This is a genomic window from Streptomyces sp. NPDC038707 (assembly GCF_040636485.1).
GTDB lineage: Bacteria > Actinomycetota > Actinomycetes > Streptomycetales > Streptomycetaceae > Streptomyces.
Genome location: NZ_JBEZUP010000041.1, coordinates 1 through 57,671, shown reverse-complemented (window position 1 = coordinate 57,671; position 57,671 = coordinate 1). Strand labels below are relative to the sequence as shown.

Genomic DNA, 57,671 nt, shown 5'->3' with positions numbered 1-57,671 from the left:
AGGTCCAGCGCGGCGCGGATCTGCTCGGTGTGGAAGCGGGGCGCGCCGTCGAACACGTTGTTCGCGATGACGAATGGCAAGCCGTTGTCCTCGAAGAAGCTGATGGCGGTGAAGCTGGTCTCCAGGCGGCGTGTGTCAACCAGGACCATGGCGCCGATCGCCCCGCGGGCGAGGTCGTGCCACAGCCCGAGGAAGCGGTCCTGGCCGGGCGCGCCGAAGAGGTACAGCTCCAAGGGCACGGGGGCGTCGGGGAGGGTGAGCCGGCCGAAGTCGAAAGCCACCGTGGTGGTGGTCTTGGCCTCGACACCGTCCAGGCTGTCCACCAGGACGCTGGACTCGGTCAGGTACTCCTCGGTCCGCAGGGGCGTGATCTCGCTGACGGCTCCCACTGCGGTGGTCTTGCCGACCCCGAAACCTCCGGCGATCACGATCTTGAGTGTGGTCAGCTGCTGGGGCGCCGTCCGTGGACCGGACGGCGTCGTGGAGTCAGCCGGCCCGAAGGTGGGAGACAGCATCCGGGAACCTCTTTCGAAGCCCGACCACGGCGGCGAGCAGCAGCTGATCGCTGGGCACATCCTCCGCGTTCTCGTCGGTGGTGTAGGCGGCAGAGAGGGACAGGGCGAGAGCGTCTGCGTCCAGGAGGTCGGAGACGAGGATCTTCACGGCGGTGACCGGGCGGTCGAGCCGGCCCGCCAGCTCCGCCACCGACCGCTGGTGCTCCCGGCACAGCGCGACGATCTCCTGGCACTCCGGCGGCAGACCGGGCCCTGGCCTGCCCGGGCCGGGCTGCAGCACGGTGTCCAGGCGCAGCGGATGCCGAGCCGTGGTCCGCCCGCCCGTCAGGGTGTAGGTGCGGACGAACACAGCCTCCTGGTCGGCGCTTTCAGGCCGCTCGTCGCTGGTCTCGTGCGCGGTCACGAGGCGACATCGCCCAGGGCGGCCCGCACCGGGACCTCCATGTAGTCGGCGAACCGCCTGATCAGGCGGCTCATCTCGAACCCGACGGGGCCGACGTCGGCGAGCGGGACGGTAACGACGACCAGGACGGTCTCGACCACCCCGCGCACGGCGCCGGGCTGGTTCTCGAACGCTTTGCTGCCGCCGGCGTTCTGCGCGAGAAGAAGACAGTCGTCCCGTTCGATCAGCACCTGCTTGGCCGGCATCTTCTGGCCCGTTGGCCCGGTCACGTTTGCCGCGATCGACGCCACCCCGCTGATCGCCGCAGCCAACTCGTCCGCCCAGTCCTTCTTAACGCCTCCGTCCAGCAGCCGCAGGCCCTCGCGCGACAGCAGCACCGCGTGCGTCACATCCGGCAGATCTTCGGTGAACTCCTGCAGCAGCCAGGCAATGCGCTCCAGCTCACTGCCTGCTGCACTGCGGCGACTGGCGCTCCCCGCGTCAGGGGTGATGCTCATAACGAAGACCTCCAAAAGGGGTAGGGGGGATGGTGCACCGGTTGTGTGCGTCAGGGTTCGGACGGCTCAGGGGTGCTGGCAGCCGTGCTGCCCTTGCGGCTGCCGGCCAGGAAGTCGGCCGCCATGCCGGGCGTCGCCGCCGGCATCGGGGCCGGCTGCTGCGGGGCCGTGGCCCGCAGAGCCCCGTGAGTGTGCGGACGCCGGGGAAGCTGCGGCTCACCGTCTCGCTGAGACTGCTCCTCCCGAGCCGGGCCGGCGGCGGGCTGCACTGGCCTGGACTGTGCTGGTGGCGAGACCACCGGGTGTGGCCCGGTACGCTGGGCGCTCGCCTTTGACACCGGCGCCATCGTGACCAGGACTCTGGCGGGCACGACGACGAGTGCCGTGGTGCCGCCCATCGGGTTCTCCTGCAACTGGACGAAGACCTCGTGCCGCTGCGCGATCTTCGCGGCCGTCAGCAGCCCGATCCGCCCGGCGCGCACCTGGTCGCTGACATCCACGTCGTCCGGCGTGGCGAGAAGGCCGTTCATCTGGGCGCGTACCTCCGGGCGCATGCCCACACCGCGGTCTTCCACCTCGATCGCCAGGCCGGCCTGGACCTGCTGCGCGCGTACGGTCACGCGGGTAGCCGGGTCGGAGTTCTCGCAGGCGTTCTCGATCAGCTCGGCCAGCACGTGCATCACGTCGGGTCCCACGTGCCCTGCCAGGCCGATGTCCGCCGCACCTGTGACAGTTGAGACCCGCGCGAACTGAACCACTTCGGAGCTGGCGCCGCGCAGCACCGTCATCACGCTGAGCGGTTGCCGGCTGGTACGCAGCGAGGCCCCGCCCAGCACGGCTGTGCTCTCCACATGGCGGCGGAGCCGGGCCATTAGATGATCGATGCGCCAAAGGGGGTCCAGCCACTCCGGATCGTCCGTCGCCATCTCCAGCCCGGTGAGGCGCGCCAACGCTTTGTCGACCAAGACGAGTTCACGCATGGCCAGTCGGTGCAGGACGTCGAGCAGTACATCCGTTGCGGACTCGTCGTGGACACGCGCCAGCGACACCACGATCTGGGCCTTGAGCGCGTGCACCGCCGCTTCGACCCGTGCGGCCGGCCCCGCCGACTGCGGCTCCGCTACGTCGGGGACAGGCGGCCGGGTGCCGCCGCACAGCTGGTCGGTCGACCACAGCAGCGTCTTCTCCGCGACCGCCAGCGCACTCAGCGCCGCCGCTTGGTCCGCCGTCCGTGCCTCTTCCGCAACGCTGTGCGCGAAGCCTGCCGCGGTACGCGCCTCCCGGGCCGCGAGTACGGCGGTGACGACCAGGCCGCCCGCCACCCCGGCCAGCACTCCGGTCTCCGGCCACATGCCCATCCGCCAGACCACGAGGCCGACGACCGCGAGCACCATCAGGTTCAGCAGCGGCACCATCACGGCGCGGCGGATCCGACGCAGAACGGTGTTGTCGAGCTGCGCGGGCCGTCGTCGGCGGCCGTGAGACCTGGGCGAGGGGCTGGGTGACGCGCGGTGCGGCATGACGGTCCTCAGGAGTTAATAAGGAGAGCAACAGCGGTCAGACGAGGGGTGCGGCGGCCAGGGCCCTGGCGTCCTGTTCCGGGCTGGAGGCGGGATGAGGCATCACCGGCACCGGGAGGCTCGACGCCGTGGACGCCGAGAGCCGGTGAAGCAGGACGGCGGACCGGACCAGAGCCTTGTGGCTGAACGCCTGAGGGAAGTTCCCCAGCTGACGCCCGGCCTCGCGGTCGTACTCCTCGGCGAGCAGCCCGAGGCCGTTCCGCAGTGCCAGAAGGCGCTCGAATAGCGCATGGGCCTCATCAAGGCGACCGCTCACCGCGAGGGTGTCCACGAGCCAGAACGAGCAGAGCAGGAAGGTGCCCTCGTGGCCGGCGAAGCCGCTCACCCCGGTGCGACCGTCGGCGGTCACATAGCGGTAGACGAGCCCCTGGGGGCTGGTCAGCTCCTGCTGGACCGCCTCCACGGTGCCGATGACGCGCGGGTCATCGGGAGGCAGGAACCCCATCAAGGGGATCAACAGCAGGGCCGCGTCCAGCTCCTGGGAGCCGTAGGACTGGGTGAAGGTGTTGCGGACCGGGTCGAAACCCTTCACGCACACCTCGCGGTGGATCGCCTCACGGACCTCGACCAGCTCGAACAGATCGACGTCGAGCGCGCCGGCCTCGGCCAGGCGAATCGTGCGGTCCACCGCGGCCCAGGCCATCACCTTGGAGTGGACGAAGTGCCGACGCTGGCCACGGATCTCCCAGATGCCCTCGTCCGGCTCCTGCCAGTTCTTGATCAGATACTGGACGAGCTGCTGGTGCAGGACGGCCGTGTCCTCGCAGCGGGGGACACCCCTCTCATACGCGAGGTACAGGGCCTCGAACACATCCCCGTAGACGTCCAGCTGCAGCTGCTTCGCCGCCGCGTTGCCGATCCGCACAGGCGCAGAGCCCTCATAGCCGGGCAGCCAGTCCAGCACCCGCTCGGGCACCTCGCGCTCACCGGTGATCGAATACAGGATCTGGAGTCTGTCCGGATCGCCGGCCACCGACCTGAGCAGCCACCGCCGCCACGCCTCCGCCTCCTCCCGGTACCCCGCTTCCAGCAGCGCGGCCACGACGGTGGCGGAGTCCCGCAACCAGCCATACCGGTAGTCGTAGTTCATCGTGAGGCCGATCGCCTCGGGCAGAGACGACGACGGCGCCGCGACCATCCCGCCACTCGGCGCGTAGATCAGCTGCTTGAGCGTGATCAGGGACCGGACCACGGCGTCACGGTAGGGCCCGTCGTACGTGCACCGCCCTGCCCACTCCTCCCAGAACCCGAGCGTCGCCACGAGCGCGCCCTGAGGATCGGTGTACCCCGGCGACCTGCCGTGCGAGGACGCCCAGCTCAGCACGAACGCCACACTCTGCCCGGCGCCGACAGTGAAGACGCTGACGATCGCACCGTCCCCGACAGCCTGCTCGGCGTCGGCATCGATCCAGAGAGCAGCGGCGCCGGCCTCGGCCACCACGCGCTCGCCCACCCGGTGGATCCACGCAGTGACGCTGCCGTACCCCGGCCGCGGTCGCATGGCGGAAACCATCGGCACTTGGCCGGCGACGCCCTCAACGATCCGGACCACCCGGGGTCCACCGCCGCCCGGCGGCATGAAGTCGGTGACCCGCACCGTACCGGTCCGCGTCTCCCACACCGACTCGAGGACAGCGGAGTCACCGACGTAACGCCGTTCCGTAGCCGTTCCGGGCTCACCCTCCCCCGCAGAGACAGGGGCTAAGCGCCAAGCACCGTGCTCCTCCTCCCCGACCAGACGCGCGAAGAAGGCGTCCGAGTCGAAGCGCGGCAAGCACAACCAGTCGATCGAACCGTTGTCGCAGACGTGCGCGGCCGTCCGCATATCGCCGATCAGGCCGTACTGCTCGATAAGGGGGAAATGTTTCATGGTGTCCGGTTCTCCAAAGTCCCTGTTTCCCGACGGAGCCGTGGGGCAGTTTGTTGGGGGCGGTCGGTAGGCGGTGTTGTACTTGGCGACTGGGAGCCTGGGGCGTCTTGCGTAAAAGCCTGAAGCTCAGCCCATAGGGCTTTCCACTCCCGCCAACACGTTCCTGACCCCCCGGCGTCGCTCTGCCCGTGTCGGGCGTACGTGCGGAGCTGCGAGGCGACTGCCGTCTCAGGTAGTGCACGTTTCATCGGCACATCTCCTCGTCTGCCGCCGGATGAGCAGCTCCGCTGCCTCCACTGCCTGTGGATGAGGTCGTCAACTCCAACCTGGCCTCGTACGAGGCACCTGGAGGAGCGCCGCCTGGGGCGTGGCAAGAGTCTGAGGGCGGGAGAGATCGGTATGCATCGCTGTGGCGTTATCGCTGTAGCGATAACGGCTCGCGCATAACCTGTTACATGAGTGTTCACACGACCCTGGGACGACGGGTGCTGCTATGAAGATGCCTGTCCGCGCGTGCACGAAGTGCGGAAGCCCACTGAGCCAGTACAACCCTGACCTGGTTTGTGCACCCTGTTCACGCCTCGCTTCCGCCCCCAGAGTCCCGGACAGAGCCTGGCGGGACGAGGCGGTGCAACGGGCCCTCGCTGCCTGGGATTTCGGTCAGTTAGTGCGCCTTCTGCGCCGGCGCTCGGGGCTATCGCAGATGGATGTGAGGGCGCTGACAGGGCTCACGCAGTCGTACATCTCAGACCTTGAGAACGGGCGTAAGCAGCTCGGCGGTCGAGACGCGATCATCGATCTCCTGAACGGTCTGGGGCTGCCAGCAGATCTTCGCGCGCTGCTTTTGACGCCGTTCACCAATCGCGATCAAAGGGGTATTCCGGACGCGCTTGACCCGGCGATGCCATGGACAGCGGACCGTATGGTGGCGTCACTTGAAGTGGCAGTCGGAGGGCCCATGAAACGTCGAAGCGCGCTGGCCGCCTTTAGTGGCGTCGCGATCAGCCAGTACGTCCTGCAGTCGGCCGTCGCCCCAGCTGAAGCACTGGCTGCTGACACCCGCGATGGAACGCCTGTAACTCCGGTACTGCTTGACACGATGCAGGCCACCACGGATGCACTACGTCAACTGGATGCGACTAGCGGAAGCGGAACTCTCGCCGACACCGCAAAGCGGCACTTGAAGGTCCTCCTGGGACTACTGAAGACCGGCAGCTATGACGAGCGAATGGGGCGCCGGCTCGCGGCCGTGACTGCCGACACTGCCATCCAGACCGGGTGGTACACCTTCGATGGCGGAAAGCATGCTGCTGCCCAGCGACTCTTCCTCGGAGCGCTTCGCGCGGCGCATGCATCCGGGGACTCCAGGCTTCATGCTGGAGTTCTCTCCTTCCTGGCCATCCACGGCTACTCGGTCGGAGACCCCAGAGAAGCGGTCACCGCCGCCAGGACCGCTCGCCAAAGCATCAGTGACCAGGACGCGCCGGCACTGCATGCCATGCTCCTGACACGCCAGGCGAGAGGTCATGCACGGCTTCACGAAGAACGCCATGCGCTGGCCGCTCTAGATGAGGCCGAGGAATTGTGCGCCCGCGGCAGGGGGGAGGACGACCCCCATTGGTTGTACTGGGTGAACCGAGGGGAGATCTTCGGCCAACGGGGTAGCTGCCACCTCGAACTCGGCCGTCCGGAACAGGCGGCAGTCGCCTTCGCCTCAGCACGGGGAGGGCTGAGCCGGGATGAAGTCCGTACGCGGGCGCAGTTCCTCTCGCGGGCCGCGACAGCACAGATGCGCGCAGGAGACGCGGACGCGGGCTGCGCCACGGGCCAGGAGGTGCTCTCCCTCGTTGACGGCATCCGTTCCGCCCGCCTCGACGAACATCTGCAGGCGATGCTGCTTGAGGCCCAGAACATGCGTAACGCCAGGCCGGTGAAAGCCCTCCTTGAGCAGGGTGAGGCCGTACTGAAGCAGAGGTCCAAAGTATGATCCTGGTGCTCTGGGACATAGACCGAACCCTGCTGTATGTCGGTAACATCGACCGCCTGGTCTACAGGCAAGTGTTCCGCGAAGTTGTCGGGCGCGATGCTGAACGCTTGCCGGAACGGGGGACTGGGGTGACCATGCCGCTTGCTGTCCGCGAACTACTATCCTCGAACGGAGTCCCTGACGCCGAGGTCGGCCACCTCGCGCAGGTGATCATTGACCGCCTGCCTGGCTGTCTGGAGCAACACCGAGAAGAGATGCGTCTCAGCGGACAAATTATGCCTGGGGCTGAGGCCGCTCTGAAGGCAGTACATGAGAGCGAGGGACTCGTGCCCTCAGTTCTGACCGGGAACCTTAGGGCGAGCGCCGAAATTAAGTTGGCCACCTTTTCCCTCTTGAAGTACCTCGATGTATCTGTTGGCGGATTCGCTTCGGATAGCCCCCATCGGCCAGCTTTGGTGGGTATTTCCCAGCGGCGCAGCGAATCTGCGTACAGGCACTTCTTCAACTGTAAGAACACCGTAATCATCGGTGACTCGCTGCAGGACGTTCACGCCGGGCGGGAGGGCGGTGCCAAGGTAATAGGCGTCGCTTCTGGAACTACCTCTGTTCATCAACTGGTCGAAGCGGGGGCTGATCGCGTGATGTCTGACCTAATGGACGTGGATCACCTCCAAGAGCTAATCCATGAACTGGCAGAACTCGAAGGCTCGTAAGTAGATACATGGCCCAGTATTACTGCGGAGACCGCGCGATCGGCGACCGGGCCGCGGGCGGCTGAATTAGTGCACAGCTCTGACCGCCACGAACAGGAGGAACCGTTCAGCCCTGGACGGTGTCCCGTAAATGCTCTGGAGCATGGTGGTTGACCTGCTCGTTTGCGTGTCATCCGGTGAGGGTGAGGTTGTGCGGGCGGGCGATGCCGAGCATGGCGTGGTGGACGCCTTCGCCTCTGAGGCGGCAGTCACGCAGGATCTTCCAGCTCCTCCTGCGGGCGAAGGTGTGCTCGACGCGGGCGCGGACCTTGCGGTGGGAGGCGTTGTGCTCCTGCTTCCAGGACGGCAGTTCCTCGTCCTGGTGGCGGCGGTAGTGCGGGATGGTCAGGCCAGTGCCCCGGTAGCCACCGTCGGCGATCACCGCAGGGGTGGTACCGACGGCGGTCTTCGCGCCGGACTCCTCCCAGGCCCGGCAGTCGTTGCGGTTGCCGGGCAGCGGTTTGCCGACGGCGACGACCAGGCGGGTGCCGGCGTCGATGACGACCTGGTGGTTGATGGAGTAGCGGTAGTTCTTGCCGGAGCCGGCCATGGCCCGGTCGCCGGTGGGGACCAGAGTGCCGTCCGCGATGAGCACGGTGTCCTTGCGGGACCGCCGCCGGGGCCGGAGCGCGAGAGCCGGTCCGAGGTGGTCGACGATCCGGTCGGCCGCCGACTTCGAAACGCCGAACAGCGGGACCAGTTGGCGCAGGGTGAGGTTGGTGCGCCAGTACGGGGCCATCAGCAGCACCCGGTCCTCCAACGGCAGCGACCACGGCCGGTCCTTGCGGACCGGATCGGCACCCTCGCGTCGCAGCGCGGTGATCAGCTTGTTGAACTGCCGCGGGCTCAGCCTGGTGAACGGACCTATCCACGAGGGCTCCGACGCCGTGATCACACCAGCCACGGCAAGATCATCTCACTACGACCGGCAGTTACGGGACAACCTCTAGGCCCGCAAACGCTAGTTGGTCAACATCGTCGGCTGCTTCGGACGGGGATAGCGACCGGCGCCTATCGTGACGCCAGCGCATTGAGGGGGCAATGCTTCGAGTGTCGGGCGTCGGATTCGCTCACGGCAGACGAGAAAGACGTCAGAAAGACTGGAAGTCGGCTGAGAAGGATGTCAAGGTACAACACCCCGCCCGAACGCGACGCAGAATGGCGCACCGGTCCGTGCAATACCCAGGAGGTGTTATTTGACGGGGGACGTGAACCACGCTTCAACCGGGCATCGCCCGCTGCGAGTCGATCAGGCCGCCCGTGGCCGCGCGGGATCTGGGTGCCGAACGGTTAGTCGTTCCACGGCGGTGTAAGCGCGGGGTACAGAGGCGAAGCTCGACTTCGCCCCTCTACGGGCCGAAGGAACGGCGTCCCGTCGGCCGTACCGCGAGGCAACATAGACCATGATCGCCGGTTGGCCAAACCGGCGATCGTCCGGAGCATTGATGCTGTTCGCGCCGACACTTGGCGGTGGCTTGGGCGCGGGCGGGCGCCCTTGCTGCACGACGAAGCCTGCGGACATAGGTACCCCCGCCCTGCCTGGCGCGGACGGAAATTTCCCGCATGCCTTGATTGCCTTCCTGCCGCATGGCAAGGCAACGGAGGGCGGAATGTACTTCCGCTGACCCGGACTTACCCTCTACCTCAAGAGAACCACCGATGACTGCACGACCTTCGCTTTCCCCTATCGATTCCTCGGGTACCGTATCCGCCGCCTTCCTAAATGTGAAGGCCGCCGCAGACTATCTCGGCCTTTCACCTCACACCCTCTACGTCTGGCGTCACCGCCGACAGGGACCCCCGAGTTTCCGTATGGGCCCCCGCGGCCGCGTCATGTACCGGCTCGAAGCGCTTGACACCTGGATCCGCGAACAGGAGCAGGCGGACTCCCGCTCCAACCCGGCCCTCAATCCACTCAACACCCCTCCGCAGGAGCGACCCTGCCGTTCCCTCGGCGCCTGAAGCCCCAAGCCTCGTAGAGCGCCGCTCCCATCCCTAGCACCAAGGAGTTCCACCTGGCCGGCTACATAGAAGACCGATGGCTGAAGAAGCGCCCCAATCCGGCAACCGGCAAGCGTGAGCGCACGGCCATGTACGGCAAGTGCACCCGCTACCGTGTCAAGGGCATCCCTGGTGTCAAGGACCGTTCCTTCGACGCCCTCCAGGATGCCAAGACCTGGCTCGCGCAGGCCCAGACCGACGCACGCCGAGGCGAGTTCGTCGACCCTCGCGACGGGGCCGTCTCCCTCGCGGAGTACATAGCGACCCACTGGTGGCCCACCCAGAGTGGTGACCCGGCCACGATCGAACGCACCGAGCAGAGGGTACGCGGACACATCGTTCCGCACCTGGGCGCTCAGCCACTCAACGCCATCGGTACGGAAGTCCTGCGCCACTGGAAGAAGCGGCTGGAGAAGGACCTCGGTCCCAGTTCGATCCGTCTGGTCTGGTCGACGCTTTCCAGCATCCTCCAGGCAGCCGTTGAGGACCGTCGCCTCGGACGCAATCCATGCCGATCCAGCACAGTCGGCCCTCCGGCCGCCACACCCGGCAGGGTCGAGGCGTGGCCACCCGAACGGGTGCTCGCGGTGCGGGAGGCACTGCCCGAACGTTATCGGCTCCTCGTCGTCCTTGGCGCGGGCCTTGGGCTCCGGCAAGGGGAGGCGTTCGGGCTCGCTCTAGAGGACATCGACTTCGCCAAGGAAGTCGTCCATGTTCAGCGGCAGGTCAAGGTGGTGGGAGCGAAACTCTGTTTCGCACTTCCAAAGGGCCGCAAGGTCCGGGACGTGCCGCTGCCGTCAAGCGTGGCCAGGGCGATCCGGCAGCACATGGAACTGTTCGCGCCGGTGCCGGGCACGCTGCCCTGGGATGACCCGCGTCCCGCTGAGACGCCGGTGGAGGCCAAACACCGGCGGCCGAGGACCTACAACCTGCTGGTAACGCGACATGATCGCAAGGTCATCAACCGGAACTACTTCAACACCCAGGTGTGGAAGCCCGCCCTGGCCACGGCCGGCGTGATCGCTCTTTTGAAGGAGGGCAGCGCCAACAGTGCTCCTGTGTGGGAGCCGTCCCGTGAACATGGCTTCCACGCCCTGCGGCATTTCTACACCTCGGAGGTGCTGGAGGCCGGCGAATCGGTCATCTCGCTGGCCCGCTGGCTGGGACACTCCGACCCTGGGTTCACGTTGCGAAAGTACGCCCACTTCCTGCCGCGCGCGGGCGCGCGGGGCAGCGCCGCGATCAACACCGTCTTCGGGTAGCGAGACCAACGTCAGTGCTCGTGGAGCGCGGCCGGAGAGCCCGCCGCTGGCGCAAAGTCCCAGAGAAGTCCCACGGATGTCGCAGCCTCCCTGTCTGACCCGCCTCATCGCAGGTCAGACAGGGTGCAGAGGCACCGGCATGTCACATGCCGTCCTGGAGGTGGATGCCGGGGGAGTGGCCGGGGGCCGCCCGTGCCGCGGGAACGGCCCCCGTGCGCTGCGACCGGGGAGCTACCCGGCGATGCCCTCCAGATCGCCGACCGCCTGCTCGACGTCCGGCAGGGTCAGCATCGCCAGCCGGGCGGCCCGGGCCCGCGCCCGGGGCACCGGGTCCGCCAGCAGCGTCCGGCACATGCCGGCGATACCGGATGCGCTGCGGTCGGTGATGTGGCCGCCCAGGCCCAGCTCCACCACGCGCTCCGCGTTGGTGTACTGGTCCCCGAAGTGCGGCAGCACCGCCAGCGGTGTGCCGGTGCGCAGGGCCTCGCGGACGCTGTTGAAGCCGCCGTGGGTGACGAACAGGTCCACCGACTCCAGCAGCAGCGGCTGCGGCACCCGCTCGGTCACGTGGACGTGCCCGGGCAGACCCCCGGTGTCCACCGGCACCCCGGAGGTCGACACGATCACCGTGCAGTCGTCCAGCTCGGCCGCCGCGCCCAGGATGGCTTCCAGGCTGTCGGCGGCTTCGGGGACCTTCACCGGCAACGGAGTGGACCCGCCCCCCATGTGCTCGTGCATCACCGGCAGGGCGGTGCCGATCGCGGCGTACACCCAGGGCCGGTCGGTGGGCAGCCCGGCGGCCCACGGGGGCAGTACCTGGCGCCGCTCGACGTCCACCGTCTGCCGGTACGACAGCGTCGGCGGCAGGTACCGGGAGAAGGTGAAGGCGGGCGGTACGTAGTCGACACGGCCGTGCGCCACGAGGGACAGCGGATCGTCCCGCTCGGGCAGTCCCAGTTCCCGGCGGCGTTCGTTGAGCCGGGGCAGCACCTCGGCGGGGTCCATGATGTTGGAGAACCCGGAGGGCGTCGGCAGGTGCGGCACACCCAGCAGCTCGGCCGTGAGCACCGCGCCCATGTCCATGCCGTCCCGCAGGATCAGATCGGGGCGGAACTCCCGGGCGAGGGGGGCGAGGAGGTCCAGGTGCGGTTTGACGCCCGGCCCGGCCAGGGACCGCATCATCAGGCGCATCAGCACCGGCGAGGCCAGGGACAGGTCGTCGCTGTCCTGGAGTTCGCCGAGGTGCGGGCCGAGCAGGGCGACCGGGTCGAACTGCGGTAAGACGGCGGTGACTTCCACGTCGTCGTCGTGGAACACGGGGGCCAGGGCCTCGGTGGTGACCACCAGGACCTGGTGCCCGGCTCTCGCCAGGGCGCGCAGCAGGGGCAGTTGAGCGCGCCCGTGCGAGGGGCTGCCGAGCGTGGTGCACAGAACTCGCATGGGGGGTGGGCCTTTCTCTCGTGGAGTCTCGGCGGTGGCAGGCCAGGAGGGGGCGCGTGGCGGAACGGCCGTGTGTGCCGAGCGGTGCCTGACGTCAGGGGCGGGCGGCGAGGACGGGCGACGAGGGCGGACGTCAGGGGCGGACGGCCGCGCGCAAAACGTCCGCCTCCGCCTCACGCCACCCGCGCCGGTGCGCTCGCGCGTCCGATGCCCTGCCAGCTCAGTCCGGCCCGGGCGAGCCGGTCCGCGTCCAGCAGGTTGCGGAAGTCATGGACCTCGCGGCCGCTCATGCGCGTGGCGATCGCCGCCCAGTCGAGGTCACGCAACTGCGGCCACTCGGTGAGGACGACACAGGCCGCGGCTCCCTCAGCCGCCCGCACCGGGTCGTCGCAGAGCACGACCAGATCGCTCAGATCGGGCTGCTCGTCACACAACGCCGGGTCGTAGGCGGTGAGTCCGGCGCCCCGCTCACGCAGCAGCCGGGCGACGGCGAGCGCCGGTGAGTCGCGCAGGTCGGCGGTGCCGGCCTTGAACGTCAGGCCGTACAGGGCGAGCCGTACGCCGTGCAGCGAGCCGTCCGGGCCGCGTCCGCACGCGGCGGCGATCCGCTCGACGAGCCGGTGCTGATGGGTGACGTTGGTGTCGATCGTGGCGCGCAGCAGCGGGAAGTCGACCCCGGCCCGCTCGCAGAGGGTGAGCAGGGCGTGGGTGTCCTTCGGCAGGCAGGAGCCGCCCCAGCCGGGCCCCGGCAGCAGGAAGGAGGAGCCGATGCGCGGATCCCGTCCGATGCCCTCCGTGACATCGCCGATGTCGGCGCCGAACCGCTCGCAGGCGGTGGCGAGGTTGTTGGCGAAGGACAGCTTCATCGCGAGGAAGAAGTTCGCCGCGTACTTGGTCAGTTCGGCACTCGCCGGGTCGGTGAGGACCAGCGGCGCGTCCAGCGCGGCGTACAGCTCGGCCACTCGCCGGGCGGCGTCCCGTGCGGCGGCGCCGATCACGATCCGGTCGGGGTGCAGGAAGTCGTGGACGGCCCGGCCCTCGCGCAGGAACTCCGGGTTGCTCACGACGGCCACGTCCGCCCGCCCGAGCAGTGCGGCTACGCGCTCGCTGGTGCCGACCGGCACCGTCGACTTGTTGACGACGACGCAGCCCGGCGGCAGTACGTCGCGTATCTGCTCCGCGACAGCCTCCACGGCGGCCAGATCGGCCGCGCCGCCCGCGCCCATGGGCGTGGGCAGGCACAGGAAGACCACCTCGGCCCGGGCGACGGCCGCCGCGGTGTCGCCGGTGAACTCCAGCCGGCCCGCCTCCAGGGCGTCCCGGACGGTCTCGGGCAGGCCGGGCTCCAGGATGTCCACCCGGGCCTCGCGCAGCCGCTCCACCTTGCGGGGGTCGGCGTCCGCGCACACCACCGTATGGCCGAGTGAGGCGAGACAGGCACCCGTGGTCAGTCCGACGTAGCCGGTTCCTACCACGGCGACACGTTGAGCAGGCACAGAAGATCACCCTTTCCGGTCGATGGGGCCCGCGCGACGGCCTCGGAGACACGCGGCGTGGGCGCGCGCCGCCGCGCCGTGCGGGCGACCCGGAACGGGCCGACTCCGTCGTGCGGCCCTGGGACGAGAAGAACGGAAGTCATCGCTCGTTGACGCGTTCCAGGTATGGCATGCGCGGCGAACGGAAGTCAACGATTGATGACAACGATCGGTGACTTTGAGCCAGCCGTCCCAGGCTGGAACATGGGCGGTTGGCGGGCGGGCCGCCTGACGATGGAGGTTTGGTGACGTGACGGGAGTACAGAACGGCGAGGCGTCGGAAGCGGTGGCCGACCGGCCCGCCCGGCGGCGCTCGGCCACGGCCACGCGCGCGGCGCTCAGGACGGCCGCGGCCTTCCGGTTCGGCAAGTACGGGTACGAGGGCACCAGCGTGCGCGACATCGCGGGTGACGTGGGGGTGGACGCGGCACTCGTCTACCGCTACTTCGGCTCGAAGGAAGCGCTGTTCAACGATGTGACGGGCGCCGGGAAGATATTCGAGCCCCTGCTCCAGGAACCGGTCGAGGCGATACCCGACTGGCTCTGCGCGATGCTTCTGGGGGCGCCCAAGGACGGGGAACTGCCGCACCCGGTGCTCTCGGTGCTGCGGTCCTCCGGCAGGGACGAGGCGGTCGCCCGGCTGCGGGCGGATTTCCGCGAGGTGTTCTCCACGCGCCTGGCCGCGCGGCTCGGCGGCCCCGACGCCGAGCTGAGGGCGGAACTCCTGGCGGCCTGGATGCTCGGCACCAGCCTGGTCCTCACGGAGATCCGCCCCCCGGCACTCCAGTCGGCCCCGGACACCAAGCTGGAGCGGTACCTCCGGGCGGTCATCGAGACGCTCCTGTGCCCGGCAACCCACGACGGGGGGACGGCCGAGGTACGGGACGGCGGGCGGGCCGTGTGACCGAGGCGGGCGGGCCGCCCGACGGCGACGGCTTCTACGCGGCACGGCCCGCCTTCGTCCGGCTCGCCCCACCGCGCGCCCGGCGCTCGCCTGAGCCGCCCGGCCCGGCCCGGCCCGGTCCGTGCCGCTGCCGCCGCCGTGGCAGAGGGCGCCGCGAGGGCGGAGGTGTGCGGGGCGGCCGTACGGGGCTCCTGGAGGCAGGCGTGGGACACACCCACCCGCGGCACCCGGACCCTCCGCCCCCGCCGCGGGACTCAGTGGAACTGCGTCGTGTACAGCCGGGCCTTGTAGATCTGGGCGCCGGGGCGGGTGCGGTCGCCGCCCGCGGAGAAGTGGACCGTGGGGCCGCCCCACACCGAATCCTCCGCGTTGGGGTCGGTGGTCCACATGGCCTGACCGTTCGCGTGGCGTACGTAGGACTTGGGATGGGGCAGCGAGGCCACGGTGGTGAGGGCGCGGGTCGCCTTGACGAGGGAGTAGACGTGGCGGCTGTCGGCGACCAGCAGCGTGCCGGGCCGGCTGTAGTCCGGCTGGAGGTCGTGGCCGTTGCCGGCGATCTTGATGTCCGGCCCGTGCTTGACCAGCCGGGAGTCGCGCAGCGACCCGGTGACGCGGTAGCTGCGGACGACGGTGCCGCCGGTCACCCACAGCAGCTTGTTCTGGTCGTCCCACAGCACGGCGTGCGCCTTGGTGAACTCGAGGGTCTGCACCTCCTTCAGCGTCGCCGGGTCGCTGCTGGACGGCCCGAAGACGTGCAGCCGGTCCCGTGATCCCGCGACCACGACCGTGCCGGCGTCGGGCACCCGCTCGATGCAGTGCGGGTAGCTGGTGATGCGCGCCGACCACAGCAGGTCGGCCCGGGTCAGATGCGCCTTCGAAGTCACGTTGACGATCGCGGCCCGGCCCTCGCCGGGGCGGCCGAAGGTCATCAGCGCGATCATGCCGTAGCGCCGGGTGTCCCGGAAGCGGACCTCGAAGGGGTGGTCCCAGCCGGGGGCGTTGCCCGTGCTGAAGCTCCACCGGACATTGGCGTCGGTCCACTGGGCGTTCCGGTCGAAGAGGAGGATCCGGCCGGTGCGCTGTTCGGTGATCGCCACCTTGTAGGCCGCCGCGGCCGTACCGGAGGCGGCGTCCTGGGAGATGCTCATCCGTTGTTCTCCTGGGGTTCGTGAGGAGCGGGCGAGGGGTGGGGCGGGACGGGCGCAGGGGGACGGGCCGAAGCCCGTCCCCCTGCGCGGGACCGGAGGGCCGCCCCCCGTGGCGGTCCTCCGGTCCGCGTGCCGTCCGGTCAGAACGAGCCGGCGTTCAGGGCCTTCTGCAGGGCGCGGTTGGTCTCCGCGTCCCACTCGCCGCTCGCCGGCGTGGCCAGGTGGTGCTGGAGGGCGGTGACCGTCTTCGGCCCCACGACGCCGTCCGCAGTGACCTTCAGGTAGCGCTGGAGCGCGGTGATGGTCAGCGGGCCGAACGCCCCGTCGACCTCCAGGCCCGCCTTGGTACGGCTGTTGAGGGAGCGCTGGAGCGCCGCGCAGGTCGCCGGGCCGAAGACGCCGTCGACCTCCAGCGTCGCGGGAGCGGCGACAAGGGCCTTCGGCCGGATCGGCGCCTTCTTCCCGGCCAGCGCGGCCTTCATCATCGCCGCCGACTGCGGGCCGTACTCGCCGTCCACCTTCAGGTGGTGGTTGGCCTGGAAGGTCTTCACCGCCTTCTGTGTCGCCGGCCCGAACTCGCCGTCCACGGTGAGCCCGGCCTTCTGCACGGTGTTGAGGTTCTTCTGCAGGGTCTTGACGGCCTGCCCCTTCGAGCCCAGCCGCAGGATGCCGTCCCCGGACGGCAGCGGCGCGCTGCCCCCCTTGTAGGCGGGACGGCCGTAGCCCACTATGCAGGCGGAGCTGCGCCGCCTGCGGCGGAAGGCGTTGGAGGTGTTGCCCTCCAGCGTGGTGATGGTGCGGTTGGAGTGGACCGCCTCGACGATGCCGACGTGGTCGATGGCACCGATGGAGCGGGAACCGGACCAGTCGAAGAACACGATGTCGCCCGGGCGGATCCCGCCGATGCCGTAGTGCCAGCGGCCCTTCTTCTGGAAGGCGCGGGCGTGGGCGGTGGTGAGGGCGAACTTGCCGCCGACCGCCTGGAGGTTGTCGGAGTGGGCGGCGGCGTAGCTGACCGCCATGTCGCACCACGGGCCGGTGAATCCGTACCACTTGGTGATCAGGTTGCGATTGGAACCGGGCGGGTGCTCGGTGGTGCCCAGCAGCTTGCGGGCCGCGGCGAGCATGCCCTGAACGTTGCCCATGTCAGAACTCCACGTCTTCGGGAAGGGCCTGGATGTCTCCGGTCACCACGTCGTCGGGCTTCTGGCTGACGCCGGCCTGGTCGGGGTCGACGTCGAAGATCCCCGCACCGCCCACCGGATAGGGCGGTGCCTCCACGGGCTCGGTCATGAGCGCTCCTTCGTGTACGAGGTGTACGAGAGGTACGAGCTGTACGGACGGATGGCGGCGCCGTCGGTCCCGGACCCGTCCGGCCGGCGCTGTGCGGCCTGCCGTGGCGGTGCCGCCCAAGATGAGTTCAGCCGTCGCCGAGTTGGTTAGCAGCCCCCGTTCGTGCGGGTAATCAACGCGCGGCGCGCCGACGCGCCGCCTGGCCGCCGACCGGGCCGGCTCCTACCGTGAAAAGCGCGGCGCAAGGGGACGGCGCCGATGCGGTCGAGGGGGGGGCGGGGATGGGACGTCCGGAGAACCCGGTCGATCCGGAGGCGGGGCCGGTCCAGCGGTTCGCGGTGGGGTTACGGGCCCTGCGGGCAGGGGCCGGCGGGCCGACGTACCGGGCGATGGCGCAGCGCACCCCGTACTCGGCGGCGGCGCTGTCCCAGGCCGCGGCGGGCGAGCGGCTGCCGTCCGCGGAGGTGACACGGGCCTACGTCACGGCGTGCGGCGGGGACCCGGACGAGTGGGAGAAGCGCCGGCAGGCCGCCGCCGGTGAACTGGCCGCCCTGCCCCGCGAGGACCAGGACGCCCGGAACTCCCCGTACCGGGGGCTGGCCCGGTTCGAACCGGGCGACGCGGCGGTCTTCTTCGGCCGCGACCAGCTCGTGGCGGACCTGACCGAGCTGGTGCGCGGGCACCGGTGCGCGGTGGTGCTCGGACCGTCGGGCAGCGGCAAGTCCTCCTTGCTGCGCGCCGGGCTGATACCCCGGCTGCGCCGGACGGCCGACGCCGACGTACGCCTCGCCGCCATCCGCGTCCTCACCCCCGGCCCGCACCCGGCGCGCGCGCACGCGGACAAGCTGCGGCCCGCCGGGGAGGCCGGCGACACCCTGGTCCTGGTCGACCAGTTCGAAGAGGTCTTCACGCTCTGCCCGGACCCCCAAGAACGCGCCCGCTTCATCGAGGCGCTGCTGGCGGCCCGGGAGCCGGGCAGCCGGCTGCGCGTGGTGCTGGGCGTACGCGCCGACTTCTACGGCCGCTGCCTCGAACACCCGGAACTGGCCCGCGTGTTACGGGACGCCGCGGTGCCGGTGCCGGCCATGGACCGCGAGGAACTGCGCGAGGCGGTCGTCAGGCCGGCCATGGCGTGCGGCCTCACCGTCGAACGGGCGCTGACCGCGCAGCTGGTGGAGGAGGTGGCCGGCGAACCGGGCGGCCTGCCCCTGCTGTCCCACGCGTTGCTGGAGACCTGGCGGCGCCGCTCCGGCCGCACCCTGACCCTGCGCGCCTACGAGGCGGCCGGCGGCGTACGCGGCGCCATCGCCCAGACGGCGGAGGACCTGTACGCCGGGCTCTCCGCCGGCCAGGCACACCTCGTACGACGGGTGCTGCTGCGCCTGATCGCGCCCGGCGAGGGCACCGCCGACACCTGCCGGCCGGTGCGCCGCGCCGAACTGGGCACCACCGGCCCGCACGCGGCCGACGCCGTCGACACGGTCCTCGAACGACTGGCCCGCGCCCGGCTGATCACCCTGGACGGAGAGACCGTCCACCTCGCCCACGAGGCACTGATCACCGCCTGGCCGCGGCTGTGGGGCTGGATCGAGGACGACCGGCACCGGCTGCGGGTGCTGCGCCGGCTCACCGAGGCCGCCGAGGCCTGGCGCGAACTGGGCCGCGACCCCGGGGCGCTGTACCGGGGCACCCGGCTGGCGGAGGCCACCGAAGCGTTCGACCCGGCCGACCGGGACCGCGAACTGAGCGCGGTGGAACGCGACTTCCTCGCCGCCAGCACGGCCACGCACTCCCGCGAACGCAGACGGCTGCGCGGGCTGACCGGGTCGGTGTCCGTGCTGCTGGTGCTCGCCCTGGTGGCCGGCGCCGTGGCCTGGCAGCAGCACCGCACGAGCCAACGCCAGCACCTGGCCGCCACCGCCCGCCGCGCGGCCACCGCCGCCGCCGGTCTGCGCACCACCGACCCGGGGGCCGCGCTGCGGCTCGGGGTCGCGGCCTGGCGGCTCGATCCGACCCCGGAGACCTGGTCCGCCCTCATCGGCGCACTCGCCCAGCGCGACCTGCCCACGCTCACCGTGCCGGAGCCCCCGGGCACCCAGCGGCTCAGCCCGGACGGGCGGACCCTCTTCGGCGTGAGCGGCAACAGGTTCGTCCGCCGGGACCTGGAGACGCACCGGGTGATCGACAGCAGACGGCTGCCCGGTGACGTGGACGATCTCATCATGGGCGACATGAGCGCTGACGGACGCTATGTGTCTTTCCTGACGGGTATGGACGGCCTGGGCGTCCGGTTGTGGGACACCCGGACCGGCCGGTACCACGGCCCGCCCCTGCAACCGCCCGGCGACAGCTCCACCGCGTCCACGGAGGTGCGGTTGGAGGCTGTCCTCGCCGACGGCGAAGGGGAGGGAGACGAGGTCGCCACCGCCGCGGGCGGCATGAACACGGAGTCCCGCTTCAGCTCCAGCGGGCACGCCTACCTCTTCCTCACCGGCAGTCGCCTGGAGGTCTGGGACCCGGACAGCGGGCACCGCCTGTTCACCCACACCGCCGAGGCCCTTCAGACGGCCGGCGGCGACATCAGCCCGGACAACCGCCTGGTCGCCGCGTGCGTCCAGGGCAGCGTCAACGTCTGGGACATCCCGGCCCGGCGCCGTGTCGACACGGCCTGGCACAAGCGGTTCGCCTGCGGACCGGGGGCCCTGCTGCGGTTCTCGCCCGACAGCCGCACCCTGACGGCGACGGACACGACCGGGATACGGCGGGTCACGGTCCGGACCGGAACCCGACTGCCCCGGCTCGCCCAAGTGGCGCCCATGAACTACGTGTTCAGCGCGGACGGCACGCTGCTGGCCGGGGTGGGCGGCAACGACATCCTGCTGTGGCGGCTGGACCACCCGGAGGCGCCCGTGGTCCGCCACCCGCTGACCGACGTCCAGCCGTTCGACGTCGGCATCGACACCGCCGCCCGCGTCCTTCGCTACACCGCCCCCGGCCCGGACGGGGCGACCGTCGTCCACGGCCTCGACATCTCCAGCGCGGTGACACCGCGCTGGAGCCCGCGTGCCGCCACCGCGGCGGCCCTCAGCGCCGACGGCTCGGTGCTGGCCGTGCTGGACAGCGAGGACAAGGGACCCGTCCGGGCGCGGATCCACGACGGGCGGACCGGGCGGCTCAGGTACACGATCACGGTCGCCGGGCCGCCCGCGGAGTCCGGTGCCGCGAGCGGCGGCGTCGAGGCGGCGATGTTCCTCAGCGCTGACGGCCGGCGTCTCGCTTTCGGTTCGAGCACCGCCGACGAGGCGGCGCCGACGCGCATCACCGTGTGGGACACCGTCCGCAACCGGAAACTCACCGAGGTCAGGCCCTACGACGACGACACGTTCGTGGCCGGATGGGCGCTCAGCCCCGACGGCCGGGAACTGCTGACCACCAGCATGGACGACACGGCGGTGACCGTGTGGGACACCGGCACCGGGCGGAAGGCCGGCGCCCTCCGCTTCCGGGACCCGCGCCAGGGGGCCGGCGGTGCCGGTGGCGACGGAGGCCTCGACGAGGGGGACGTCGTCACCGCCGTGTCCGCCGACGGCAGGGCCCTGCTGACGGACGGCGGGACCCTGCTGTCGGCCGACGGCGACGGCCGGCCGCGCAAGACGGTGGACTGCGCGTGCCTGAACGCCCTGAGCCCGGACGGCAAGCGCGTCGCCTTCGCGGACACCGACGGCGGCATCACGGTGTGGGACGTCGAGCGGGCCACCTCGCTGGGCACGCTGCCCGGCGGCTACTTCAGGGGCGCCACCGGCGATCAGGAGGAGGTGACCGCGCTGGCGTTCTCCCCGGACGGCAGCGTGCTGGCCGCGGCCGGAGCACAGGGCACCGTACGGCTGTGGGACCTCGACTCCCGTCGGCAACTGGGCACCGACCTGCCCACGGCCGGCGACGGCGTCCTCGCCCTCGCCTTCACCGGCGACGGCGGCAGCCTGTACGCGGCGGGCCGGCACGTGACGGTCCAGCATGTCGCCCTGGACCCGGAACAGGTGGCCGACACGGTGTGCCGCCGCGCCGGGGGCGGGCTGTCCCGCGCCCAATGGCGGGTGTACGTGGCGGACGTTCCCTACCGGAGGGTGTGTCACTGACCTTCCGGGGGAGGGGCGCCGCGAGTGGCGCCCGCCGACGCGGCCACCACGCACACCACCGCGATCCACTGCGTCCAGTGCAGCGACTCCCGCAGGACGATCAGGCCGATGAGGGCCGCCATCGCCGGTTCCAGACTCATCAGGATCCCGAAGACGTGCGGGGGGACCTTGCGGAGCGCTTCCAGATCGAGCGAGTACGGGATCACCGACGACAGCAGTGCCACACCGACCCCCGCGACCAGGACCCAGGGCTGCACCAGCGCCGTACCGCTGTCGGCCACGCCGAACGGCACCGCCACCAGGGCCGCGACGGCCATGCCCAGGGCCAGGCCGTCGCCCTCCGTGGTGTGGCGGCCCAGTGCCGCGCCGACCAGGATGTACAGGCCCCAGCACGTGCCCGCGGCCAGGGCGAACAGCAGACCGACCGGGTCGAGGTCGCCGCCCCCCTCCATCAGCAGGACCACTCCGCCCGCCGCGAGCACGGCCCACAGGGCGTCCGGCCAGCGCCGGGACCCGGCCAGAGCCACCGCCAGCGGCCCGAGGAACTCGGTGGTGACCGCGATCCCCAGGGGGATCCGGGACAGCGACAGGTAGAAGCACAGGTTCATCAGGCCGAGCGTCACGCCGTAGCCGGCTATCACCGCCCATGTGCGGCGGGACACGCGCGGCGACGGCCGCCACAGCAGCAACAGCACGACAGCCGCGAAGAACAGGCGCAACGCGACCGTCCCGAAGCTGCCCACCGCGTCGAACAGGTGCTTGGCCAGGGCCGAACCCACCTGAACGCTGACGATGCCGAGCAGTACCAGTGCCGTGGGCGGGATCGCGCCGAAACCACGTCCGGCAAGCGCGGTCAGGGAGGATCCGGAGGACGGGCCGCGTTCCGCCCTGTCGACGTTCATGGTGGCCACGCGGGGATTATCGACGACCGGGCAGCGCGGGGCACGTGATTTTTCCGGGGCCCATGAGGACGCGGGTCACGGGCAACGGTCCGTTTCCCGACGGTCCGTTGCCGAAGGACCGGCAGGCGCCCCGTGCCTGTGGTCTCCGCCCGGGCCGTACGAGAGGAACTTCTCGGACTTCTCGGTCAGTACGGCGGCGAAGAACGCGGGGGCCTCGTCGCCGAGCATCCGGTACAGCGTCACCAAGCTGGTGATCGCGGTGTCGGCGACCTCCTCCTGGACCTGCCGCCAGGTGTGACTCCGGCCTTTCCTGGGGTTGGTGCCCCAGGCGCCGATCACCGCCTGCGCGGTCTCGCCGGCCTCCTCCGAGATCTTGAGCGCCTGCAGCATCCACTGCTGTTCCGGGGTGATCCCGCGCGCGGTGTCCAGGGTGGTGAAGATCGACGCGAGGCGGCCGATGACGTCCCAGGGGTGCGCGGACAAGGGGGCGGGTCGGTCGGGGGTGCTCATCGCGGTCGCTCTCCTCGGTGTTCCGCCGGCTCGGTGCGTCGGTCCGCGTCCATGATTGCGGGCGTGGTCACGTCGCGGGGCGGATCGCCTCAACTGTTCCCGGCACGGGGAGGATCGCGCCGGGCCGCGCGCCGCGGGCTCCGGTGCTTCCGGGACTTCGGCATCCGGCTCCGCGCCGTGACGGCAGCGGGCTCGTCGCGGTCAGCGGACGCGGCGAAGGGCCTCGGGAGTGAGGTCGGCGAGGGTGGGGTAACCGTCGACGGCCATGAGGAGGTCGGCCTCGGCGAGCAGGGCGCGCAGGACGTGGACGATGCCGTCGGTGCCGCCGAGAGCGGCGCCGTAGGCGTAGGGCCGGCCGATGCCCACGGCCGTGGCGCCCAGGGCGATGGCCTTGACGACATCGGCCCCGGTGCGCACGCCCGAGTCGAACAGCACCGGCACGCCGTCGGCGGCCTCGGCCACGGCGGGCAGCGCGTCGAGCGCCGGCAGACCGCCGTCGGCCTGCCGGCCGCCGTGGTTGGAGCAGTAGACGCCGTCCACGCCACCGTCCTTGGCGCGGCGCACGTCGTCAGGGTGGCAGATGCCCTTCAGGATCAGCGGCAGATCGGTCAGCGACCGCAGCCAGGGCAAGTCGTTCCAGGTGAGCGGGTTGCCGAAGATCTGCGCCCAGTGCGCGACCGCGGCCTGCGGGTCGTCCTCGGGCAGCTTGGCGAGCCGGGAGCGGAAGACCGGGTCGGAGAAGTAGTTGGCCAGGCAGTGACCGCGCAGCTGGGGGAAGTTGGCGGTCGTCAGGTCACGCGGTCGCCAGCCGGGGATCCAGGTGTCGAGGGTGACCACGATGCCCTTGAACCCGGCGGCCTCCGCCCGCTGCACCAGGCTCTCGGCCACCTCCCGGTCGGTGGGGGTGTAGAGCTGGAAGAAGCCGGGCGTGTCGCCGAACTCGGGGGCCACCTCCTCCATCGGGTCGACCGTGAGGGTGGAGGCGACCATGGGCACACCGGTGCGGGCGGCGGCCCGCGCGGCGGCGAGATCGCCGTGACCGTCCTGCGCGCACAGCCCGAGCACACCGACCGGAGCCAGGAACAGCGGCGTGGCCAGGCGCACGCCGAACAGGTCGACCGACAGGTCGCGCCGGGTGGGGCTGACCATCATCCGCGGGACCAGTCCCCATCCCTGGAACGCCCGGACGTTCGCCCGCTGGGTGTGCTCGTCACCGGCACCGCCGGCCACGTACGAGCGCACCGACGGCGGCATGGCGGCCTGCGCCCGGGGCTCCAGGTCCGCGTAGGTCATCGGCAGGCCGGGCAGCACCCCGCGCAGGCCGTCGAGGTGGATCTCGTACTGGTAATCGGCGTAGGTCATGATCCGGCTCCCCGGTGCGTCGCTGTGTCCGGTACGGCCCGTCGGCGTGGGCCTCGAACCCTACAGTGGGAGCGGCAGCCCCCACAGACCCGCCGAACGCAGGATTCTCGCCACGCAGATGCCCCGGACGCGGGAATCGGCGAAGCCGCTCAGCGAGGACGGCCTGGCGTTGGTCCACGCCCTCCGACTGCGGCCCAGGGCATCCTGGACCGAGCTCGGCCGGGTGCCCGGCATGGACCCGGTCACCGTCGCCCGCCGCTTCCGTCGCCTCGCCGCGCACGGTACGGCCTGGGCGGGGCTCTCGCCCGGGCCGCGCCTGCTCGACCGGCTGCGCCTGGCCTTCGCGGAGATCGACTGCGCTCCGGGAACCACCGCCCGGACGGCCGGCACGCTCGCCGCACATCCGCGCATGGTCACCATCGAACGCGCCGCCGCGGACCACGACATCCTCGCGACCGTCGCCACCGCCGACCTGCCCGCCCTGTCGCGCCACACCCTCGACGTGCTCCCGCGGGTCCCCGGCGTCACCGCCGCGCGCGCCAGGATCGTCACCCACATGTTCACCGGGGGCGGCCGCCGGCGCATCGCCGCCCTCGACCCGGGCCAGAGCTCCCGGCTGACGGCGCCGCCCACGGCCGGGCCGCCGCGCCGCGGACACCGTGAGATCACCGCGTTCGACCGGCCGCGCTGAGCCGCCTGGCGCACGACGGCCGCGCCTCCTGCCAGAGCCTGGCCACCGGCCTGGGCGTCAGCCTGTCCACCGTCAGACGGCGGGTCGAGCAGCTCGGCCGCCTCGATGTGCTGCGCCTCCGCTGCGACTTCGCCCGCCCCCTCGGCGGCCGGCCCGTCGCCGTCCCCTTCTGGGCGAGGGTCCCGCCGGCCGACCTTCCCGAGGTCGGCCACGCGCTCGTCCGCCGGCCCGGGACCCGCAACTGCGCCGCGGTCAGCGGGCCTTGCGACCTCATCCTCCGGGCCGGCCTCCACTCGCTGGACGACGTGCCGCGCCTGGAGACCCGAGTGGCCGTCGCCCACCCCGGCCTGCACATCGCCGACCGCGTCATCACCCTGCGCCACGACAAACTCCTCGGCCGCCTCCTGGACCCCTGCGGCCGCTCCACCGCGGTCGTCCCTCCCGACATCTGGGCGGAACCAGGGACCTGAGACCCGCTGCCGGCCTTCCATTGCGGCTCGCTCGGACCCAGGGATAGGTTCCTTGCTCGCCAAGTCGTTTTCGGAGGGGGACACATGAGCGCACATCACGACGAAGGCCACACGGTGGCGGGATGGACCGGCTGCGCCGTGGCGACCGTGGGCACCACGGTGATGGGCGTCGGTATCTGCGGCTGGCGCCCGGCGATCTGGCTGGGGCTGGCCCTCACGGTGGCGGCAGTGGTCGTCACCTGGGTCCTCCACCTCGCCGGCTGGGGCAAGCCGCCCGGGGTGCGGCCGGCCGATCAGCACCCCCTGGGGGTGCGGGACCGGTCCGCGCGGCAGGGGCACGCGGGCTGTGTCTCCTGCCGGCTCGCCGGACGACGCGGGGCCTGGGCCCCCGCGGAGGCGGTGCCCGTGCCCGCCGCCGAGATGGCGGGCGCCGGTGCGGACGTGTCGTCCTGAGCGTCCGGTGAACACATGCGCCAGGCCCGGTCCGCCGCCGTACGCGGCGGCCGGCTCGGGGCCTGGTGTCCCGCGCGTGTCCTGAGCGCGCGCACCTCGCTACCCGCCCGTCACGGCATCCAGTGCGGGCGCGATGACCGCGAAGCACCCGTCGGTCAGGGCGGCCGGGTCCTCCGTGCCGTCGCTCTCGCTCCACCGTTGCAGCACCGTGTGGAAGGCGGTCAGCGCCATCCCGGCGGCCAGGCCCGGGTACAGCTCCGTCGCCGGATCGAGGCCGAGGCGCCCGGCCAGCTCGGCCGCCAACTCCTCGCGCCACTGGGCCTGGCGTTCGAGGAAGCGGGCGAGCAGGGCGGGCGTGCCGAGGATCAACTGGACGACGCGCAGGGTCCGTTCGGTCTGCCCCGCGCAGGCGTCGATGGAGCGCCACACCGTGTGCCGCAGGGCGGTGGACGGCGGTTCCGGCACCGGACGGCTCGCCAGTTCCTCCCGCATGGCCTCGCCCAGCCCGGTCAGGAACTGGACGACCACGTCCTCCTTCGAGGCGAAGTACCGGAAGAACGTCCGCTTGGACACCCCCGCGGCGGCGGCGATCTCGTCCACCGTGACCGCGTCGAATCCGCCGCTCGCCAGCAGGCCCAGCGCCGCCTGGGTCAACTCGTCCGCGACGAGCTGTCGCTTGCGCTGGGCCAGGGTTCCTGAAGGACGGGAGGTCATCCCCCCATCGTATCCACCGTGCCGCACCTGCCTCTCAATGTCACACTTGACACTCGATGACACGTCGGGCACGGTGAGCCGTATGACACGTCAGAAGCACTGGACCGCCGACCGGATTCCGGACCAGGAGGGACGGGTGTTCGTCGTCACCGGCGCGAACAGCGGCCTGGGCCTGGCGACCGCACGGGCCCTCGCCCGCAAGGGCGCCCAGGTGATCCTCGCCGTCCGTGACGAGGTCAAGGGGCAGCGGGTGATCGCCCAGGCGGCCGCCGACGGACAGGGGGCCCGGCTGGAGGTGCGACGGCTGGACCTGGCCGACCCGGACTCGGTCCGCGCGTTCGCCGACCGGCTGCGCTCCGACGGTGTGCGCCCCGACGTGCTCGTCAACAACGCCGGCGTGATGGCGCCGCCCAGAACGCTCACCGCGCAGGGCCACGAGGTCCAGTTCGCCGCCAACCACCTCGGCCACTTCGCCCTGACCGGCCTGCTGCTCGACCGGCTCGCCGAGGGGGACGACCCCCGCGTGGTCACGGTGACCTCCGCCAACCACCGCAAGGCCGAGATCTTCTTCGACGACCCGACCGGTGAGCGCCGGTACTCGCCCATGGGGTACTACAACCAGTCCAAGCTCGCCAACGCCGTGTTCGGCTGGGAGCTGCACCGGCGGCTGAGCGCGGCCGGCAGCCCAGTCCGCAGTGTGCTGGCCCACCCCGGCTACACGGCGACCAACCTGCAGACGGCCGCTCCCGTCGGCATGGTGAAGTTCCTCTTCGGCCGCCTGCTGCTGCCGCTCGCCCAGGCCCCGGACCAGGGCGCCCTGCCCCAGCTGTACGCGGCCACCGCCGCGGACGTGCGCGGCGGCGAGCTGTTCGGACCGGACGGCATGGCCGAACTGCGGGGCTGGCCCCGGCCGGTGGAGCTGGCCCCCCGGGCCACCGACCCGGCCACCGGGAGCCGGCTGTGGGAGCTGTCGGAGGAACTGACCGGCGTGCGCTACGCGCTCCCGGCCGCGGTCTGACCCAGGGCCACCGGACGCCGGCGCCCCGGGAACGGTCCCGGGGCGCGGAGGACCCCTCGGGGTCAGCGCGTCCTGACCGTGCCGCCGCCGATGACGTCGCCGCCGGTTCGGCGAACCGGCCGGTGGTGACGCCGGAGGCATCCGGGAGCGCACCTGCTGCCCGTCGCCCTCCACGGTGACGAAGTGGTGACCACCGGGGTGCGGCCGGCGGCCCCGTGCCCACGTCGCCGCGGAGGGCGCACCGGCCTTCTGGCGCGGCACCGACTCGCGGGCCGCGGGTGAGCACGGCCCGGGCGTCGGCACCGTGCACCGCGGGATTCCCCTGCCCCAGAGGCGCCGTCCGGTCAGGGGACGAGCGACGTCCAGGTGCCATGGGGCGCGACCCGGAGCAGAGAGGAGAGGCCGGCCTCGTGGAAGGCCCGTTCGATCTCCGGCAGGCCTTCGGAGAAGTGGGCCCAGCCGTCGTGGTGCACCGGTACGACGACGTCCGCGCCCAGGACGGCCGCCGCGGCGGCGGCCCGGTGGCCGTCCAGGGACAGCGGCCGCCCCTCGAACCTCGCCGGTACGCGGGCCGCTCCCGCGTGCAGCACGGCGGCGTCGATGTCCGGCACCCGGCGGGAGATCTCCACGACCGTGCGGATCGAGGCGTTGTCCCCGCTGACGTACACGGTGGGCAGTCCCTGCCCGGACAGCACGAACCCGGTGACCTCGCAGTTGACGTTGCCGTCGGCGTCCCGCTCGGCGTCCTCGGGGCCGTGGACGGCGGGGACCGCCAGCACCGTCAGCTCGCCGGCGCCGTCCGGACGCGGAAGGGAGTGGCCGGTCCACGGGGAGAGGCCGACGGCCGGTGCGCCGAGCCGCCGCGCGGTCAGCGGCCCGGTGAGCACCAGCGGGGCCGACATCGCGAAGGCGCGGCCCCGCTCGTCCAGGTTGTCCGGGTGGGTGTCATGACTGACCAGGACGAGGTCGGCCGGCCCCACCGCGTCCTCGCCGGCGGCCGGACCGGCCGTCTTGGAGAGGTACCCCTGGGGACCCGCCGCGTCGAAGGTCGGGTCGCTGACGATCCGCAGCCCGCCCATGTCGATGACGGCCGTCGGGCCGCCCAGGACGGTGATCGCGCGGTCCTGCCGGACCGGCCCTGTGCTCTTGATGGTTGTGTTCACGCCACGAGGCTAACGACCCCCCGGAACACGTGACATGTCTGTGCCGCGATCCTGCCCGGCAGTACGGCGGCCGGGCCGCTCACTGGAGGTACAGCTCGGCGGGCACGGTCTCGCCCTCCGGGTAGCCGTAGGCCGCGTGGACCGTCGTGAACAGCGCGTCGTGCACGGCCCGGGCGGCACCGATCAGTTCGTTGAACAGGGCCTTCATCTGGTTCTCGGTGTTCGTGTACCAACTGTCGAACTCCGTGCGGTCCCGGGAGTTGCCCAGATCGGTGTTCCGCTTCACGTCCCGGGCCACCTGGTCGGTGATGGTCGCGACGAGGTTCTCCCGGAGGGCCACGAGAGCCGCTCCGTTGTTCCACTCCGGCGTACCGCAGGCGCGCAGCGCATCCCGCACCTGCCCGACGAAGGCGCCGTAGCGGACCGAATTGGGGTCGTTGCCCTGCGCGTCCGTCGGCTCACCGCGCGAAGCGGACCGGAAGCGCTCGTTGTCCCGCAGTTCCGCCGCCCGCGCCGCCGCGGTGTTCAGGCTCTCCTTGTGCACCTGGTAGTTCCACGTCGTGGTCGCCCGGCGCACGTTCTGCTCGGGCGAGAGCTGCTGACCGTCCAGCAGGTCGATGCGGGCCGTGACCCGGTCGGCCAGCGTCGTACCGGCTTCCTTGGCCAGCGCGTCGAGGGCGTTGAAGATGTGCTCGCCCTGCGCGTGGCCGCCCCCGGCCGCCCTGGCCCGCTGCACGGCCGCACCCGGGCCCCGGTGCGGGCCGGCGACCGCGCGCTGTACGGACTCGCTCCGCTCCGGGGCCGGTGCGGCGAGGACGCGGGTGGCGTTGGCCTCGGCCTCGCGCTCGAAACGGTCCGAGGGGTCGGAGACGCGCAGCCCGGCGCCGTTGTCCGTGGCGGAGACCGGGCCCTGGCGCTGCTGGATGACATGGGTGAGTTCATGGGCGAGGGTGTGCCGGTCCGCGCCGCCGTCACCGAGGACGACGTGGTTGCCGCTGGTGTAGGCGCGTGCGCCCACCTCGGCGGCGGAAGCGCGGGCGGCGCCGCCCGTGTGGACGCGGACGTCGGAGAAGTCCGCGCCGAGCCGTGCCTCCATGTCGGCGCGGACCGAGTCGTCCAGCGGCCGGCCGGCCGAGCGCAGCACGTCGTGCACGGTGGACCGCTGCACCGCCGGGCCGTGGCCGTGGCCGGCGCCCCGCTGCTCCTCGATCATCCGCGCCACCGCCGTGTTGCCGACGGCGCGTTGCAGGGACCCGGCCGTCTGCGGGGACACGGCCCCGGGGGCGGGCCGCGTCACCGCGGACTGTCGCACCGGGTCCGGCCGGCGCAGCCGGCCCGCGTCTTTCTCCGGCAGTTCCTTGGCGTGCATGTCGGGACGGCCCCTCTCAAGATCGTGATCGGTCTCCACCCCTACCCGGCCGGAAGCCTCCGGGGAAGGTACGGACGGGCAGGACCGGGGCACGAAGGACCGCCCTCGAGTGCGGGTGCCGGGGGCCGGCGGGGCGTCACCGTACGATGCGCCACCGGTTGTCGGCCGTGCCGTCGTCCGGGGCCTGGACGGCGAAGGCGCCCATCGCGGTGGAGCCGTTCGCGATGGCGAGCAGTTTCCCGCTGTGCACATTGCGGATCTTGACGGTGCCGTCGCCCTGGTCGGCCAGGGTCCACCGGTGGTCGGCGGTGCCGTTGTCCGACCACTGCAGCACGGTGGCGCCGTCGGCCGTCGACATGTCCAGCACGCCGAGCACCTTGCCGCTGTGCACATTGCGGAAGCGGACCGCGTCACCGTCGGGAATCATCTCCCAGTCGTGGTCGGCGGTGCCCGAGTCGCTCCATTGCAGGGCCCGGCCGCCGTCGGCGGTGGACATGTCCTGGATGCCCAGCACCAGGCCGCTGGCCGCGTTGGCGAGACGGACGGAGGCCACACCGCCGGTGTTCCAGTAGACGGTGTAGTTGTGGCCGTGCGCGTCGTGGAACGGACCGAGGGCGACGGCGGCGCCGTTCGCCGTGGCGGTGAAGGCGAGCGCGGTGGAACTGGTCCGCCTGATCGAGGAGACGTCCAGGGCGGGCGGCGAACTCAGCGTGGTGTTCCCGTAGTTGCCGGAGAGGACCACCGGCCCGTAGGTGACCGCGGCGACGCCGGGGTTGTCGTTGGCCGGCCGTACGACGGTGCGCATGGGGAGGCGGACGGTGACGGTGTCGCCTGAGGCCCAGGTTCGGGTCAGGGCCGCGTAGCTGCCGGGGCGGGTGGCGATGTCCTGCACGACGCCGTTGACGCTGACGGTGGCACCGTCGGTCCAGCCGGGGATGCGGACGCGCATCGTCCAGGTCCCGCCTGCGTCGCCGGTGACGCGCAGGGTCGTGGTGTCGCTCGCCGGGTACGACGTCGTCTGGGTGACGGTGATGCCGCGCTGGGTCCAGGTGAGCACCGAGGGCACGAACAGGTTCACGGTCAGGGTGGTGCCGGCGTGGAAGTACACGGAGTCCATCAGCCGGGTGTGCATCTCCAGGCCGGTGCCCTGGCAGCACCAGAAGGTGGTGTAGTCGGTGCTCCAGGTGCCGCCGCCCCAGGCCGGGCCGACGCCCCTGCGGCCGCCGGGGTTGAGCGGGGTGAAGTAGGTGACGTGGCCGTGCGGGTCGGCCGGGTTCTGCTGGCCGGTCATCTGGTTCAGCCACGCCTGCTCGTAGTAGTCGAACAGCTCGGCCCGGTCCGGCGTCAGCGCGAACAACTCCCGGGTCAGAGTCAGCATGTTGACGGTGTTGCAGCTCTCGCAGGTGTCCTGCCGCAGGTAGGCGGCGATGGCGTCCGGGGCGCGGAAGTGCTCCGCCTGGCTGTTGCCGCCGATGGCGTACGTGTGGGCGTGGACGCAGAAGTTCCAGGCGTTGGTGGCGATGTCCCGGTAACGGGCGGTGCCCGTGGCCTTGTACTCCCGGACGGCCCCGATCCACTTGGGCACCTGGGTGTTGGCGTGCAGCCCGGCCAGCCGGTCCTGGCCCGCCGCGAGCGGGTCGAACACCGCGGCGTGGTCGAACCGCTGGGCGACGGCCAGCCACCGCGCGTCGCCGGTCTGCTGGTACAGGTCGGTCAGGACGGCGTTCATACCGCCGAACTCCGTGCCCAGCATGGCCTGCAGCTGCGCGGTGCTCAGCCAGCCGGTGCGCCGGTCGACCCAGCCGGCCAGGGCCAGCAGCACGTCGCGGGCCTGTGTGCTGCCTATGTGCCGCCACACGTCCAGCAGACCGGTCAGCGTCTTGTGGACGGTGTAGTACGGCACGTTCCCGTTGGACAGCGTGCGCGCCTCCAGGGCGGTGAAGTCGGACTCGGGGTACCCGGAGAGGTACCCTTGGCCGAACCCGGCGGCGGCGTTGTTGGCCTGGCACTTGGCCAGTTCCGCGACCATGTACAGGGCCTTGTCCCGGCAGACGGTGTCTCCGGTCACCGCGTACGACTGCGCCCAGGCGGTGAGGAAGTGCCCCTGGACATGGCTGCGGAAGGGGAAGTCGGGTGCCTCCCAGCCACCGGTGGCGGCCGCGCCGTTGGTGGACAGGCGGTGGTTGGCACGGAAGTTGTACAGCAGCCGGTCGACGTCGACGAACCGCAGGTAGGTCTGTGTCCGGTTCTGGTTGTCCAGCCATCTGCTCGCGGTGAGTCTGACCTGGCCGAGCTCGAAGGGGAAGGCCTGGGCTCCGATGTCCGCCCGGGCCGGGGGCACGGCCGCGTGGGCGGCGGAGCCGCCGAGGACGGGGCCCGCGGCGGACACCGCGGCGGTGGCCCCGGCGAGTTGGAGGAGACGTCGTCTGCTGACGGAGGAGGACATGGAGCCACCCTTTCGGTGAGGGCCCGTGCCGGTGGGGACGTGCGGTGAGCGGGCCTGCCGAGCCGTTTTGATGTCCGATATACCGAACGACGTTCGTGAAATCGACGAGAAGATAACGGCGCGGACAACGGGACGTCAACGTCCCCGGCGCCCGCAATCAGCCGCCCACGGGGATTCTTTCCACGGGGGCGTACGCCGAGCCGCCCGGGTCCACCCCGGTGCGCCCCGTCTTCCCGCGCACCGGGAAGCGTGTTGCCCACCGGACGGGGACCCGCCGTGCCACTGTGGCGTCGCCGGAAGGCGCCGGTGGTGTGCCGGGCGGTCATGCCGCTTCGTGTGGGAGGAGCGTGGGACGTGGAGCTGCGGAAGACCGCGGGGGCGCGGATCACGGGGACGTGCGACGACGCCTATCGAGAAGCCTTCGACACCTTCCTCTCCGGGACCGACGAAAAGCCCCTCACCCACGCCTATCTGCGCCAGGTGGTGGACCGGCTGCCCGCTCGGCGGGTACTCCTCGACATCGGCGCCGCCCAGGGCACGACGACGCGCTACCTCGCCCCGTACTTCTAGCGCACCGTGTGCGTCGAGCCGAGCGAGCCGATGCGGCGCGCGCTGACGCTGGCCTGCCCCCAGGCGGAAGTGGTGGCCGAACCGATCGGCGAGGCCCGGTTGGACGTGCGGGCCGATCTGGCCCTGCTGTCCCACGTGCTGTACTACGTCCCGCGCGACGAGTGGGCGGCGACGACGGCACGCATCCTGGAGTGGGTGGCGCCGGGCGGCGTCCTCCTCGTGCTGCTGCAGAACCCCGACAACGCCTGCATGCGCATGGTGCGTCACTTCACCGGCCGCCATTTCGACGTACGCGACCTCGTCACCGAACTCCCCGCCCTCCCGCCCGGCCTGGTCGGCCGCACCGGACTGGACACCGTACCCGCCCGTTACCGCGGCCGGAACCTGGAGGAGACCCTCACGGTCGCCGACTTCTTCCTCGGCGTCCCCGACGCCCCCTCCCCGACCCGCGAGGCGGTCGAGGCCTACGTACGCCGGCACTTCGACAACGAGGACGGCACCTACACCCTCCGCCACGACCAGGACGTACTGCGCATCGAGCGCCCGGCACCCTGAGGGCACGACGGCTTCCGGCAACCGGCTTTGAGTGTGCGCGGTGGGGGACGGTGGCGGGGACGCCCGGTGGACCACGGCTCGGGAACCTGTGCCCTGCCGAGCGACGGACCGTGACTGCTCGCCGGGGCGGTGGCCGGGCCCGCGTGGCGCGCCGCCCGGTGCCCGCGGACCAGGTGAGTCCGTAGACACCGGGTGCCTGCCGCCCGCGCATGCCGCGCGGGCCGGGACGGAAGCGCCCTGAGCGCAGGCCGGGGACGAACGCCCCATGTCCGTCACACTCGCCCGGTGCGGACAGCTCACCTGATGAAGGAGAGTGTGCCGCACCGGGTGCGTGCCGGGTCAGGTCCATGCCTGGCGTTCCTGGCCCCGAGGGTCGTCGATCTGGGTCCAGTCGGTGTCGACGCGCATGGTGGCCCGGCGCGCGGTGTCGTACGGGGCCCAGCCGGGATCGCCGGTCCTGGCGAACCGGATCCATGTCTCGTGCACACGGCGGGCGAGACCGGCGGGCGGGCTGTCGGGGCCGAGCAGGGCATGGGCACCGTGCAGCCGGGGCAGGTGCGTGAGATCGAAGACGAAGGGCAGCTCCACCGCGTGGGCAGCACCTAGTTGTCCGTCCAGGGCGTGGGAGCGCCACGCGAACTCGTAGGCGTAGGCGGCGCCACCGGACCGGTCGGCGTGTGCGTCGGCCAGGGCCCGGCTGCCCGCGCCGAACAGGGCGTCGCCCATGATGGCCGACCGCAGCTCGCCGAAGGTCGCCCTCGGGCGGGTCCTGCGGTACGTGTCCACGAGCCGGGCCGGATCGGGATGCACACGTGCCGCGACGGCGTCGACGTCCGCACGGGTCGAGGTGGCGTAGGCGCCCGACGGCACCAGATAGAGGTTTCCCTCCTCCGTGTTGGTCCCGACGAGCAGGTCGACGCCGGCGCCGAGGCCCGCGGCGACGGATTCCGCGGGCTGGGTGTCCAGGACCAGGCTGAAAGGGCTGAGCCCGACCAGCGGGTCGTGGTGGGCAGCCGTCCGCAGGTCCGTGCCGGCGAGCGCGGAGGCCGCCTCCACCAGGCGGGCGTCCGGGACCTCCGCGAAGGCGTCGACGTGCGGTTCGATGCCCAGGACCCGGGCCGCCGCCCCCGTGACGCGGGCGGCCTGCTCGGTCGTGAACGCGCCCAGACCGTTGCCGCTCTGGACGATCGCCCGGTGGAACAGTCCCGTGGCTTCCGGAGTGGCCAGGACGCCCCCGACGACGGTCGCTCCCGCCGACTGGCCGAACAGGGTGACCTTGTGCGGGGCACCACCGAAGGCGGCGATGTTGTCCCGCACCCAGCGCAGCGCGGCCACGACGTCGAGCAGCCCGCGGTTGGCGGGCGCTCCGGGAAGGTCGAGGAACCCTACCGAACCGAGCCGGTAGTTGAGGGTGACGAGGACGACACCGTCGCGGGCGAAGGCGGAACCGTCGTACAGCGCGGACCGCGTCGACCCGGCGACGAACCCGCCGCCGTGGACGAACACCATGACGGGCAGGTCGCCCTCCGGGTCGGCGGGCGTCCAGACGCTGACCGTGAGGTAGTCCTGGCCTCCGCTCCAACCGGTCCCGAAGTAGGGGGACATGTCGAGACGGCCGAGCGTGCGTCCGGGTTGCGGAGCGTTGGGCCCCGGCGTCGTGGCGTCCCGTACGCCGTCCCACGGTTCGTGCGGGCGGGGAGCCGTGAACCGGTCGGCGCCGCGGGGCGGGGCGGCGTAGGGGATGTTCAGGAACGTGGCGACGCCGCCCCGGCGCAGGCCGCGGACGGGTCCCTGCGCCGTGGTGACGACGGGGTGGGTGCGATGGTTCACCGGAGTCCCTTTCCGCACGCTCAGCCCTGTTCGGTGCAGGGGGCGAAGGGAGCCCAGCCCTTGATCGCGAACTTGCCGCCGTCGCGCACCACTTGGGCGGCACCGTGGCCGCCCAGGTGCGCGGGCACGAGGAGGGCGTGGTTGTCCGCCGCCCAGCCCAGGATCTTGCGGCGGGTGGCGCGCGCCTGTGCGGGATCCTCGCAGAAGCAGCTGTTGGAGTCCGGTTCGAGGATCTGTACCGGGCTGTGCAGCAGGTCGCCGACGAAGACCGCGCGGTCCGTTCCGGAGGTGAGGGTCAGTACGGAGGACCCGGGGGTGTGCCCGGGGGCGGACTCCAGGCGCAGACCCGCGTCGATCTGGTGGCTGCCCTCCCACAGCAGTGTCTGGCCGGCCCGGTGCACCGGGGCGACACTGTCCTCGAACACGTTCTGGTTGCCGCGGCCCAGTAGGCTCGTGTGGCCGTTCTCCGGGTTCCAGAAGTCGAAGTCGTCCTTCGGCATCAGGTAGGTGGCGTTGGGAAAAGTGGGCACCCAGGTCCGCCCGTCGAGATACGTGTTCCAGCCGACGTGATCGATGTGCAGGTGTGTGTTGATCACGATGTCCACGTCCTCGGGGCGGACTCCGGCGCGGGCGAGGTTGTCGAGGAATCCGGTGTCCATCCGGCTCCACACAGGGACGTACGGGCGCTCTTTGTGATTGCCCACGCCGGTGTCGACGAGGATGGTCCTGCCCTCGCTGCGCAGGAGCCAGGTCTGGATCGCCGCGTTGATGATCCGGGTGCCGTCGTCCAGGAAGTCCGGGACCAGCATGGCGCGGTGTTCTTCCCATGTTCTCGTGGGGCTGTCCGGCAAGAACGTCTCGGGGGTCAGGCCCACGGGCCCGAAATACTCCAGGACGCGGGTGAGGGTGACGTCACCCAAGGTGATGGTGTTCATGGTGGCTTTCCCTGCGCTTTCTCAAGGGCGATGAGGCCGTCCGGCCCGGCACGGGCCCGTACGCGTCGGCGATTCCGACCGGACAGCAGCTCCCGGAAGGGCGCCGCGGACGGAGCGGCGGTGTCCAGGAGCCCGGTCATGCGGACGTCCTTACGAGTGGTGCGCCGCACGGGGTGCCGTCGTCGCGACGGGCGAACGGTGCGGGACCCATGTCAGCGGCATCACGGCGACCGAGCCAGACCGGACCATGCCTATCCCCGGCCGGGTCAGGTTCCCGGCCGGCGAGGCCCGCATACTGGGTCACATGAGGGGACAGCGAGAACTCGGGAACTTCCTGCGGACTCGGCGGGCTCAGCTACGTCCGGAGCATGTCGGCCTGCCGGACTACGGAGACCGGCGCCGGGTGCCCGGTTTGCGCCGTGAGGAACTGGCACTGCTGGCCGGTGTGAGTTCCTCGTACTACACCCGTCTGGAACAGGGCCAGTCCATGGGCCCCTCACCGGAGGTCCTCGACGCCATCGGCCGGGCGCTGCACCTGGACCAGGCCGAGCAGCGCCACCTCCACGACCTGGCGGACCGCGCGAAGCGGCGTACGGTCGTCCACCGCCCACCCGCCGAACACATCGACGCGGCGACCCTCGACCTGCTGGAGGCTGTCGGTGACGTTCCCGCCCTCGTCAGCGGACGGCGCGGTGACGTCCTGGCCTGGAACCGGACGGGGCACGCGCTGTTCGCCTCCCACCTCGACCCGTCCGCCCCGGCGGATCTGGGCAACCGGCCCAACCTGGCCCGCCTGACCTTCCTCGACCCCCGCACCCGCGCGCTGTACGCCGACTGGCCGGGCAAGGCGAGGGGGGTCGTCGAGAACCTCCGTATGACAGCCGGCCGGCACCCCGACGACACGCTGCTCACCTCGCTCGTCGACGAGTTGACCACGAGGAGTCCGGAGTTCGCCGCCATGTGGGCCGATCACAGGGTCAGCCCCTGTGACTCCGCGGTGCACGAGATGCGCCATCCGCTGGTCGGCAGCCTCACCGTCCGGCAGCACAGTCTGCGTCCCCCGCAGGACGAGGAACGGCACATCGTGCTCGCCGTCGCCGAACCCGGCTCCCCGTCGCAGGCCGCCCTCCGCCTGCTCTCCCGGGCGACCGCCCCGTCGGCCCGTCAGGAGTGAAGTCCCGGCGGCGTCAGCCGGGGGGCGCTGGACGTCCCGCACCGCCCGGCCCGGGCCCGCACCGCACCGTCCTGCCCGAGGGGCCTTCCGAGCAAGGAGGGGAAGGAGGGCACGATCCGCACCTCCGAGGTGGCCGTCGACGTCATCCTCGATGACGGAGGCGTCGAGGGTGCCTGCGCCGCCGCGGGCTCGTCTCCCTCTGGGGCGCCCGCTGAATTCCGCCTCGGATTCCCGTCACGTATGTCGAAAACGCCGGGCGTGCTTCTACCTACCCGTGACAGCCTCGCCGTGGGGCGGATACGACGAACGAGGAGCGGACCATGAAGTACATGCTGCTGATGCAGTTCAGCGAGGAGAGCGTCGACTTCCCCAAGCTCGACGAGTGGAGACCGGAGGAGATCCAGGCCCACATCCGGTTCATGAAGCGGACCAATGCCGGCCTGGCCGCCGCCGGTGAGCTGGTCGATGCCCAGGGCCTGGCCATGCCGGAGACCGCCCGGATCGTGCGCTCCCACAGCGGCGGCACACCGGTCGTCACCGAGGGGCCGTTCCCGGAGTCCAAGGAGTGGGTGGCCGGCTGGTGGATCGTGGACTGCGGCACCGAGCGGCGGGCGATCGAGATCGCCGCAGCCGTCTCCGCCGCTCCCGGCCCGGGAGGCCGGCCGCTCAACATGCCGATCGAGGTGCGCCAACTCATGACGGCCCCGCCCGCCGGGCTCTGAGCCGCCCCCGTGACGACTTTCGGACCAGCCGTCGACGACCTGCTGCGCACGCTCGTGCCGCAGGCCGTCGGCGTGCTCACCCGCCGCTGGGGGGACTTCGCCGATGCCGAGGACGCCGTCCAGGAGGCTCTGCTGCACGCCGCCACGCAGTGGTCGGCCGAGGGGGTGCCGCGCAATCCGCGCGGCTGGCTGGTCCAGGTCGCCAGTCGCCGGATGACCGAGCAGGTCCGCAGCGCGCAGGCCCGCCGTAGGCGCGAGGAGTTGGTGGCCGGGCAGATCCCGGCCGACCGGCGGTCGGCACCGGGGGCCGACACCGCAGGCGAGGGCGCGCACGACGACACCCTCACGCTGCTGTTCCTGTGCTGCCACCCAGTGCTGTCGCCGGCCTCGGCGATCGCCCTCACTCTTCGCTCGGTAGGCGGGCTGACCACGGACGAGATCGCCCGCGCGTTCCTCGTCCCCGAGGCGACCATGGGCCAGCGGATCAGCCGGGCCAAGCGGCGGATCAAGGACTCCGGTGTGCCGTTCCGGATGCCGGACGACGCCGAGTGGCCGGCCCGGCTGGACGCGGTGCTGCACGTCCTCTACCTGATCTTCAACGAGGGCTATGCCACCAGCACCGGCCCCGAGCTGCGACGCATCGAACTCACCCGGGAGGCGATCCGTCTGGCCCGGGCCGTCCACACGCTGCTGCCGGACGACACCGAGGTGGCCGGTCTGCTCGCGCTGATGCTGCTCACCGAAGCGCGCGGACCCGCCCGCACCGGCCCGGACGGCGAGCTCGTCCCGCTCGCCGAGCAGGACCGCAGCCGCTGGGACACAGCCGCGATCGCCGAAGGAGTCGCGCTGATCACCGCCGCCCTGCCACGCGGCCCGGTCGGCCCGTACCAGGTGCAGGCGGCCATCGCGGCCGTCCACGACGAGGCGGCCACCGCCGCCGAGACGGACTGGCCGCAGATCGTCGCTCTGTACGGGGTGCTCGCCCGCGTCTCGGACAACCCGCTCATCACCCTGAACCGGGCGGTCGCCGTCGCCATGGTGGACGGCCCCGCCGCCGGCCTCGTCCTGCTCGCCGACCCGCCTCCCGCGCTCGCCGACCACCACCGGCTGTACGCCGTCCGTGCCCATCTGCGCGAACTCGCCGGGGAGTGGGAGGCCGCCGTCACCGACTACCGCACCGCCGCCCGCCGCACCACCAGCCTTCCGGAGCGGCACCACCTCAGCCTGTGCGCCGCCCGACTGGCCGCACGAGCGGGATCGGACAGGTGAGCCACCGGTCAAAGCCCGGCGAGGTCCCACGCCGACCGGGCCGGGTGACCTGGGACAGTGACCGGACCCGGCGACACCACCGGCCCAGCTGCGCCGGAGTTCTACGGCCCCCGCGATCCCTCCGGGCCGATCAGGACGGTGCAGCAGACGGGGCAGGCCGTGGGGACGCCCGCCGTGGACGGTAGGCCGGTGCAGCACGGTTGGCGGATCCGGAAGGAGACCGCGCTGGACAAGTTCCGGCGCTGGACCGGCGAACGCGGCGGTCGGCCGGGCACCCGCGTCACCCTCATCGACGAGGAGGCCGATGCCGCGCCGGCCGACGGCCGGCCGCCCCGACCAGTAGCCCGGCACCGTCCGCGGGGATACTCGTCGGCTGTGCCGTCCTCGGGCCCGCCCGCGACGGGCATCCGATGCACGATGGCGGAAGGGGAACCTCTCCCTCCTGGCGCCCTGTGCTCATCACCGTGCGCTAGGGCGACGCGTAGTGCGGACGATGCCGCGCGCTCCGGCATCGCGATGCGTTCCACCGGGTGGGAGTGAATGCCACTCATACGCCGGGCGGGGAGTGGAGCTTCAGGGTCGGCCGGCCTCATCGGGGAGACTTCACCGCATGTCCGATCGCGATGAGGCCGACACCGACAACCAGGAGGGACGGGGAGCGCAAGTTCCAGCTGATCAGTATCAGGATCACCCCTGCTCCCCAGAATCTGGGTTGCCGTACTCGTTGCCGGAGCCATCGACCGGGCATGCTGCCGAGCAGTAGAGCGTGCACCGCGATGACGGCCAGGACGATGGCGAGGGCGACCAGCACAAAGCCGAGCACAAGGAACGCGAACAAATCTCTTCCCCCTGCTTCTGACTGTCACGCCGCACAGTTATCCAACCCGACTGCTCGCAGATCTCGCTGCCGGGGCGGATATCCCGCACCTGGAGATCCCCGAAGTCGTCGCCACCGCCCCGGGCGTGCTGGTGCAGTCCCTGGCGCCCGGTGGAACCGTGTCGGGCACCGGCCGGGAGGAACTGAGCGCGGAGCACCGCGAGGCCGTCGTCCGTGAACTGGCCGCGTTCATGGCACGGGGCTATGTCGTCGACCGCTTCCACAACGCCGACCCACACGCCGGGAACGTCTTCGTCACGCCGGAGGGGCCGGCCACCCTGCTGGACTGGGGCATGGTCGGCCGCGCCGGCCAGCAGACCGGCATCCGCGTGCCGCTGCTGTTGAGGCGGTCGGCCAGAACGACGGCCACGGCTTGGCCAAAGTGTGGGCCGAGATGGGCCGCAGCACGCCGTGGACCGATCTGCCGGCCTCCTGTGCCGACATGGCCGCGCTGGTGCCCGCAGTCGCCTCGGCGTCGACGGCAGGATCGTCCGAGCGGTGGCCCGAGCACAAGGCCCGGGCCGTCAGCGCAGGGCGATGAGCGCGACGGCGGCGCCCGCGCACACCAGGCCGGCGGTCTGCCGCCGGGTCAGCCGCTCCCCGAGGAAGACCAGGGCCAGCAGCACCGGCACGGCCGGATACAGCGCGGACAGCACGGTGGCCACGGCCATCAGTTGATGCCGGGTGGCCGCCAGGTACAGGAGGATCGCGACCGTCCCGACCGCACCGGCCGCCGCGGTCACCGCCGCCTCCCGGCCGGGCATCCGCACCGGGGACCGGTACGGGACGAGCACCCCGGCGATGACCAGCACGGAGGTGACCCGGCTGACCACGACGGGCCACAGCCCGCCGTCCGCTCCAACCTGGGCCATCGCCAGGAACTGCACGCCGATCCCGGCGCTCGCCGTCAGCGCGGCCGGCACGCCCGCCGTCACCGGCGGACCGCCGCCGTCCGGACCGGGGCCGGGCGCCTGCGCGACGAGCCACAACGCGGGCACGGCCGCCGCGATGCCCACCCAGGCGACCGCGGCCGGCCGCTCGCCCAGCAGGGCGACCCCGGCCAGGACGGGCAGGGCGACCGCGCCCACGTCACTGACCGGGACCACCACGCTCATCTGCCCCTGGGACATCGCCCGGTAGAGGAAGGCGACCCCCACCCCCGTACCGGCACCCGACAGCGCGCCGAACCAGTAGTCACCCGCAGTCCCCGTGCCGCCCGCCGAGGACAGGGCCGCCACCAGCGCGACCACGGTCCCGGCGAGCTGTGCGTAGAGAGCCACGGTGATCCCGTCGACACGGCGGGAGACGAGCCCGTTGGCGAAATGGGTCACACCGAAGCAGAGCGCGGACGTCAGCGCGAGGACCTCACCCACGGGCCCTCCCCACGGGCGGCTGCGGACGGTGGCGGGACGGCGGGGCATCGGCACGCGAAGGCATACCGACCGCCCTACCCGCGATCCCCGCGCTGATGACACAGCGCGCCGGGTGTACGCGGCTCCGCACCTGCCGGTCAGCGCAGCGGGCGGAAGAAGGCCCGGGTGTCCGCGACGAGGAGGTCGGGCGCCTCCAGCGCGGCGAAGTGCCCGCCCCGGGAGAACTCCGACCAGTGCACGATGCGGTGCTCGCGTTCCAGGACGCTCCTGACGGCCGGGTCGCTGGGGAACACGGCGACGCCGGTGGGCACCGGGGACGGCCGCACGGGCCGGGAGGCGACCCGTTCCTCGTAGTAGACGTGCGCCGACGAGGCGCCCGTGCCGGTCAGCCAGTACAGCGTGGCGTTGGTCAGCAGCACATCGCGGTCCACGGCGTCCTCGGGGAGTTCCCGGGCCGGGTCGGTCCACTCCTTGAACTTCTCGATGATCCAGGCGAGTTGCCCGACGGGCGAGTCGTTCAGGGCGTAGGCCGGTGTCTGCGGCCGGGTGCTCTGCAGAGCGGAGTAACCCGTGCCCTCGCGCCGGATGACGTCGGCGGCGGCGAGCCGTGCCCGCTCGTCCGCACCGAGTGCGGCCACCTCGGCGGGGCCGAGGGAGGGGAAGTCCAGCCCGCCGTGGATGTGCACACCGACGACGTGTTCGGGCGCGTGCCTGCCCAGTTCGGGCGAGATCACCGAACCGGAGTCCCCGCCCTGTGCGCCGTAGCGCCGGTAGCCCAGGCGCTCCATCAGCTCCGCCCAGGCACGGGCGGTCCGGCCGTAGTCCCAGCCCGGTTCAGCCAGGGGAACGGAGAATCCGAAGCCGGGCAGGGAGGGGGCGACCACGTGGAACGCGTCGGCCGGGTCGGCCCCGTGTGCGCGGGGATCCGTCAACGGGCCGATGACGTCCAGGAATTCCACGACCGAGCCGGGCCAGCCGTGGGTGAGGACCAGGGGAAGGGCGTCCGGCTCGGGCGACCTGACGTGCAGGAAGTGGATGCGCTGTCCGTCGATGTCCGTGACGGACTGCGGGAACGCGTTGAGCCGGGCTTCCCAGGTCCGCCAGTCGTAGTCGTCGGTCCAGTAGCGCACCAGGTCTTTCAGGTAGTCGGCCGGTACGCCCCGGCTCCAGCCCGTGTCGGGCGTCGTCGTCGGCCAGCGCGTGCGCCGGAGACGGTCACGCAGGTCCGCCAGCGCGTGCGGCGGAACGTCGATGCGGAAGTCACTGAAACGCGTCACGGTCGGCGCCTCCTCTCCCGGTGACGGGTGCCCCCGGCCGGCGAAGTCATCACCGGACCACGGGGTGCCTGTCCGCCCGGCGGACGAACCGCACGCCCAAGGCGCCGGAGGGGCCCGCCGATCCGGTCACCGGTCCCGCGCGTCTGGCCAAGTCCGTCCACCGATATCCGCGCCGGGCCCGGTGGAACATCCCGGCGACCGCCGTACCGGCGGCCTCGGCGAGGGGGTACGGCCGAGGGGGGACGGCCGGTGTCCCTGCCCCGGGTGGCTCGCGGCCCGTATGGCGTGGATTCGCGGCCACAAGGGTACCCGCCCGCGGTCCCTCGACCCGGCGGCAGCGCCGACGAGCGCGATGAGGACCAGGAGCCGGAGTCGGCGACGACGCCCGGCGGACCCGGGTGTCGGACCGGACAGAAGCGAACGGCCGGACGGCGGGAGGGGGAGTGCCCGGCCGGCACCTGCGGGGCAGGCCGGGCACCCCGGGCGAAGGCATCAGTAGTACGTGATGTCCCAGTGGTTGGCCCAGTTCTCGTCGGCGTAGTCGATGACCGCCTTGCCGCCGGAGGTGACGCGCCACACCCAGGCTCCGTCCCCGCGCTTGTGGTGCTTCTTGGAATGCGCGTGGATGTAGTCGGTGACACACGAGGTGCGGGCCACATCGACCTTGTAGCCGTTCCAGTGGCTGTACGTGCCCCCCGCGTGGCCGACCTCTGTGCCGCCGGTGATGACGATACGGCAGCCGCTCTTCTTCTTCAGGGCGATGACTCCGTCGACGGTACGGGCCCGGATGCTCTGGAGACTGGTGCACTTCTTGTTGTAGCGGTTGGTGCAGTTGCCCGAGGAGGAACGGGTGATGCCTGCCGCCTTCAGCCGCGACGCGGCCTGGGCGTCGGAGAGCTTGCCGCCGCCACCGGCACCGCCGCCCCTCACCAAGGCGGCCCAGGTCTGGACGTCGACGATGCCGTCGGCGGTGAGGTGCTTGGCCTTCTGGAAGGCCTTGACCTTCGCGGCGGTGCCCGAGCCGAAGACCCCGTCGGCAGTGACGGTGTAGCCGTTGTCGGTGAGCTGGCGCTGCGCAGCCTTGACGCCGGCCCCCTTGGAGCCGGACTTGACCGTCATGACGAGCTTGGCCCAGGTGCCGGGTCCGACGATGCCGTCGGCGGTGAGGTGCTTGGCCTTCTGGAAGGCCTTGACCTTCGCGGCGGTGCCCGAACCGAAGACCCCGTCGGCGGTGAGCGTGTAGCCCCGCGCGGTCAGCAGCAGTTGGACAGTGGCCACGTCCACGCCGCGCTGGCCGGACTTGACCGTCGGCCAGGACGCCCGCACGGCGGTGCCGACGGCAGAGCCCGACCGCGTTGCGGCAGGCAAGGCGGTGGCCGCGGCAGTGGCGACGTCGGTCGCGGTGATGCCGGCCGCCAGCGCGGTGGCGAGGAGCATGGACGCGGCCAGGCTCCGGCGGGGCCGTTGAGTGATGGTGTGCATGAGTTCGGATCCTTCTCCTCGATCGTGTGGTGAGGTATCGGGCCGACGTCCCCCTGACGACCGGTGTTCCGCCCCCGGTTTCGTGCCGGGTCACAGGCCGTCGACAACGGGGCTGCGTCGACCACGTCTTCGCCCGTCGGCTCCTCGGTCCGGGCAGCGGAAGGAACCAGTCCTTCCGCTGTCTCGCCGGACCGTGCCGACGCGGTCAGTTGACCAGCGCCAGCCAGGTGCTGGGGCCGACGATGCCGTCGGGGGTGAGCTGGTTGCGGGTCTGGAAGGCGGCGACGGCGTCGTGGGTGACCGGTCCGAAGGAGCCGTCCACGGACAGCGACGCCCCATGGGCTCTCAGCTCTGCCTGCACCGCGCTGACGGCCGGCCCGTGGGCGCCTTCGGCCACGGTCAGGACGAGCGCCTGCCACGTTCTCGCACCGACGATACCGTCGGGGGTGAGCTGGTTGCGGGTCTGGAAGGCGGCGACGGCGTCGTGAGTGGCCGGTCCGAAGGAGCCGTCCACGGACAGCGACGCCCCGCGAGCGTTCAGAAGGTACTGAATGGTGATCACCTGGCGGCCGCTGTAGCCCTGCTGTACGACCGGCCAGGCACCGGCCGGTGGCGGCGGTGGAGGTGTGTAGGTGCCGTTGGCGGCGAGGTCGCGCAGATCCTGTGTGGTGCCGTTGAACAGGTCCTGATCGCCGGGAAACGTGCCCGAGTCGGCGGTCTGCCAGAAGGCGTAGGTGTTCCATCCGCGGGGCAGGGGGTGGGGAGTGCCGGTGTAACTGCCGATCCAGAGCAGATTGGTGGCGGCGAAGGCGGTGGAGTCACCGGTGCACTGCGACCACCATGCCGTGTTCGTGTTGATCACCGGGTGGCGGCCGGTGCGACGTCGGTATTCCTCGTCGAACGAGGCGATCCACTGGACGGTCGCGGCGGTACCCAGCCCGTAGCAGGCCGGCAGGCCCGGAGTGGGTTCCACGTCGAGGACGCCCGGCAGGGTCCGGCCGTCGGGCTGCCAACCGCCCCCGTGGTCCACGAAGTAGTCGGCCTGGGCGCTGCCGGAGGACTTGTCGGGTCTGGCGAAGTGATACGCGCCGCGGATCAGGCCGACCGCCGCCGCACCGTCGTACTGCTGGGAGAAGCGGGAACTGATGTAGGTGGTGCTCTCCGTCGCCTTGACGTAGGCGAAGGCGGCTCCGTCGGCGGCGACCGCCGACCAGTCCACGCTCTCCTGGTAGGCGCTGACGTCGAGTCCTCGCACGACCCCGTCCGCGGCACGCCGTGGCTGCGTCTCCTGAGCCGTCACTCCCGCAGACGCCGATGCCTGGGCGGGAGAGGCCCACAGGGACATCGCGGTGATCACCGCGGCCAGCACGCCGGGCACCCCCGTCCGCACACCGCGGCTGACGCGGCGGGAGACTCCGGAGAGGTCTCTGGGATTGCGTAAGCGTTCGGTGCGTCCGGTGGTTCGAAGAAGAAGCGTCATTCAGGAGTCCTTTCGCTCCGTGGCGTGGCGGGCAATGGCCACGGTCACGTCGCCCCGTCGGCTGTCGTCCGTGCCAATCTGCTGCTCCGTACCGTTGTTGCGCAGCCCTGCGGCGCCCGTGCAACAAATGCCACGGGTCGGAGCGAGGGGGCCCCGATCGGCTGAAACACGCTCGCACGGGATGCGATCGTGGTAGTAACGGTGCCACTGTTGAACCGCTGTGCCGGCGACGGTCATGGGGGATGAGATGGGGCGTCGTGAGGGACCACTGGATCCGGCGGCCGGGCCGGTCCAGCGTCTCGCGTTCGACTTACGGGCCTTGCGCCAACAGGCCGGGGGCCTGACCTACCGGACCATGGCGCAGCGCACGGGTTATTCGACCGCCACCTTGTCGAGGGCGGCCTCGGGTGGCCAACTTCCGTCACTCGAGGTGGTCCTGGCCTTCGTGCGAGCGTGCGGTGGGGACCCCGAGGAGTGGGAGCCGCGCTGGCGGGCCGTCGCCCGTGAGACGGCCGCCGAGCCGGACACCGATGACACGGACGCCCCGTACCGCGGACTGGCCCGCTTCGAACCCCGCGACCGGCACCTGTTCTTCGGGCGCGACCACTTCGTGGCCCGGCTCACCGAGCGGGTGTGGGGCCGCCGCATGGTAGCGGTGGTCGGGGCGTCGGGCAGCGGCAAATCGTCCCTGCTGCGAGCAGGGCTCCTGCCGTCCCTCCAGGCGGAGCAGCCGTCGGGGCACCGGCTGGCGGCCCTGCGGATCCTCACCCCGGGGCCGCGCCCCGCATCCACCCACTCCCATGCTCTGACGGCACGTGAAGGACCCGGGGACACGGTGGTCGTCGTCGACCAGTTCGAGGAACTCTTCACGCTCTGCTCGGACCCGGCCGAGCGGGCCTCCTTCCTCGATCTGCTGGTGGGCGCGGTCGGGCCGGAGAGCAGACTGCGGGTGGTGATCGCGGTACGGGCGGACTTTCTCGGCCGCTGCGCCGACCACCGCCCGCTCGCCGCCGTCCTCACCGACGCCACCCTTCTCCTGGGCCCTATGGGGCCGGCCGAACTGCGCGACGCGATCGTCAAACCCGCGACGGCCGCAGGCCTGATCGTCGAACGCGCGCTGACGGCGAGGATCGTCGAGGACGTCGCCGAGGAACCCGGCGGACTGCCACTGATGTCCCACGCCCTGCTGGAGACCTGGCGCCGTCGCAGGGGCCGGACGCTCACCCTGGCCGCCTACGACGCCGCGGGAGGGGTACACGGAGCCCTCACCCGCACCGCCGAGGAGCTGTACGCCGGCCTGCCGCCGGACCAGGCCGAAACCGCCCGGCGCATCCTGCTGCGGCTGATCACGCCCGGCGAAGGAGCGCAGGACACCAGCCGTCCGGCCGAACACGCCGAACTGCGGGCACTGAGCGCCACCGGCCGGCACACCGGAACGGGCGCCGTCCTGGAACAACTGGTCCGCGCAAGGCTGGTCACACTGGACGGCGACACGGTGCACCTGGCCCACGAAGCGCTGATCACCGCATGGCCGCGGTTGCAGTCCTGGATCGATGACGCCCGCGAAAGGCTGCGGATCCACCGCCAGCTCACCGAGGCCGCCCGCGCCTGGGAGACGCTCGACCAGGACACCGGGGCGCTGTACCGGGGCACGCGGCTCGCCACGGCCGAGGAAGCCCTCGCCGGGCACCGCACGGACCTCACCCCGGTCGAAGCCGCGTTCCTCGATGCCAGCATCGCCGCCCGGGAGTTGGAACGCCGGACGGCCGCGCGCACTGCCCGGCGCATCCGGACCCTGCTGGCGGCGGTGTCCGCGCTTCTTCTGGTCGCGTCGACGGCCGCCGGCATCGCCTTCCAGCAGCGCTCGCTCGCCCGGGCCGGCCGCGACCGCGCGGTGGCGGCGGAGGTGCTGGCCGGAGCAGGCCAACTGACCGCGACCGACCCGTCGTTGGCGGCACGCATGTACGTCGCGGCGCACCGCTTGAGGCCGGGCCGCGTGGCCGCGGCGGGCCTGCTGGACACACAGAACATCGCGCTGTCCTCCGTACTGAACGGCCATTCCCAGGCGGTGTACGCGGTGGCGTTCTCCCCGGACGGGCGGATCCTGGCGACAGGCGCCGGTGACCACACCATCCGGCTGTGGAACCTGGCCGACCCCACCCGTCCCGTCCCGCTGGGCAGACCGCTGCCCGGGCACGCCGACTGGGTGTACTGGCTGCAGTTCTCCCCGGACGGTCACACCTTGGCCAGCGCGAGCCGGGACCGTACGGCACGGTTGTGGGACGTCCGCGACCCGCGGAACCCGAAAGCGCTCGGCAGGCCGCTGACCGGCCACGACGACTTCGTCTTCTCCGTGTCCTTCAGCCGTGACGGGCGCACCCTGGCCACCGCCGGCCACGACGGCACCGTACGGTTGTGGGACGTCGCCGACCCGGCACACGCGGCAATGCTGGGCCGGCCGCTCGTCGGGGCCGGCGATGCCGTCTCCTCGGCTGCTTTCAGCCCGGACGGCCGGACGGTGGCGGCCCCCAGTCACGACCACACGATCCGTTTGTGGAACGTCACCGATCCGGCTCGCCCGCAGCTGTGGCGCCGGCCACTGCGCAACCCGGACGTCGTCTACGCAGTCGCTTTCCGGCAGGACAGCAAGATCATGGCCAGCGTGGGCAATGACTACAAGGTGCGCCTCTGGGACGTCGCCGACCCGGCACACGCCGAACCACTGGGCCAGCCGCTGACCGGACACACCGACACGCTGCTCGCGGTGGCCTTCTCGCCGGACGGGCGGACCCTCGCCACGGCCGGCGCGGACCATGCGATCCGGCTGTGGGACGTCTCCGACCCGCGGCACCCAGGCCTCCTCGGACAGCCGTTGATCGGTCACACCGGATTCGTCGACTGGCTGACGTTCAGCCCCGACGGGCAGTCGCTGGCCAGTGTGAGCGACGACCACACCGTCCGGCTGTGGCACCTGCCCCGCGCCGTCCTGGCCGGTCACCTCGGCAACGTCACCAGCATCGAGTTCAGCCCCGACGGCCGCACCCTGGTGAGCGCGAGTGCCGGACGGGTACGACTGTGGGACGTCCGCGATCCGGTGCGGGGCAGACAACTGAGCGAACTGCCGGGTCAGACCACCGCCGTCCGGGTGGCTTTCCAGCCGCGAGGCCGATTACTGGCGAGTGCCGACGAGGACGGTGACGTGTGGCTGTGGGACGTCTCCGCACCGGACAGGCCTCGACCAGCGGGCAGGATCCGTTCCGGTGGGGACGACCGGAGCGACCGCGTGCTGGCCTTCACTCCTGACGGCCGTGTACTGGTCACGGGCGGCCCCCGCTACACCCTCCGGCTGTGGGATGTCACCGATCCAGCGCGTCCCGCTTCCCTCGGCAGCCCGCTCACCGGCCACATCAGCCGCGTCCACTGGGCGGGGGTCAGTCCGGACGGACGCACCCTGGCCAGCACGAGCGAGGACGACAAGGTCCGCCTGTGGGACATTCGTGACCCGGCCCGTCCCGGGCCGCTGCCGGACATCCGCACCGGAGACACCGGCGGTACCCTGTGGGGCGCCTTCAGCCCCGACGGACGGCTGCTGGCCACCGCCGGCGTCGGTCACGACGTCCGCCTCTGGAAGGTCGGCGCCCCCGCCCACGCCGCGGCCGTCGGCAACGCACTGACCGGGCACACCGGGCGGGTGACCTGGGTGGGCTTCAGCGCGGACGGCCACACGCTGGCCTCCACCGGCGAGGACCGCAGCGTCCTGCTGTGGGACCTGACCGACACCGCGCGACCGGTTCCCTGGGGGAAGGCGCTCACCGCGGGGCACACCATGGCCATGGAGACGGCCGCGTACCGACCGGACGGGCGGCTGCTGGCGACAGCGGGGCCGGACGGATTGGTGGAGTTCACACCCTTCGGGATCGGTCAGGCCGTCCAGCGCATCTGCACCGGCACCGCCGGTCTGCTCACCCCGGCCCAATGGCGGGACTACGTTCGCGAACTCCCCTACAGCGATCCGTGCCGCGTCTGAAGCAGCGCCCAGTCACAGCCGACGGCGCGTCCTGCTGTGCGAGGCCGTCCCCGCGCCGGTGCCGGGCAAGCGGGGACGGCAGGTCCGCCTGAGCCAGGCGCACGACAGGGCAGGTCGCGTCCACCGGCGTTTGTTTCGCGCCAGGACAGGGTCCTGCGCAACAACCCTCCGGCCCGCAGCCTGGTGTTCGGCGGGCGCCGGACAGTGCCCCGGCCGGCGATGCCGGCCCTGCCCGGCCCGTCGCCCACCGTCTCGTACACCAGGAAGGAACGATTGTGACCGAGTCCGTGACCCCGCGGGAAGACGATTCCGCCACCCGCCAGCAGACGGAGCAACCCACGTTCGCGACCAAGCCGGTCGCCCCCGACCAGGAATTGTCGCCGGCCGAACTGGCCGTACTGGACGCAGTGACGCCGATGGACTCGAATGCGCCGTCGGTGAAGGTGATCCGCATCGCCAAGAGGGAGGTCGGCTACCGGGAAAGCGGAGGGAACCGCACCAAGTACGGCAGGTGGTACGGCGCCGACGGTCAGGAGTGGTGCGACACCTTCGTCAGCTGGGTTTTCCACGAAGCCGGCCAACTGGCGGCTGTCGGAGGCAAGCACAAGTACGTCCCCGACCACCTCAAGTGGTTCGAGAACCACCACCGGTTCCACCGGCGCGGGGCTGCCGGTGGCGGACCGCGTGAAGGGTGCGTGATCTTCTTCGACCTCAACGGACACGACGGCGAGGACCACATCGGCATCGTCACGTCCTACGACGACACCCACGTCTACACCGTCGAAGGAAACCGTTCCAACCGGGTCAAGCAGCTCAAGTACTCCCGTTCCAGCCACCTCATCTGGGGCTACGGCTACCCGGCCTGGGGCCACTGACATCCGCTGTCCGGTTCCACCGTGGCGAGCCCTGGCAGGAGACCGGCGCCGGCGCCCGGACGGACGGCGCCGGCGCCGGCACCCCTTGCAGGAACCCTGGCATCAGGAGACCGAGCTGACATGTTCACACTGGGAGAGGCAGGATGAGCGGCACGACACCGGAGCCGACAACGGACTCACCGCCGGGACCCTCGGGAGCGGTGGAGGAACCCGTCCTCAGTCCACGAGTCCCGCGCACGCGTACCTGGCGCCACCGATTGGTCCGCGCCCTGCCGTTCCTGATGGCCCTCGTCCTGGCGGGCGCGGGTCTTTGTCGGTTGCAGCACGCGGGGAAGCTGTTGCTGCCTTTCGAGAACGTCACGACGTTGCGGGGCCGCCTGGCATCCGTCGGTGACCTGTTCGAGGATCCGCAAGTCATCAGGATCCTGCGCAAGCACGGTCTCAGGGTGGAGATCACGACCGCGGGTTCGCGAGAGGTGGCGACCGGCAGCCTCGACGGCCTCGACTTCGTGTTTCCCTCGGGCCAGCCCGCCGCCGACCTGATCTACGTCAGGCGGCAGGAAGGAGGCCTCTACAGCAAGGATTTCCACCCCTTCGACAGCCCCGTGGTCCTCGCCACCTTCGCGCCCTACGCGAAGGCCCTGACCGCGAGGCACACGGCCGAGCCCGAGAAGGCGCCTGCCGGTGAGCCGAAGCTGTACTACACCGTCGACATGGCGAGCTTCCTGGCGCTGCGCAACACCAAGTGGGACGCCCTGGGCTTGCAGAAGTACGGCTTCCGCAACAACGGCAAGATCCTCGCCCAGACCTCGGACATCTGTGAGTCCAACTCGGCGGACAGCTATCTCAGCCTCGTCGCCTTCACCCTGAACAACGAAAGCGTGCCGTCGACAGAGAGGGTTTCCTCACTCGCGCCCGCCATGAAGCAGATCCTGGGCCAGGGATCCCCGAGTCACGACCTGTACTCCTCCTACATCAGTTCCAACGGCAGCCGCCAGTCTCCCGTCGCGGTTCTCTACGAACACCAGTTCCTTGCCTACCAGATGGCCTATCGGGCGGCGCACGGCCATGTGGACGACCAACGGGTGGTGCTCTATCCCAAGACACAACTGCTCTCGGAACCGCACTACATCGCCCTGAACCATCAGGCGGATCGTCTGGGCGAGCTCCTGGAGAGCGACCCGGAACTGCTCCGCCGTGAGACAGAACTCGGCTACCAGCTCCGCTCCTCCGAGGACGGCCACGAACTGAGGGACCATCTGCGGACCCAGGACATCCCCGCCCCCCAGGAGGACACGGTGGACAGGACGAAGGTCGCCCTGCCGGATCTCTCGGTGATGGAGACCATGATCACCAGGATCAAGGGGCACAGGTGTCCCTCCCACATCCACGGGCGGACCACATCACCGGAGGGGGACCGGTGACGGTGACCTCGATGCCCGCCTTCTCCGACGGCCTCTGGTGGGACATCAACGGGTACGAGATGGCCGTATGGCTGGCGACCGCTGTCTGCCTGCTGGGCATGCTGATCCTGCTGCTTCGCCGACTCCGGCACCGCGGTGATCCGTCACGGCATGTGGTGGGTGACACCATGTGCATCTACCTCGACGACCGCAGCATCATGGATGTCTACCAGCTCAACCGCTACGCGGAGGCCCTCCGTCAGGAAGTGGAACACCGCGTGAGCAGGTCCGGGGGCGCGGAATTCACCGTGCCGATGTTGTCCTCCCTCACCTCGAAGGCGGACGTGCGGCACAGCAGTGAAGTCGTCACCAAGTACATCGACACCCACGAACCCATCTCCGTGGTCCAGGTCCTGATCGATGGGCTCTCGCGCAGCAACGCCGTCGTCACGGCGGACCTGAGGCAGCGAACCGTGGACCGCGACGCGGCGCTGCGCCTCGCACTCACCGGCCGGTCCGACAGCAGAACGCTGCGCCTGAGCGACATCAGCGGTCGGTTCGTCCTGCTCAGCGGTTCCTTCACCCGTGACGCGACCGCGTCGTCCGGTGGACACGTTACCTTCACCGCGCCCTACGGGGACCACCCCTCGGCTGCCCGGGTACGCCTGCGCTGCCGCGAGGAGGGACTGCGTCTGGAACAGAGCGACAAGCGGCCCCGGGTGTGCCTGGGCGTGGTCATCGGCTGGGTCGCGGAGGACGCGGTGCTGGACGTGCAGCCACTGGCGGTGTTCAGCTGATCCGACACCATGGAGCCGTCCCGGCACGGGCACGTACCGGCCTTGCGTCCCTCCCGCGTGTCACCACCGCAGTCCGCCTGCTGTCACGCATCGACGGGACGTCTTCGACGACGCCGTGGGTACCTGGCTCGCCCGGTACTCCCGTGACGCGGCCGGGAACGCGGCACCCGCGCCGGCGGGACCGGCCGTCGACGGCACGGCCGTACGCGGCAGCCGGCCGTCCGCTCTCTGACCGCGGCACCTGCCCTGGTGCCAGGACACCACATCCCGGCTCGGCGAACTGACCTCTGGGCACTGGCGGCGGGTGGCAGCCCCGCACCACGCGCCGGACGCACTCCGACTACTCGGTCGCGAGACCTGAGAACACATCAGCCCCGGGCCCGGCCCCGGGGCGTGGAGAGGGCGTGCGCTGTCGGAACGCATCCGGTGCGCTGCCGGGAAACTCACGCGACTTCCCGCCGAATAGCGTGACGGCGCAGCAGCCGGGGGCCGCCGGAAACGGACCTGTGCACGGCTCGGAAACGCGGCCCCGTTCTCTCCGCAGGAGGTCTCCCACGTGTCCACGATGCCGGTCGGTGGGCTGGTCGCCCACGCCAGCGACAACGCCGCGGACCTGGTCGTCCGCAACGCGCGGATCCACACCGGGGATCCGGGCCGCCCGCTGGCCGAGGCGATCGCCCTCCGCGACGGTGTCGTCACGGTCGTCGGCGACGACAAGGACATCGCCGCCCGCGTCGGCCCGGACACGAAGGTGGTCGACGCGCTGGGCCGCCGGATCGTGCCCGGCCTCAACGACGCGCACCTGCATGTCGTCCGGGGCGGCCTGAACTACGTACTGGAGCTGCGCTGGGACGGCGTCCCCACCCTGCGCCAGGGCCTGGAGATGCTGCGCGAGCAGGCGGCACGGACCCCCAGGGGCCAGTGGGTACGGGTCGTGGGCGGATGGTCGGCCGAGCAGTTCGCCGAACGCCGGCTGCCGACCGTCGCCGAACTGAACGCCGCCGCGCCGGACACCCCGGTGTTCGTCCTGCACCTCTACCAGGCGGCGGTGCTCAACCGGGCGGCGGTCAAGGCCGCCGGATTCACCCGGGCCACCCCCGACCCCCGGGGCGGTCAGATCGTACGGGGCCGGGACGGCGAGCCCACCGGCCTGCTGCTGGCCGCGCCCAGCGCCCTCGTCCTGTACTCGACGCTGGCCAAGGCCCCGGTGCTGGAAGGCGAGGACCAGAGGACCTCGACCCGTCACTTCCTGCGGGAGCTGAACCGGTTCGGCCTCACCTCCGCGATCGACGCGGCCGGAGGCTTCCAGAACTTCCCCGACAACTACCGCACGGTCGTGGAACTGGCGAAGTCCGGTCAGCTGTCCCTGCGCATCGCCTATCACCTCTTCCCGCAGACCGCCGGACAGGAAATCGACGATCTCGCCCGCTGGACCGAAACGGTCCGCCCCGAGGACGGGGACGAATGGCTGCGCCTCAACGGCGCGGGCGAGAACCTGACGTGGGCGGCGGCGGACTTCGAGAACTTCGCCGAGCCGCGGCCCGAACTCGGCGACTACGAAGCGGAGTTCGAGAAGGCCGTACGCCTGCTCATGGAGAAGGGCTGGGGTTTCCGGCTGCACGCCACCTATGACGAGACCATCCGGCGGGACCTGGCGGTGTTCGAGAAGCTCGCCGCCGAAGGACTCTTCCCGGCCGGCAACCGGTGGCTGTTCGACCACGCCGAGACCGTCTCCGCGCACAGCCTCGACCGCATCGCCGCCCTCGGCGGCGCGATGTCCGTGCAGAACCGGCTGTCCTTCCAGGGGGAGGCGTTCACCCGCCGCTACGGCCCCGGTGCCGCCGCCGAGGCCCCGCCCCTGAGGGCCATGCTGGAGCGCGGCCTGACCGTCGGCGCCGGCACCGACGCGACCCGGGTCTCCACCTACAACCCGTGGATCGCCCTGCACTGGCTGGTCAGCGGCCGCACCGTGGGCGACCTGGCCATGCGGCCGCCGCACAACCGGGTCGACCGCCACACCGCGCTGGCCATGTTCACCCGGGCGGGTGCCGCGCTGACCGGGGAGGAGTCGGTCAAGGGCATCCTGCGCCCGGGCTTCCTCGGCGACCTGGCGGTCCTGTCCGAGGACTACTTCACGGTGCCCGAGCCGGACATCGCGCACATCGAGTCCCTGCTGACGGTCGTCGGCGGCAGGATCGTCTACGCGGCCGGCGAGTACGAGGGCCTCGACGAGGAACTGCCGCCGGTCAGCCCCGCCTGGAGCCCGGTGGCTCACTTCGGCGGCTACCAGGCCACCCCCCGGTCCGGCCCGGGCGCCCGCCAGGCCGAACTCCTCGGCGAGGCCGTCGCCGAGTCGGAACAGCACCGCCGGTGGCGGGCCCGGCGCGGCCTCGCCCCGCAGAGCACGGGCACGTTCTTCGATCCCTGCTTCTCCCTCTGACCCTCCCGGCCGGGCCGGGCCACCGCCCCCCCGTCCCGGGACACCACCCCGCACCGCGCGACCGCGCGGTCGCACCCACCGGCGGACACCCGTCCACGCTCCCTGAAAGGTTCCGACATGGCCGACATCTCCCAGGTCACCGCCGCCCCCAGCCCCGACCTGCTCACCCCGGACAACTGCGCGGTGCTCTTCATCGACCACCAGCCGCAGATGTTCTTCGGCACCGGCAGCGGCGACCGCACCGCGATCATCAACGCGGCCGTCGGCCTGGCGAAGGCCGCCAAGGTGTTCGACGTGCCGGTGGTGCTGAGCACCGTGGCCGCCGAGTCCTTCTCCGGCCCGATCCTGCCGCAGCTCGCGGACGTCTTTCCCGGCCAGGAGATCGTCGACCGCACCTCGATGAACGCCTGGGAGGACCCCGCGTTCGTCGAGGCGGTCAAGGCCACCGGCCGCGAGAAGCTGGTCCTCGCCGGTCTGTGGACCGAGGTCTGCGTCGTCCTGCCCGCGCTGTCCGCCCTCGCCCAGGGCTACGAGGTGTACGTGGTCACCGACGCGTCCGGCGGCGTCAGCCCGCAGGCCCACGAACACGCCGTGCAGCGGATGGTCCAGGGCGGCGCGGTCCCGGTCACCTGGGTGCAGGTCCTCCTGGAGCTCCAGCGCGACTGGGCGCGCGGCGAGACCTACCTGCCGGTCATGGACGTGGTGAAGGAGCACGCCGGCGCCTACGGACTCGGCGTGGTCTACGCGCAGGCCGTCATCGGCGCCCACGCCGCCGGCTGAGCGGTCGCGGCGGCGGACGGACCGGATCAGGAACAGGCGGGAAGAGATGAACGCGGGACTGCTGCTCCTCCGGCTGGTGGCGGGACTTCTCATCGCCGGCCACGGAGTGCAGAAGGTGAGCTTCCGGCTGGGAGGCCACGGCTTGGCGGGCGGAACCGAGGAGTTCCGGCAGGACGGGTTCCGCGGCGGCCGGCTGACGGCCGTCGTCGCGGGGGCCAGTCAGATCGGTGCCGGTCTGTTCCTGACCGCCGGACTGCTCACGCCCCTGGCCGCGATGGCCGCCATGGGCGTGATGACGGTCGCGGGCACCGTCAAACGGGACAAGGGCCTGTGGGTGCAGAACGACGGCTACGAATACCCGATGGTCCTCGTCGCCGTCTCCGCGGGACTGGCCCTCACCGGGCCCGGCGGGTGGTCGCTCGACCGGGCGCTGGGCCTCACGCCCTGGCCGCTGTGGGTGGTCCTCCCCGCGATCGTGGCCGGTCCGGTGAGCGGACTGCTCACCCGCCTGGTGCTGCACCGCCCGTCCGCTCCGGCGGAAAGGAAGGAAAGGAAACGGTATGCGCAGGCTGCTGACTGACGTGGGGCGTACGCTCGTACCGCCCCGGCAGGACCGGCACGGTCCGCTGCCTCCCCTGATGCTGGCGCTGACGGTGGTCACCGGGCTGGTCGACGCGGTGAGCTATCTGGCGCTCGGGCACGTCTTCGTGGCCAACATGACCGGGAACGTGGTGTTTCTCGGATTCGCCCTGGTGGGGGCCGCGAACCTGTCCGCGCTCGCCTCCGTCGTCGCGCTGGCCGCGTTCCTGGCCGGCGCGCTCGCCGGGGGCGGGCTCGCCACCCGGTTCGCGGCCCACCGCGGACGGCTGCTGAAGACGGCCACCGCCGTGCAGACGGTGCTGGCCGCCGTCACCGTGGCCGCCGCCGCGGTCACCGGCGGCCGGGTCACCACGGGGGTCCAGTACACCCTGATCGTGTTCCTCGGGCTCGGCATGGGCCTGCAGAACGCGGTCGCCCGGCGCCTCGGCGTACCGGACCTCACCACGACCGTACTGACCCTGACCCTGACCGGGCTGGCCGCGGACTCCACGCCGGCCGGCGGTGCCGCGCCGCGGCCCGGCCGCCGCGTCCTGTCGGTGCTGGCGATGTTCCTCGGCGCCTTCGCCGGAGCCCAGTCGGTGCTGCACGGCCACCTCGTGCTCACCCTGGCGCTGATCCTGGTGCTCCTCGCCCTGACCTCCGTCACCACCCACCGGCTGGCGGCCGGCGACCCCGCCTGGACCCGGCCGTCGCCCTGAGACCGGTGGTGCCGGCTGACCGGACCGGCCGGTGTCGACGGCCCAGCCCTGGGAGGAGGACAGGATCCGGGACACGGCCTTGTGCG

47 protein-coding genes and 2 pseudogenes (1 of these 49 running past the window's edge) are annotated in these 57,671 nt (G+C 71.5%); 25 read left to right on the top strand and 24 right to left on the bottom strand.

Annotated features, from left to right (window positions below):
- From AB0E62_RS34950 to AB0E62_RS34930, 5 genes are all read right to left on the bottom strand, one after another.
- A protein-coding gene (locus AB0E62_RS34950; protein ID WP_362203352.1) for an ATP/GTP-binding protein crosses the window boundary here: on the bottom strand, positions 1–515 show its 5' portion. It extends 145 nt beyond the left edge of the window; only the first 515 of its 660 coding nucleotides appear in the window; its start codon is at positions 513–515; the stop codon falls past the left edge of the window.
- Positions 487–918, bottom strand: coding sequence for a DUF742 domain-containing protein (locus AB0E62_RS34945; protein WP_362203349.1), 432 nt, complete (start codon positions 916–918; stop codon positions 487–489). Before AB0E62_RS34945 ends, AB0E62_RS34950 begins: the two co-directional genes overlap by 29 nt.
- Positions 915–1,415 carry a roadblock/LC7 domain-containing protein gene (locus AB0E62_RS34940; protein ID WP_362203346.1) on the bottom strand — a complete coding sequence of 167 codons (501 nt, stop codon included), beginning with the start codon at positions 1,413–1,415 and terminating at the stop codon, positions 915–917. The genes AB0E62_RS34945 and AB0E62_RS34940 overlap by 4 nt, the downstream gene beginning before the upstream one ends.
- A gap of 50 nt (positions 1,416–1,465) precedes the next feature.
- On the bottom strand, positions 1,466–2,830 hold the full coding sequence (locus AB0E62_RS34935; protein WP_362203385.1) for an ATP-binding protein: 1,365 nt from the start codon (positions 2,828–2,830) through the stop codon (positions 1,466–1,468).
- Between the two features lie 142 nt (positions 2,831–2,972).
- On the bottom strand, positions 2,973–4,865 hold the full coding sequence (locus AB0E62_RS34930; protein WP_362203343.1) for a glycoside hydrolase family 15 protein: 1,893 nt from the start codon (positions 4,863–4,865) through the stop codon (positions 2,973–2,975).
- Positions 4,866–5,358: 493 nt separating this feature from the next.
- Here AB0E62_RS34930 and AB0E62_RS34925 point away from each other — a divergent pair, with 493 nt between their 5' ends.
- Entirely contained in the window at positions 5,359–6,852 is a 1,494-nt protein-coding gene (locus AB0E62_RS34925; RefSeq protein ID WP_362203340.1) for a helix-turn-helix transcriptional regulator, read from the top strand.
- Positions 6,849–7,565, top strand: coding sequence for an HAD hydrolase-like protein (locus tag AB0E62_RS34920; protein ID WP_362203337.1), 717 nt, complete (start codon positions 6,849–6,851; stop codon positions 7,563–7,565). The genes AB0E62_RS34925 and AB0E62_RS34920 overlap by 4 nt, the downstream gene beginning before the upstream one ends.
- 169 nt (positions 7,566–7,734) lie before the next feature.
- On the opposite strand, the gene AB0E62_RS34915 is transcribed toward AB0E62_RS34920, so the two are convergent.
- Entirely contained in the window at positions 7,735–8,508 is a 774-nt protein-coding gene (locus tag AB0E62_RS34915; RefSeq protein WP_362203330.1) for a transposase, read from the bottom strand.
- Positions 8,509–9,191: 683 nt separating this feature from the next.
- Between AB0E62_RS34915 and AB0E62_RS34910 the strand changes: the two genes are divergently transcribed.
- Positions 9,192–9,566 (top strand): helix-turn-helix domain-containing protein, encoded by a 375-nt coding sequence (locus AB0E62_RS34910; RefSeq protein WP_362203327.1) that lies wholly within the window; start codon positions 9,192–9,194, stop codon positions 9,564–9,566.
- A 128-nt stretch (positions 9,567–9,694) separates the two neighbouring features.
- Positions 9,695–10,867: a site-specific integrase gene (locus AB0E62_RS34905; RefSeq protein ID WP_362203324.1), complete on the top strand. Its 1,173-nt coding sequence runs from the start codon at positions 9,695–9,697 to the stop codon at positions 10,865–10,867.
- Positions 10,868–11,098: 231 nt separating this feature from the next.
- Here the strand turns inward: AB0E62_RS34905 and AB0E62_RS34900 are convergent, their stop codons facing one another.
- On the bottom strand, positions 11,099–12,307 hold the full coding sequence (locus AB0E62_RS34900; RefSeq protein ID WP_362203321.1) for a glycosyltransferase: 1,209 nt from the start codon (positions 12,305–12,307) through the stop codon (positions 11,099–11,101).
- Positions 12,308–12,480: 173 nt separating this feature from the next.
- A complete protein-coding gene (locus tag AB0E62_RS34895) occupies positions 12,481–13,803 on the bottom strand; it encodes a UDP-glucose/GDP-mannose dehydrogenase family protein (RefSeq protein ID WP_362203318.1) in 1,323 nt (440 codons plus the stop codon).
- 289 nt (positions 13,804–14,092) lie between these two features.
- On the opposite strand from AB0E62_RS34895, the gene AB0E62_RS34890 reads away from it, so the two are divergent.
- Positions 14,093–14,746, top strand: a complete 654-nt coding sequence (locus tag AB0E62_RS34890; protein WP_362203315.1) for a TetR family transcriptional regulator — start codon at positions 14,093–14,095, stop codon at positions 14,744–14,746.
- Positions 14,747–15,000: 254 nt separating this feature from the next.
- Here the strand turns inward: AB0E62_RS34890 and AB0E62_RS34885 are convergent, their stop codons facing one another.
- The 3 genes from AB0E62_RS34885 to AB0E62_RS34875 all read right to left on the bottom strand — a co-directional run bounded on the left by AB0E62_RS34885 (position 15,001) and on the right by AB0E62_RS34875 (position 17,187).
- On the bottom strand, positions 15,001–15,894 hold the full coding sequence (locus tag AB0E62_RS34885; protein ID WP_362203312.1) for a hypothetical protein: 894 nt from the start codon (positions 15,892–15,894) through the stop codon (positions 15,001–15,003).
- Positions 15,895–16,034: 140 nt separating this feature from the next.
- The gene (locus tag AB0E62_RS34880) at positions 16,035–17,039 is read right to left on the bottom strand and encodes a peptidoglycan-binding protein (RefSeq protein WP_362203309.1); all 1,005 of its coding nucleotides are present in this window, start codon (positions 17,037–17,039) and stop codon (positions 16,035–16,037) included.
- Position 17,040: 1 nt separating this feature from the next.
- On the bottom strand, positions 17,041–17,187 hold the full coding sequence (locus AB0E62_RS34875; RefSeq protein WP_362203307.1) for a hypothetical protein: 147 nt from the start codon (positions 17,185–17,187) through the stop codon (positions 17,041–17,043).
- A 281-nt stretch (positions 17,188–17,468) separates the two neighbouring features.
- On the opposite strand from AB0E62_RS34875, the gene AB0E62_RS34870 reads away from it, so the two are divergent.
- Positions 17,469–21,323 carry a hypothetical protein gene (locus AB0E62_RS34870; RefSeq protein ID WP_362203304.1) on the top strand — a complete coding sequence of 1,285 codons (3,855 nt, stop codon included), beginning with the start codon at positions 17,469–17,471 and terminating at the stop codon, positions 21,321–21,323.
- Here the strand turns inward: AB0E62_RS34870 and AB0E62_RS34865 are convergent.
- The 3 genes from AB0E62_RS34865 to AB0E62_RS34855 all read right to left on the bottom strand — a co-directional run bounded on the left by AB0E62_RS34865 (position 21,317) and on the right by AB0E62_RS34855 (position 24,097).
- On the bottom strand, positions 21,317–22,225 hold the full coding sequence (locus AB0E62_RS34865) for a DMT family transporter (RefSeq protein ID WP_362203382.1): 909 nt from the start codon (positions 22,223–22,225) through the stop codon (positions 21,317–21,319). The two genes, AB0E62_RS34870 and AB0E62_RS34865, sit on opposite strands and share 7 nt — an antisense overlap.
- A 75-nt stretch (positions 22,226–22,300) precedes the next feature.
- On the bottom strand, positions 22,301–22,735 hold the full coding sequence (locus tag AB0E62_RS34860) for a MazG-like family protein (protein WP_362203301.1): 435 nt from the start codon (positions 22,733–22,735) through the stop codon (positions 22,301–22,303).
- 201 nt (positions 22,736–22,936) lie between these two features.
- Positions 22,937–24,097, bottom strand: coding sequence for an alpha-hydroxy-acid oxidizing protein (locus AB0E62_RS34855; protein ID WP_362203298.1), 1,161 nt, complete (start codon positions 24,095–24,097; stop codon positions 22,937–22,939).
- Between the two features lie 118 nt (positions 24,098–24,215).
- Here AB0E62_RS34855 and AB0E62_RS34850 point away from each other — a divergent pair, with 118 nt between their 5' ends.
- The 4 genes and pseudogenes from AB0E62_RS34850 to AB0E62_RS34835 all read left to right on the top strand — a co-directional run bounded on the left by AB0E62_RS34850 (position 24,216) and on the right by AB0E62_RS34835 (position 25,711).
- Positions 24,216–24,788 (top strand): Lrp/AsnC ligand binding domain-containing protein, encoded by a 573-nt coding sequence (locus tag AB0E62_RS34850; RefSeq protein WP_362203295.1) that lies wholly within the window; start codon positions 24,216–24,218, stop codon positions 24,786–24,788.
- Positions 24,785–24,841, top strand: a pseudogene (locus AB0E62_RS34845) (hypothetical protein); the annotation flags it as partial. The gene AB0E62_RS34850 and the pseudogene AB0E62_RS34845, both read left to right, overlap by 4 nt.
- A gap of 54 nt (positions 24,842–24,895) precedes the next feature.
- The gene (locus AB0E62_RS34840; protein WP_362203292.1) at positions 24,896–25,258 is read left to right on the top strand and encodes a hypothetical protein; all 363 of its coding nucleotides are present in this window, start codon (positions 24,896–24,898) and stop codon (positions 25,256–25,258) included.
- Between the two features lie 84 nt (positions 25,259–25,342).
- Positions 25,343–25,711, top strand: a complete 369-nt coding sequence (locus AB0E62_RS34835) for an HGxxPAAW family protein (RefSeq protein WP_362203289.1) — start codon at positions 25,343–25,345, stop codon at positions 25,709–25,711.
- Positions 25,712–25,810: 99 nt separating this feature from the next.
- Here the strand turns inward: AB0E62_RS34835 and AB0E62_RS34830 are convergent, their stop codons facing one another.
- Positions 25,811–26,425, bottom strand: a complete 615-nt coding sequence (locus tag AB0E62_RS34830) for a TetR family transcriptional regulator (RefSeq protein ID WP_362203286.1) — start codon at positions 26,423–26,425, stop codon at positions 25,811–25,813.
- 82 nt (positions 26,426–26,507) lie between these two features.
- Between AB0E62_RS34830 and AB0E62_RS34825 the strand changes: the two genes are divergently transcribed.
- Entirely contained in the window at positions 26,508–27,443 is a 936-nt protein-coding gene (locus AB0E62_RS34825; RefSeq protein ID WP_362203283.1) for an oxidoreductase, read from the top strand.
- Between the two features lie 344 nt (positions 27,444–27,787).
- On the opposite strand, the gene AB0E62_RS34820 is transcribed toward AB0E62_RS34825, so the two are convergent.
- The 3 genes from AB0E62_RS34820 to AB0E62_RS34810 all read right to left on the bottom strand — a co-directional run bounded on the left by AB0E62_RS34820 (position 27,788) and on the right by AB0E62_RS34810 (position 32,421).
- Positions 27,788–28,606, bottom strand: coding sequence for an MBL fold metallo-hydrolase (locus tag AB0E62_RS34820; protein ID WP_362203281.1), 819 nt, complete (start codon positions 28,604–28,606; stop codon positions 27,788–27,790).
- A gap of 79 nt (positions 28,607–28,685) precedes the next feature.
- Entirely contained in the window at positions 28,686–29,975 is a 1,290-nt protein-coding gene (locus AB0E62_RS34815; RefSeq protein ID WP_362203279.1) for a DUF4157 domain-containing protein, read from the bottom strand.
- A gap of 136 nt (positions 29,976–30,111) precedes the next feature.
- Positions 30,112–32,421, bottom strand: a complete 2,310-nt coding sequence (locus AB0E62_RS34810) for a beta-L-arabinofuranosidase domain-containing protein (protein ID WP_362203276.1) — start codon at positions 32,419–32,421, stop codon at positions 30,112–30,114.
- Positions 32,422–32,775: 354 nt separating this feature from the next.
- On the opposite strand from AB0E62_RS34810, the gene AB0E62_RS34805 reads away from it, so the two are divergent.
- Together AB0E62_RS34805 and AB0E62_RS34800 are read left to right on the top strand one after the other, a co-directional pair.
- Positions 32,776–32,991, top strand: coding sequence for a hypothetical protein (locus tag AB0E62_RS34805; RefSeq protein WP_362203273.1), 216 nt, complete (start codon positions 32,776–32,778; stop codon positions 32,989–32,991).
- 6 nt (positions 32,992–32,997) lie between these two features.
- The gene (locus tag AB0E62_RS34800; protein WP_362203270.1) at positions 32,998–33,546 is read left to right on the top strand and encodes a class I SAM-dependent methyltransferase; all 549 of its coding nucleotides are present in this window, start codon (positions 32,998–33,000) and stop codon (positions 33,544–33,546) included.
- Positions 33,547–33,885: 339 nt separating this feature from the next.
- Here the strand turns inward: AB0E62_RS34800 and AB0E62_RS34795 are convergent, their stop codons facing one another.
- Both AB0E62_RS34795 and AB0E62_RS34790 read right to left on the bottom strand, forming a co-directional pair.
- The gene (locus AB0E62_RS34795) at positions 33,886–35,376 is read right to left on the bottom strand and encodes a carboxylesterase family protein (protein ID WP_362203268.1); all 1,491 of its coding nucleotides are present in this window, start codon (positions 35,374–35,376) and stop codon (positions 33,886–33,888) included.
- Between the two features lie 20 nt (positions 35,377–35,396).
- Complete coding sequence (locus AB0E62_RS34790; protein ID WP_362203265.1) at positions 35,397–36,311, bottom strand: MBL fold metallo-hydrolase; 915 nt, start codon at positions 36,309–36,311, stop codon at positions 35,397–35,399.
- Positions 36,312–36,615: 304 nt separating this feature from the next.
- Here AB0E62_RS34790 and AB0E62_RS34785 point away from each other — a divergent pair, with 304 nt between their 5' ends.
- From AB0E62_RS34785 to AB0E62_RS34770, 4 genes and pseudogenes are all read left to right on the top strand, one after another.
- Positions 36,616–37,485, top strand: a complete 870-nt coding sequence (locus AB0E62_RS34785) for a helix-turn-helix transcriptional regulator (protein ID WP_362203262.1) — start codon at positions 36,616–36,618, stop codon at positions 37,483–37,485.
- Positions 37,486–37,805: 320 nt separating this feature from the next.
- On the top strand, positions 37,806–38,207 hold the full coding sequence (locus tag AB0E62_RS34780) for a YciI family protein (protein ID WP_362203259.1): 402 nt from the start codon (positions 37,806–37,808) through the stop codon (positions 38,205–38,207).
- A 9-nt stretch (positions 38,208–38,216) separates the two neighbouring features.
- On the top strand, positions 38,217–39,476 hold the full coding sequence (locus AB0E62_RS34775; protein WP_362203256.1) for a sigma-70 family RNA polymerase sigma factor: 1,260 nt from the start codon (positions 38,217–38,219) through the stop codon (positions 39,474–39,476).
- A gap of 849 nt (positions 39,477–40,325) precedes the next feature.
- Positions 40,326–40,661, top strand: a pseudogene (locus AB0E62_RS34770) (AarF/UbiB family protein); the annotation flags it as partial.
- A 216-nt stretch (positions 40,662–40,877) separates the two neighbouring features.
- Here AB0E62_RS34770 and AB0E62_RS34765 read toward each other — a convergent pair.
- The 4 genes from AB0E62_RS34765 to AB0E62_RS34750 form a co-directional block, all read right to left on the bottom strand.
- Positions 40,878–41,726 (bottom strand): EamA family transporter, encoded by an 849-nt coding sequence (locus AB0E62_RS34765; RefSeq protein ID WP_362203253.1) that lies wholly within the window; start codon positions 41,724–41,726, stop codon positions 40,878–40,880.
- A 137-nt stretch (positions 41,727–41,863) separates the two neighbouring features.
- Entirely contained in the window at positions 41,864–43,003 is a 1,140-nt protein-coding gene (locus tag AB0E62_RS34760; protein ID WP_362203250.1) for an epoxide hydrolase family protein, read from the bottom strand.
- A 492-nt stretch (positions 43,004–43,495) separates the two neighbouring features.
- On the bottom strand, positions 43,496–44,485 hold the full coding sequence (locus AB0E62_RS34755; RefSeq protein ID WP_362203247.1) for a peptidoglycan-binding protein: 990 nt from the start codon (positions 44,483–44,485) through the stop codon (positions 43,496–43,498).
- A 205-nt stretch (positions 44,486–44,690) separates the two neighbouring features.
- Positions 44,691–45,740 (bottom strand): GH25 family lysozyme, encoded by a 1,050-nt coding sequence (locus tag AB0E62_RS34750; protein ID WP_362203244.1) that lies wholly within the window; start codon positions 45,738–45,740, stop codon positions 44,691–44,693.
- A 460-nt stretch (positions 45,741–46,200) separates the two neighbouring features.
- Between AB0E62_RS34750 and AB0E62_RS34745 the strand changes: the two genes are divergently transcribed.
- The 8 genes from AB0E62_RS34745 (at position 46,201) to AB0E62_RS34710 (ending at position 57,585) form a co-directional block, all read left to right on the top strand.
- Positions 46,201–49,992, top strand: a complete 3,792-nt coding sequence (locus AB0E62_RS34745) for a helix-turn-helix domain-containing protein (protein ID WP_362203241.1) — start codon at positions 46,201–46,203, stop codon at positions 49,990–49,992.
- 275 nt (positions 49,993–50,267) lie between these two features.
- A complete protein-coding gene (locus tag AB0E62_RS34740; protein WP_362203238.1) occupies positions 50,268–50,867 on the top strand; it encodes a CHAP domain-containing protein in 600 nt (199 codons plus the stop codon).
- 200 nt (positions 50,868–51,067) lie between these two features.
- Complete coding sequence (locus AB0E62_RS34735) at positions 51,068–52,291, top strand: hypothetical protein (RefSeq protein ID WP_362203235.1); 1,224 nt, start codon at positions 51,068–51,070, stop codon at positions 52,289–52,291.
- Positions 52,292–52,302: 11 nt separating this feature from the next.
- On the top strand, positions 52,303–53,067 hold the full coding sequence (locus tag AB0E62_RS34730) for a hypothetical protein (protein ID WP_362203232.1): 765 nt from the start codon (positions 52,303–52,305) through the stop codon (positions 53,065–53,067).
- Positions 53,068–53,632: 565 nt separating this feature from the next.
- Positions 53,633–55,507, top strand: coding sequence for an amidohydrolase (locus AB0E62_RS34725; RefSeq protein ID WP_362203379.1), 1,875 nt, complete (start codon positions 53,633–53,635; stop codon positions 55,505–55,507).
- A gap of 117 nt (positions 55,508–55,624) precedes the next feature.
- Positions 55,625–56,287 (top strand): hydrolase, encoded by a 663-nt coding sequence (locus AB0E62_RS34720; RefSeq protein WP_362203229.1) that lies wholly within the window; start codon positions 55,625–55,627, stop codon positions 56,285–56,287.
- 46 nt (positions 56,288–56,333) lie between these two features.
- Positions 56,334–56,867 carry a DoxX family protein gene (locus tag AB0E62_RS34715; protein ID WP_362203226.1) on the top strand — a complete coding sequence of 178 codons (534 nt, stop codon included), beginning with the start codon at positions 56,334–56,336 and terminating at the stop codon, positions 56,865–56,867.
- A complete protein-coding gene (locus AB0E62_RS34710; protein WP_362203223.1) occupies positions 56,848–57,585 on the top strand; it encodes a YoaK family protein in 738 nt (245 codons plus the stop codon). The genes AB0E62_RS34715 and AB0E62_RS34710 overlap by 20 nt, the downstream gene beginning before the upstream one ends.
- The last annotated feature ends 86 nt before the right edge of the window (positions 57,586–57,671 follow it).

Bases quoted from the DNA above. Each gene is read 5' to 3' on its own strand.
- AB0E62_RS34940 (WP_362203346.1), bottom strand. From the start codon at position 1,415: ATGAGCATCACCCCTGACGCGGGGAGCGCCAGTCGCCGCAGTGCAGCA.
- AB0E62_RS34935 (WP_362203385.1), bottom strand. From the start codon at position 2,830: ATGGTGCCGCTGCTGAACCTGATGGTGCTCGCGGTCGTCGGCCTCGTG.
- AB0E62_RS34930 (WP_362203343.1), bottom strand. From the start codon at position 4,865: ATGAAACATTTCCCCCTTATCGAGCAGTACGGCCTGATCGGCGATATG.
- AB0E62_RS34925 (WP_362203340.1), top strand. From the start codon at position 5,359: ATGAAGATGCCTGTCCGCGCGTGCACGAAGTGCGGAAGCCCACTGAGC.
- AB0E62_RS34920 (WP_362203337.1), top strand. From the start codon at position 6,849: ATGATCCTGGTGCTCTGGGACATAGACCGAACCCTGCTGTATGTCGGT.
- AB0E62_RS34910 (WP_362203327.1), top strand. From the start codon at position 9,192: ATGGCAAGGCAACGGAGGGCGGAATGTACTTCCGCTGACCCGGACTTA.
- AB0E62_RS34905 (WP_362203324.1), top strand. From the start codon at position 9,695: ATGTACGGCAAGTGCACCCGCTACCGTGTCAAGGGCATCCCTGGTGTC.
- AB0E62_RS34900 (WP_362203321.1), bottom strand. From the start codon at position 12,307: ATGCGAGTTCTGTGCACCACGCTCGGCAGCCCCTCGCACGGGCGCGCT.
- AB0E62_RS34885 (WP_362203312.1), bottom strand. From the start codon at position 15,894: ATGAGCATCTCCCAGGACGCCGCCTCCGGTACGGCCGCGGCGGCCTAC.
- AB0E62_RS34880 (WP_362203309.1), bottom strand. From the start codon at position 17,039: ATGGGCAACGTTCAGGGCATGCTCGCCGCGGCCCGCAAGCTGCTGGGC.
- AB0E62_RS34875 (WP_362203307.1), bottom strand. From the start codon at position 17,187: ATGACCGAGCCCGTGGAGGCACCGCCCTATCCGGTGGGCGGTGCGGGG.
- AB0E62_RS34870 (WP_362203304.1), top strand. From the start codon at position 17,469: ATGGGACGTCCGGAGAACCCGGTCGATCCGGAGGCGGGGCCGGTCCAG.
- AB0E62_RS34865 (WP_362203382.1), bottom strand. From the start codon at position 22,225: ATGAACGTCGACAGGGCGGAACGCGGCCCGTCCTCCGGATCCTCCCTG.
- AB0E62_RS34860 (WP_362203301.1), bottom strand. From the start codon at position 22,735: ATGAGCACCCCCGACCGACCCGCCCCCTTGTCCGCGCACCCCTGGGAC.
- AB0E62_RS34855 (WP_362203298.1), bottom strand. From the start codon at position 24,097: ATGACCTACGCCGATTACCAGTACGAGATCCACCTCGACGGCCTGCGC.
- AB0E62_RS34850 (WP_362203295.1), top strand. From the start codon at position 24,216: ATGCCCCGGACGCGGGAATCGGCGAAGCCGCTCAGCGAGGACGGCCTG.
- AB0E62_RS34835 (WP_362203289.1), top strand. From the start codon at position 25,343: ATGAGCGCACATCACGACGAAGGCCACACGGTGGCGGGATGGACCGGC.
- AB0E62_RS34830 (WP_362203286.1), bottom strand. From the start codon at position 26,425: ATGACCTCCCGTCCTTCAGGAACCCTGGCCCAGCGCAAGCGACAGCTC.
- AB0E62_RS34825 (WP_362203283.1), top strand. From the start codon at position 26,508: ATGACACGTCAGAAGCACTGGACCGCCGACCGGATTCCGGACCAGGAG.
- AB0E62_RS34815 (WP_362203279.1), bottom strand. From the start codon at position 29,975: ATGCACGCCAAGGAACTGCCGGAGAAAGACGCGGGCCGGCTGCGCCGG.
- AB0E62_RS34810 (WP_362203276.1), bottom strand. From the start codon at position 32,421: ATGTCCTCCTCCGTCAGCAGACGACGTCTCCTCCAACTCGCCGGGGCC.
- AB0E62_RS34790 (WP_362203265.1), bottom strand. From the start codon at position 36,311: ATGAACACCATCACCTTGGGTGACGTCACCCTCACCCGCGTCCTGGAG.
- AB0E62_RS34785 (WP_362203262.1), top strand. From the start codon at position 36,616: ATGAGGGGACAGCGAGAACTCGGGAACTTCCTGCGGACTCGGCGGGCT.
- AB0E62_RS34780 (WP_362203259.1), top strand. From the start codon at position 37,806: ATGAAGTACATGCTGCTGATGCAGTTCAGCGAGGAGAGCGTCGACTTC.
- AB0E62_RS34755 (WP_362203247.1), bottom strand. From the start codon at position 44,485: ATGCACACCATCACTCAACGGCCCCGCCGGAGCCTGGCCGCGTCCATG.
- AB0E62_RS34745 (WP_362203241.1), top strand. From the start codon at position 46,201: ATGGGGGATGAGATGGGGCGTCGTGAGGGACCACTGGATCCGGCGGCC.
- AB0E62_RS34730 (WP_362203232.1), top strand. From the start codon at position 52,303: ATGCCCGCCTTCTCCGACGGCCTCTGGTGGGACATCAACGGGTACGAG.
- AB0E62_RS34725 (WP_362203379.1), top strand. From the start codon at position 53,633: ATGCCGGTCGGTGGGCTGGTCGCCCACGCCAGCGACAACGCCGCGGAC.
- AB0E62_RS34720 (WP_362203229.1), top strand. From the start codon at position 55,625: ATGGCCGACATCTCCCAGGTCACCGCCGCCCCCAGCCCCGACCTGCTC.
- AB0E62_RS34715 (WP_362203226.1), top strand. From the start codon at position 56,334: ATGAACGCGGGACTGCTGCTCCTCCGGCTGGTGGCGGGACTTCTCATC.
- AB0E62_RS34710 (WP_362203223.1), top strand. From the start codon at position 56,848: ATGCGCAGGCTGCTGACTGACGTGGGGCGTACGCTCGTACCGCCCCGG.